Origin of the sequence: Actinocrispum wychmicini, assembly GCF_004345645.1 — a bacterium.
GTDB lineage: Bacteria > Actinomycetota > Actinomycetes > Mycobacteriales > Pseudonocardiaceae > Kibdelosporangium > Kibdelosporangium wychmicini.
Window position 1 is genome coordinate 399,383 of record NZ_SLWS01000003.1, and the last position, 57,671, is coordinate 457,053.

34 protein-coding genes and 2 pseudogenes (2 of these 36 running past the window's edge) are annotated in these 57,671 nt (G+C 70.2%); 19 read left to right on the forward strand and 17 right to left on the reverse strand.

The features are described from left to right. Positions 1-286 carry the 5' portion of a pyridoxamine 5'-phosphate oxidase family protein gene (locus EV192_RS16060; protein WP_132115984.1) on the reverse strand. It extends 215 nt beyond the left edge of the window, so 286 of the gene's 501 nt are visible here — the first part of the coding sequence; its start codon is at positions 284-286; the stop codon falls past the left edge of the window. 63 nt (positions 287-349) lie between these two features. Here EV192_RS16060 and EV192_RS16065 point away from each other — a divergent pair, with 63 nt between their 5' ends. Then, the gene (locus tag EV192_RS16065) at positions 350-1,477 is read left to right on the forward strand and encodes a cation:proton antiporter (RefSeq protein WP_132115986.1); all 1,128 of its coding nucleotides are present in this window, start codon (positions 350-352) and stop codon (positions 1,475-1,477) included. Between the two features lie 27 nt (positions 1,478-1,504). Beyond that, positions 1,505-4,450 carry a tetratricopeptide repeat protein gene (locus EV192_RS16070; RefSeq protein ID WP_132115988.1) on the forward strand — a complete coding sequence of 982 codons (2,946 nt, stop codon included), beginning with the start codon at positions 1,505-1,507 and terminating at the stop codon, positions 4,448-4,450. 5 nt (positions 4,451-4,455) lie between these two features. Here EV192_RS16070 and EV192_RS16075 read toward each other — a convergent pair whose 3' ends face one another. The 5 genes from EV192_RS16075 to EV192_RS16095 all read right to left on the reverse strand — a co-directional run bounded on the left by EV192_RS16075 (position 4,456) and on the right by EV192_RS16095 (position 10,262). Then, positions 4,456-5,340, reverse strand: coding sequence for an effector-associated domain 2-containing protein (locus EV192_RS16075; RefSeq protein ID WP_132115990.1), 885 nt, complete (start codon positions 5,338-5,340; stop codon positions 4,456-4,458). A 150-nt stretch (positions 5,341-5,490) separates the two neighbouring features. Further along, positions 5,491-7,116, reverse strand: a complete 1,626-nt coding sequence (locus EV192_RS16080) for a PucR family transcriptional regulator (RefSeq protein WP_132115992.1) — start codon at positions 7,114-7,116, stop codon at positions 5,491-5,493. Positions 7,117-7,172: 56 nt separating this feature from the next. Next, complete coding sequence (gene menC / locus EV192_RS16085) at positions 7,173-8,273, reverse strand: o-succinylbenzoate synthase (protein WP_132115994.1); 1,101 nt, start codon at positions 8,271-8,273, stop codon at positions 7,173-7,175. Further along, complete coding sequence (locus tag EV192_RS16090) at positions 8,254-9,390, reverse strand: M20/M25/M40 family metallo-hydrolase (protein WP_132115996.1); 1,137 nt, start codon at positions 9,388-9,390, stop codon at positions 8,254-8,256. The genes menC and EV192_RS16090 overlap by 20 nt, the downstream gene beginning before the upstream one ends. Then, positions 9,375-10,262: a serine hydrolase gene (locus EV192_RS16095; protein ID WP_132115998.1), complete on the reverse strand. Its 888-nt coding sequence runs from the start codon at positions 10,260-10,262 to the stop codon at positions 9,375-9,377. Before EV192_RS16095 ends, EV192_RS16090 begins: the two co-directional genes overlap by 16 nt. A gap of 170 nt (positions 10,263-10,432) precedes the next feature. On the opposite strand from EV192_RS16095, the gene EV192_RS16100 reads away from it, so the two are divergent. Genes EV192_RS16100 through EV192_RS16130 form a run of 7 tightly spaced genes read left to right on the forward strand, consistent with a single transcriptional unit; the run spans position 10,433 to position 19,519 of the window. Continuing rightward, complete coding sequence (locus EV192_RS16100; protein WP_132116000.1) at positions 10,433-12,019, forward strand: ABC transporter substrate-binding protein; 1,587 nt, start codon at positions 10,433-10,435, stop codon at positions 12,017-12,019. A 3-nt stretch (positions 12,020-12,022) separates the two neighbouring features. Then, complete coding sequence (locus EV192_RS16105) at positions 12,023-12,979, forward strand: ABC transporter permease (protein ID WP_132116002.1); 957 nt, start codon at positions 12,023-12,025, stop codon at positions 12,977-12,979. Beyond that, positions 12,976-13,788 (forward strand): ABC transporter permease, encoded by an 813-nt coding sequence (locus EV192_RS16110; protein WP_132116004.1) that lies wholly within the window; start codon positions 12,976-12,978, stop codon positions 13,786-13,788. Before EV192_RS16105 ends, EV192_RS16110 begins: the two co-directional genes overlap by 4 nt. Beyond that, positions 13,772-15,550 carry a dipeptide ABC transporter ATP-binding protein gene (locus EV192_RS16115; protein ID WP_132116006.1) on the forward strand — a complete coding sequence of 593 codons (1,779 nt, stop codon included), beginning with the start codon at positions 13,772-13,774 and terminating at the stop codon, positions 15,548-15,550. The genes EV192_RS16110 and EV192_RS16115 overlap by 17 nt, the downstream gene beginning before the upstream one ends. Next, positions 15,537-16,892 carry a serine hydrolase domain-containing protein gene (locus tag EV192_RS16120; protein ID WP_132116008.1) on the forward strand — a complete coding sequence of 452 codons (1,356 nt, stop codon included), beginning with the start codon at positions 15,537-15,539 and terminating at the stop codon, positions 16,890-16,892. The genes EV192_RS16115 and EV192_RS16120 overlap by 14 nt, the downstream gene beginning before the upstream one ends. 3 nt (positions 16,893-16,895) lie before the next feature. Continuing rightward, complete coding sequence (locus tag EV192_RS16125; protein WP_132116010.1) at positions 16,896-18,743, forward strand: S9 family peptidase; 1,848 nt, start codon at positions 16,896-16,898, stop codon at positions 18,741-18,743. Then, complete coding sequence (locus EV192_RS16130; protein WP_243726868.1) at positions 18,710-19,519, forward strand: GNAT family N-acetyltransferase; 810 nt, start codon at positions 18,710-18,712, stop codon at positions 19,517-19,519. The genes EV192_RS16125 and EV192_RS16130 overlap by 34 nt, the downstream gene beginning before the upstream one ends. Here the strand turns inward: EV192_RS16130 and EV192_RS16135 are convergent. Beyond that, on the reverse strand, positions 19,506-20,729 hold the full coding sequence (locus EV192_RS16135; RefSeq protein ID WP_132116012.1) for a cation:proton antiporter domain-containing protein: 1,224 nt from the start codon (positions 20,727-20,729) through the stop codon (positions 19,506-19,508). The genes EV192_RS16130 and EV192_RS16135 overlap by 14 nt on opposite strands. A 200-nt stretch (positions 20,730-20,929) precedes the next feature. Between EV192_RS16135 and EV192_RS16140 the strand changes: the two genes are divergently transcribed. The 10 genes from EV192_RS16140 to EV192_RS16180 all read left to right on the forward strand — a co-directional run bounded on the left by EV192_RS16140 (position 20,930) and on the right by EV192_RS16180 (position 30,590). Then, positions 20,930-21,946, forward strand: coding sequence for a 3-oxoacyl-ACP synthase III family protein (locus EV192_RS16140; protein WP_132116014.1), 1,017 nt, complete (start codon positions 20,930-20,932; stop codon positions 21,944-21,946). Positions 21,947-21,948: 2 nt separating this feature from the next. Continuing rightward, on the forward strand, positions 21,949-22,824 hold the full coding sequence (locus tag EV192_RS16145; RefSeq protein ID WP_132116788.1) for a 3-hydroxybutyryl-CoA dehydrogenase: 876 nt from the start codon (positions 21,949-21,951) through the stop codon (positions 22,822-22,824). Further along, positions 22,821-24,383, forward strand: a complete 1,563-nt coding sequence (locus tag EV192_RS16150; protein ID WP_132116016.1) for an acyl-CoA carboxylase subunit beta — start codon at positions 22,821-22,823, stop codon at positions 24,381-24,383. Before EV192_RS16145 ends, EV192_RS16150 begins: the two co-directional genes overlap by 4 nt. Further along, positions 24,383-24,544: a hypothetical protein gene (locus EV192_RS53815; RefSeq protein ID WP_165960404.1), complete on the forward strand. Its 162-nt coding sequence runs from the start codon at positions 24,383-24,385 to the stop codon at positions 24,542-24,544. The genes EV192_RS16150 and EV192_RS53815 overlap by 1 nt, the downstream gene beginning before the upstream one ends. Before the next feature lie 40 nt (positions 24,545-24,584). Continuing rightward, positions 24,585-25,622, forward strand: coding sequence for an aldo/keto reductase (locus EV192_RS16155; RefSeq protein ID WP_132116018.1), 1,038 nt, complete (start codon positions 24,585-24,587; stop codon positions 25,620-25,622). Positions 25,623-25,641: 19 nt separating this feature from the next. Beyond that, entirely contained in the window at positions 25,642-27,030 is a 1,389-nt protein-coding gene (locus tag EV192_RS16160; protein WP_132116020.1) for an NDP-hexose 2,3-dehydratase family protein, read from the forward strand. Between the two features lie 31 nt (positions 27,031-27,061). Beyond that, positions 27,062-28,276 carry a cytochrome P450 gene (locus EV192_RS16165; RefSeq protein WP_132116022.1) on the forward strand — a complete coding sequence of 405 codons (1,215 nt, stop codon included), beginning with the start codon at positions 27,062-27,064 and terminating at the stop codon, positions 28,274-28,276. A gap of 133 nt (positions 28,277-28,409) precedes the next feature. After that, positions 28,410-28,649, forward strand: a complete 240-nt coding sequence (locus EV192_RS16170) for a helix-turn-helix domain-containing protein (RefSeq protein ID WP_132116024.1) — start codon at positions 28,410-28,412, stop codon at positions 28,647-28,649. A gap of 16 nt (positions 28,650-28,665) precedes the next feature. Continuing rightward, the gene (locus EV192_RS16175; RefSeq protein WP_165960405.1) at positions 28,666-29,118 is read left to right on the forward strand and encodes a Clp protease N-terminal domain-containing protein; all 453 of its coding nucleotides are present in this window, start codon (positions 28,666-28,668) and stop codon (positions 29,116-29,118) included. Further along, complete coding sequence (locus EV192_RS16180; protein ID WP_132116028.1) at positions 29,118-30,590, forward strand: DHA2 family efflux MFS transporter permease subunit; 1,473 nt, start codon at positions 29,118-29,120, stop codon at positions 30,588-30,590. The genes EV192_RS16175 and EV192_RS16180 overlap by 1 nt, the downstream gene beginning before the upstream one ends. A 352-nt stretch (positions 30,591-30,942) precedes the next feature. On the opposite strand, the gene EV192_RS16185 is transcribed toward EV192_RS16180, so the two are convergent. The 10 genes and pseudogenes from EV192_RS16185 to EV192_RS53820 form a co-directional block, all read right to left on the reverse strand. Beyond that, positions 30,943-33,717: a helix-turn-helix transcriptional regulator gene (locus EV192_RS16185; protein WP_165960406.1), complete on the reverse strand. Its 2,775-nt coding sequence runs from the start codon at positions 33,715-33,717 to the stop codon at positions 30,943-30,945. Between the two features lie 463 nt (positions 33,718-34,180). After that, on the reverse strand, positions 34,181-35,245 hold the full coding sequence (locus EV192_RS16190) for an alpha/beta fold hydrolase (RefSeq protein WP_132116032.1): 1,065 nt from the start codon (positions 35,243-35,245) through the stop codon (positions 34,181-34,183). After that, positions 35,242-36,012 (reverse strand): 2-oxo acid dehydrogenase subunit E2, encoded by a 771-nt coding sequence (locus EV192_RS16195; RefSeq protein WP_132116034.1) that lies wholly within the window; start codon positions 36,010-36,012, stop codon positions 35,242-35,244. Before EV192_RS16195 ends, EV192_RS16190 begins: the two co-directional genes overlap by 4 nt. Continuing rightward, complete coding sequence (locus tag EV192_RS16200) at positions 36,009-36,239, reverse strand: acyl carrier protein (protein WP_132116036.1); 231 nt, start codon at positions 36,237-36,239, stop codon at positions 36,009-36,011. The genes EV192_RS16195 and EV192_RS16200 overlap by 4 nt, the downstream gene beginning before the upstream one ends. Further along, complete coding sequence (locus EV192_RS16205; protein WP_132116038.1) at positions 36,239-38,143, reverse strand: HAD-IIIC family phosphatase; 1,905 nt, start codon at positions 38,141-38,143, stop codon at positions 36,239-36,241. The genes EV192_RS16200 and EV192_RS16205 overlap by 1 nt, the downstream gene beginning before the upstream one ends. A gap of 4 nt (positions 38,144-38,147) precedes the next feature. Then, positions 38,148-39,179 (reverse strand): 3-oxoacyl-ACP synthase III family protein, encoded by a 1,032-nt coding sequence (locus tag EV192_RS16210; protein WP_132116040.1) that lies wholly within the window; start codon positions 39,177-39,179, stop codon positions 38,148-38,150. 95 nt (positions 39,180-39,274) lie between these two features. Continuing rightward, positions 39,275-40,699, reverse strand: coding sequence for an FAD-dependent oxidoreductase (locus EV192_RS16215; RefSeq protein ID WP_132116042.1), 1,425 nt, complete (start codon positions 40,697-40,699; stop codon positions 39,275-39,277). 3 nt (positions 40,700-40,702) lie between these two features. Continuing rightward, a pseudogene (locus EV192_RS16220) lies at positions 40,703-44,752 on the reverse strand (type I polyketide synthase); the annotation flags it as partial. A gap of 10 nt (positions 44,753-44,762) precedes the next feature. Next, entirely contained in the window at positions 44,763-56,531 is an 11,769-nt protein-coding gene (locus EV192_RS55765; protein ID WP_243726869.1) for a type I polyketide synthase, read from the reverse strand. Then, positions 56,528-57,671, reverse strand: a pseudogene (locus tag EV192_RS53820) (SDR family NAD(P)-dependent oxidoreductase); its annotated part runs 4,025 nt beyond the window's last position; the annotation flags it as partial. The gene EV192_RS55765 and the pseudogene EV192_RS53820, both read right to left, overlap by 4 nt.

A 57,671-nucleotide genomic window follows, 5' to 3' on the forward strand; every position in this document is an offset into this window, starting at 1 on the left:
TACCGGACAGTTCGTGGGCTTCGCCGAGTGCGTACACGGCGCGTCCGTGGTAGGGCGGGACGGTGGAGTCGAAGATGGCGATGCTCACCTGTGGACGCTCGGCGATGTTGCGTGAGTGCTGGGCGTCCGGGGCCGAGATCCAGTAGTACTCCCACTCGTTCGCCGGGGCGAAGTACACCGGGGACGTCCATGGTTGGCCGCTCTGGTCGGCGGTGCCCAGCGTCAGGTAGCGGTTGCTGTCGATGACGGCCCGTGCGTGGTCGGCGGGGGCCTCGCTCTTGCCCATCCGTCGATCATGCCCGACGTGGCGTGGCTCCGTGACGGCGGCGGAATGTGACACTGGGACGCGATGAGCCTGTTCACGTTGGCGTTGGTCATGGCCGTGGGCCTTGCCGGGCCGTTGCTCGCCGCGCCGAAGCGGCTTCGGGTGCCGGTCGTGGTGGGGGAGATCCTGCTGGGTGTGGTTGTCGGGCGGACCGGGACCGGGTGGGTGAACGCGGATGAGCCGGTGCTGTCGTTCGTAGCCACTGCGGGGTTCGCGCTGGTGATGCTGGTCGCGGGCAGTCATGTGCCGGTGCGCGACAAGGCGTTGCGGGTCGCCGCGGGCAGGGGAGTGCTCCTGGCCGTTGTGGTGGGTGTCCTGGCCGTTCCGGCTGGGCTGGGTGTGGCCGCGTTGACCGGCACCGGCCACGGGTTGCTGTATGCGGTGCTGCTGGCGTCCAGTTCGGCGGCCCTGGTGATGCCGGTGATCAACGCGGCGAAGCTCGACGGCTCGGCTGTGATCGCCACGATGGTGCAGGTCGCCGTCGCGGATACAGTATGCATTGTCGCGTTGCCGTTGGCTGAGGATCCCGCACGGGCTGGTCGGGCGGCGTTGGGCGCGCTCGCGGTGATCGCGGTCGGTGCGGTGTGGTGGCTGTTGTTGTGGTGGTTGCAGGCGCGTGGCTTGGTGGAACGGGCACACGAGGTCAGCAAGACCCGGCATTTCGGGCTGGAGCTACGGATCGCGCTGATCGTGGTGTTCGGGATGGCCGGGTTGGCGCAGCTGCTGGGTGTGTCGGTGATGCTCGCCGGGTTCGTGGCCGGGCTCGCGCTGGCCGCGGTCGGTGAGCCGAGGCGGTTGGCGCGTCAGCTGTTCGCGGTCACCGACGGGTTCCTCGGGCCAGTGTTCTTCGTGTGGTTGGGCGCGTCCTTGGACCTGGCGGAGCTGGGTGATCATCCGTTGATGATCGTGTTGGCCGCGTTGTTGGCGGTGGGGACGGTCGTGGTGCACGCGTCGGTGCGCCTGGTGGGGCAGCCGTTGCCGTTGGCGGTGTTGGCCGGGGCGCAGTTGGGTGTGCCGGTCGCGGCGGTGACGATCGGTACGCGTTCGCAGCTGCTCGCGCCGGGTGAAGGGAGCGCGATTCTGGCGGCCGCGCTGGTCAGCGTCGCGGTGACCGCCTGGTCGGCCGCTGCCGCGGTGCGCAGTGCGAAGTGACCTCGGTGGGCTGGGGATAATTGCCGGATGGGACCCGACGGGGGCACGCGGCCGTTGCCGCGACCTGACGTACCCCAAGGGCCCCTGCGTGACCTCAAGGACGCGGTGTACGAGCTGTACCTGGCGGCGTACCCGATCTCGCTGGACGCGATCCACACCCGCATCCACAGCCTGGACATCGACCCGACGCCGGACCGGACCGCGATCGGGGACGTGATCAGCGGCGATTCGCTGCCGGCCGACGCGCGTGACGTGGTCGCCGTGGTGGCCGCCTTGTTGCAGCCCCGGCTCGGACCGGGTGTCCGGGGGCATCCCGAGGTCGAACGGATCCGCACGCTGTGGGCGCAGGCGGCCGGGCAGCGCCCGCTCGGCCGGCCCGTCCTGGCGGTGTCCCCGGGTGATCTCGAGGTGCACGTGGCCAACCTCAGCCCTGACAACGACACACTGCCCGAGTTGCCGCCGTACGTCGTCCGCCCCGGCGACCGGGCGATCCAGCGGGCCGTCGACCAGGTCCGGGCCGGCCGGTCGGAGATGGTGGTCCTGGTCAGCGACTCGACGTCGGGCAAGACCCGGGCGTGTTACGAGGCGCTGCGGTGGGCGCCGGACGCCGGGACCGAGAGCCTCGCCGACAGTGGCTGGTCGGTGTGGCCGCCGATCAGCCCGGTCGACGTCACGACGTTCCTGCGCGACCTGCCGTCGGTCGGCGCGCGAACCGTGGTGTGGCTCAACGAGGTTCAGCGGTACCTGGTCGAGCCGGCCGCCCCGCTGGCCCGGCAGGTCGCCGACGGCCTGCGGGAACTGTTGGCGTCCCGGGCCCGCGGGCCGGTGCTGGTGCTCGGCACGCTCTGGCCGGACCTGTGGTCCCAGTTGACCCGCCGACCGCAGTCGGGCGAGCCGGACACGTTCGCGTCCGCTCGTCTGCTTCTGGACGGGCGCGGCATTCCGTGGCCGGACACGTTCACCGACGAGGAGCAGCAGGCGGCGCGGGACACCGGCGACCCTCGCCTGGTCGAGGCGGCCGACCACGCCGAAGGCGGCGCGGTGACCCAGTTTCTCGCCGGTGTTCCCGATCTCATGCAGCGCTACCGGCTCGCCGCCCCGCCCGTCCGTGCCGTCATCCACGCGGCCATGGACGCCCGGCGGTTAGGTCACGGTGAGTGGCTGCCCGCCGCGCTGCTGAGCCACGCGGCACCGTCCTATTTAGACAGTCGGGAGCTGCGGAAAGTCGAGCGCACGCCGAACTGGTTCGCTGACACGGTGTACGAACTCACGCGCCTCGGCGACGCCGACACGAGCGTGCTGACAGCCGATGGCCACGACCGGTACCGGTTGGAGGGATATCTCGACCAGCACGGCAGGCGAACCCGTATTTCCCTTGTGCCGCCGCAAGGTTTCTGGGACGCCTGTGTCGAGTGCAGTGCCCGTCCGGACGACCTGGCTGGCCTCGCGAAGAGCGCGCAGCGGCGACATCGGCTGAGGATCGCCGCCGCGCTCTGCACGAAAGCCAGCCACACCGGGCACCCGTATGCGTCGATGATGCTGGCGGAGATCCTGGTGGAGTCCGGCCATGGCGTGGCGGACGAGCAGCGCTACCGTGAGGCGGCGGCCGCCGGGCATCCCTACGCGCTGCTCTTTCTCGCGGAGACGAGAGAACGCGCGGGCGACCACTGGGGTGCCGAACTGGTCGCGGAACAGGCGGCCCAACTCGGGGACCCGCACACCATGGCGATGCTGGCGATGATGCGCAGGAAAGCCGGTGACGTCGAAAGCGCCGACCGGCTGGCCGCCCACGCCAGCGACGCCGGTTACGTGTCCGCGGTCGTGGACCTGGTGGAACAGCGTGAACGGGATGGCGATCACGACGGCGCCGAGCGAATCGCCCTGAACGCGGCCCGCAACGGACGGCTCGCCGCGTTGATGCGCCTGGTGGAGATGCGTGAGCGGGCGGGTGCCCAGGAGGACGCGGAACGCCTGGCGCACTACGCGGCGGACGCCCGCCATCCGATCGCGTTGGCGAACCTGGCGATGATGCGGGAACGTGCCGGCGACCAGGAGGACGCGGAACGCCTGGCGCACATGAGTTTGCGTGGCGGCCCGCCGACCGCGCTCACGAACCTGGCCAGGATGCGGGAACGAGCCGGGGACCGGCCGGCAGCGGAACGCATCGCCGAGCAGGCCGCGCGAGCGGGGCATCCGGACACCCTCGCGATGCTTGCCGAGATGCGCGCCGAGTCCGGTGATCACGCGGAGGCACAGCGTCTGACCGAACGGGCCGCGCGGGCGGGTCATCCGGATACGTTGGCGACGTTGGGGATGATGCGGGAGCAGGTGGGGGACAGTCGTGGGGCAGAGGAGCTGTATCGGCGGGCGCTTGACGCCGGGCACACGGAGGCGTTGACGAATCTGGCGATCATCCGGGAACGCGCCGGCGACCGCGAAGAAGCGGAAGACCTTGCCCTGCAAGCAACTCGGGCGGGTCATCCGGATACGTTGGCGACGTTGGGGATGATGCGGGAGCAGGTGGGGGACAGTCGTGGGGCAGAGGAGCTGTATCGGCGGGCGCTTGACGCCGGGCACACGGAGGCGTTGACGAATCTGGCGATCATCCGGGAACGCGCCGGCGACCGCGAAGAAGCGGAAAGCCTGGCACACCAGAGCTTACGGGACGGATCGCCGGCGGCTTTCTCGAACCTCGCCAGGATGCGTGCGCGGGCAGGCGACCACGAGGACGCGGAACGCCTGGCGGACCAGGCGTTGCGCGCCGGTCATCCGGACACCCTCGCGATGCTGGCGGTGATGCGGGAACAGACCGGCGACCGGGACGCCGCCGAACGCCTCGCCCGGCGGGCCGCCGACGCGGGTCGCTCGTACGCCCTGATCCGGATGGCCATGACACGGCCGGCCGACCCGACATGGGCACACGTCAAACAGTTCGGCCTGGACGCCGACGGCGCGATGTCCGACGCGTGGTGAGATCGCTACTTGTCCCGGGTCAGGACGAGGTCGGCCGCGGCGGCGAACCTGTGCACGACCGGGGAGTCGCCCTCCAGCTGGCGAACGACCTCGATGAGTTCCTGGAGACCGCCCGGGTAGTTCATGCAGGTCTGAATGAGCGAGAACATGTGGTGCCGCTGCCGCGGGAAATAGGGCACCGCGTTGGCGATCTCGGGCCGCAACTGGTCGAAGACGAGTTCCCGGCCGCGTGGGTCGCGCAGGATGTCGATGTCCAGCGCCGCGTCGACCAGAGCGGTCACGTCATGCCGGCCGGGGCCAGGCGGGGCGGTGTCCGCCTGCGCGGCGTCGAGCAGGCGCAGCCAGGCGAGGGTCCTGGAGTCCTTCATCGCCACGGCGATCTGTTGGTATGACGCGGGTGCGGCAGCGGGTTCCTGCTTGATCACATCATGGAAGAACTCGTCCGACGCGATCAGGGCCAGCGTCCCGCCCGACGCGCGCAGTGCCACCTTCGCCTGCTGCGCGTCGAGCTGGCGGAACGCCGTGTTGATCGCCTGACTCGCCACACCCTGTTCGTTCTCCGACACTTCACCCGAGTGCAGCGACACCCGCAGCCGCATTCTGGCTTCTTCAGCGTGTATCGCGTTGTACCGCCGCAAGTGCGTCAACAACCGGTCCGGCCACCGATCCGCCAACCAATGGGCGGGATACTCCGGCGGCACCAGGATCAACGCGCCGTCACCGCGGTCTTCCAGTTGACAGTCCTGCCAGGGAACGCCGGACTCGTCGAACGCCGTCTGCAAGGTGTGGTACAGACCCTCACGCACGACCATCTGGTGCATCGACGTCCGCCTGGGGTCGCTGAACGCCGCGACATCGACGCACACGATCGTGCGGTGCCCAGCCGTCACCAACGAACCCACCGTCCCGGAGGCGTCACAGTCCTGGTCAGCGTACTCTCGCGGGCGGCTGGGGAGCGGTCACCCGGCGGATGACCACCACGATGATCGCCACCCCGAGCATGGCCACGCCGGTCAGGTGGCTGCCCCGGCCGGCGTCCGTTAGCCAGGGGGCATCAGCCGCAGGTGCAGCATGGCGGCGAAGCGGGCGTCCGGGTCGGCCAGGTCCACGCCGCCCACCTCGGCCAACCTACGCAGCCGGTAGCGGAAAGTGTTCTGGTGCACGTACATCGCGGCGGACGCGGCCACGACGTCGCCGAACGCGTCGAGCCACGCCCGCAGGGTCGCCACGAGGTCCGTGCCGTGCTCGGCGTCGTAGCTGGTGAGGCGTTCGATCGGGCCGGTGGGCTGGTCGCCTTGGGCGGCCATCAGATCCCGGAGTTCCAGCAGCAGCACTTCGACTTCGACATCGGACAACTGCGCGACCCGTCGACGACCTGCGCCGGAACGCAGCACGCGCAACGCGCGGTCCGCTGCGGCACGGGACTTACGTAGCCCCGCGATGTCCTCGGCCACACAGCCGACGCCGGCGCGTGCGTTCACCCGGTCACCGACGCGATCGAGGAAGTCGGTCGCGACCCTGGCCGCGTCGAGCGGGTCGGCGACCGGGGCGATCGCGTACACCACGTCGCCGAGCAACGCGATCGCCGAACGTGGGTACACCGCGCCCAAGTGGATGGCGAACGCGTCGGAGATCCGCTGGCGTTCGGCGGTCAGGCGGGCGTGCGAGTCCACGCTCGGGTCGCCCACGTTCGGGTCGGCCGGGGACATCGCGACCACCACGGCCGCCCGGCCGAGCAGCCCCAGCCGTCGGATCGCCTCGGTCGCGCCCGCCCCGCCCTCCAGGGCCTGGCCGACCAGGTCCGCGCGCAGCCGGCGTTGCACGTCCGCGCCCGCCCGCCGGCGCAGCATGTGCAGGGCGACGAGCTTGGCCGAGTCCTGGAAGGCGCGGGCCCGGTCCGGGGCCAGCGGGCCGTGCACGGCGGCCCAGATCGAGCCGAGGACCTCGTCGCCCGCGCGGACCGCGATCGCCACCCGGGGCAGCATGCCTTCTTCCAACTGGCCGGTCGACAGGTCGATGTAGACGGGCTGGTCGCTGCGGTACAGGTCGCGGAACACGCCCATCTCCTCCAGCGGGCGGGTGAGCCGGTCGGGGACCTGCCGGCCGAGGATCGTCTCCACCCGGGACGCGTCGGCCTCCTCCTGCCGGCCGGAAAACGCCAGCACCCGCGAACTGCGGTCCTCGATGGTCACCGGCGCGTCCAGCAGCGCGGCCACCGCGTTCGCCAGCGCGAACAGGTCGCCGAACGGCGGCCCGCCGACGGGTTCCGGCTCGTCCGACCCGACCTCGCCCTCAGCCAACAGCGTCCGCAGCAGCGCGGCGAGCTGGGCCCACGACGCCCCGCGAGTGAGGCTGAGCAGCGCCACCCCCGAGTCGTGGGCCGCGGCGGCGATCAGCGCGTCCTCCGGCACCGGTGACCGCACGACAAGGGCCGCCGCGCCCTGCGTCCCGAGCCGGCGCAACGCGTCCGCGATCGGCTCGGCGCCGTCCAGCCCGACGCCGAGCACCAGCGCGTGCGGGGACAGCACGGGCTGGTCCAGCGGGTCGTGGATGGCGACGCCGTCGATCCGGTCCACCCCGTCGGGATCGCCGTGGACCAGATCGAGCAGCGTCGTGCCGAGGTCCTCCAGGACCCGGCCGAGGCTGGCGCGGGGACGTACGGGCATGGTGTCGACCCCTTGACTTCGTCGAGTTCGACGAGAGTGTGCCCGATGTTCGTCGCTCACGACAACCACTCGGTGGAGGTGGTCACCTCCGCCAGCAGGTGGTGGATCGGCCGGACACCCAGTCCAGGGCCGGTCGGCACGGGCAGCCGGCCGTCCTGCAGCACGAACGGCTCGGTGATGTCGGTGCTGTAGTAGCGGTCCGAGGCCGACGTGTCGCCGGGCAGGGTGCAGCCCGGCAGCGCCGCGAGCGCGACGTTGGCGGCCCGGCCGAGCCCGGTCTCCAGCATCCCGCCGCACCACGCCGGCACCCCGTGCGCCGCGCAGACGTCATGGACGCGCCGGGCCTCCAGGTAGCCGCCGACCCGTCCGGGCTTGATGTTGACGATCTGGCACGCGCCGAGGGTGATGGCGGCCGCGGCGCTGCGGGCGGACGTGATCGACTCGTCCAGGCACACCGGGGTGGCCAGCACCTTGGCCAGTTCGACGTGGCCGAGCAGGTCGTCCTCGGGCAGCGGCTGCTCGATCAGCAGCAGGTCGAACGGGTCGAGCCGGGCGAGGTGCCGCGCGTCGCCCAAGGTGTACGCGGTGTTGGCGTCGACTTGGAGAAGCACATCGCCGAACCGCTCACGGACCGCCCGGACCGGCTCGACGTCCCACCCCGGTTCGATCTTCAGCTTGATCCGCACATAGCCGGCGGCCAGGTACCCGTCCACCGCGTCGAGCAGGGCGTCGATCGAGTCCATGATGCCGACCGACACACCGCACGGCACGTCCTCGTGTTCGGCACCGAGCTCCCGTGCCAACGGCACGCCCCGGGCGCGCAGTTCCGCGTCCAGCACGGCCATCTCCAACGCGCCCTTGGCCATCGGGTGCCCATGGAACCGGCGCAGCGCGGGCGCGACCGTCGTGGCGTCGAGCCGGTCCAACGCGGTCAGCGTGGGCACGAAGAACCGGCGCAGCACGTCCGCGCAGCCCTCCAGGTACTCCGGCGAGTACACCGGATCGGACATGGCCACGCACTCGCCCCAACCCTCTTCCTCGTCGGTGACCGCCCGCAGCAGGAGCACCTCCCGGGCTTCCTGCGTACCGAACGACGTGCGGAACGGCGCCACCAGCGGCATCCGGATCCACCGCAGCTCAACCCCGGTGAGTTTCACCTGACTCCTCCAGAAGCTCTTCGATCAGGACAGCTAGCAGCGCGGTGCGGCCGGGGATCTCGTCGATCAGCACGTGTTCGTGGTCGGCGTGGGCGCCGCCGCCGGCCGCGCCCAGCCCGTCGAGCGTCGGGACACCGACGCCGGCGGTGAAGTTGCCGTCCGAGGCGCCGCCCACCGCGACCCCGGTCACCGGATCGAGGCCGAGGCCCTTGCCCAGCCGCTGGGCGCGGGCGAACAGGTCCATTGAAGCGCTGACCGGCAGCGGCGGCCGGTTCGGTCCGCCCAGAATCTCCAAGTTGGCGTCGGCCAGGAACGGGGTGAGCGCGTGCATCCGCTTGTCCACGCGCGCCTGCTCGGCCTCGTCGGTGACGCGCACGTCCACATGGAAGCTGCCCCGCGCGGCGACCGTGTTGGTGGTCGTGCCGGCCTTCAGCAGGGTGGGTGTCACCGTCGTACCTGCCTGCTCGTCGGCGAACTGGGCGACGACCGGGATCTGGTGCGCCAGTTCGAGCACCGCGTTGACGCCGAGGTGGGGCTCCAACCCGGCGTGCGCGGCCCGACCGATGGCGCGGACCTCGTACAACGACACGCCCTTGCGGGCGATCTTGAGCGCGCCGTCCGCCGCCGCCTCCAGCACCAGGGCCGCCGCACAGCCCGCGGCTTCCGCCTCGATCAGGGCGCGGGACGACGGCGAGCCCACTTCCTCGTCGCCGGTGATCAGCACTGTGACACCGGCGGGGTCGGCGAGCGCGGCCACCGCGTGCAGCGCCATCACCACACCGGTCTTCATGTCCAGGCAGCCGGGGCCGCGCAGGATGCCGCCGAGCGTCGAGAACGGATGAGAGGCCAACGATCCCACCGGCCACACGGTGTCGTGGTGGCCGAGGACGAGGACCCGTGCCGGTCCGGTGCCGAGCCGCCACCGCAGGTGCGGGCCGATCCGGTCGGGTGCCACGCCCAGGACCGTGGTCCCGAGCCGGGCCACCAGATCGGCACACGCGGCCACGGCGGCCGCGTCGGCGGACGGGGACTCCTGCCGCACCAGCCGCTCGATGTCGGCGAGGATCACCGGCAGTGACTTGGTGAACTGGTGTACGTCGGTCACGCGCGCAGCCATTCGATCGCGCGCGCCGCCGCGAAGCCGATGAAGTTGTCCCGCTCAGGAGCCTGCATACGCGTGTCGTACGCCTGCGTGAACACGCCGACCGCGTACCGGCCGCCGTCGGGGTACTCGACGACTCCGGCTTCGTTGCGGACCATCGGCAACGTGCCGGTCTTGCCGGACACACGGATGCCGTCGGTGTGGAAGCCCGACCGCAGCCGATGCGGCCACACCTGCAGTCCGAGCCAGTTGCGGACGTCGGCGCAGGCCTGTTCGGGCGCGGCCTGGTCGCGCCACACCATGGCCAGCAGCCGGGTGATCTCCTCGGCGGACGTCCGGCAGGTCTGGGCCGGGTCGAGAATGCGCAGCCGCAGGTAGTCCTCGCGAGTCAGGTCGCCGAACGTCTCTTCGGAGAACTCCGTGCCGAGGTCGTCGCGCACGGTCTGGAACAGCCCTTCGCAGTCGTGCGGCACGGCGGTGTGCGTGAAGCCCAGGCGCGCCAGCAGTTCGGCCACGGCCGGCAGTCCGACCTTGCCGACCACCAGGTCGGTGGCCACGTTGTCGCTGATGCCGATCATCAGGATGGCCAGGTCGTGCCAGGAGATGGTGACTTCGTGCCGGTAGGTGGCCAGGCCGTACGGCGACATCGTGCCGGTGCCGGGCACGTACGTGACGCGTTCACCGAGGTCGATCTCGCCGGCCGCGGCCTGCCTGGCCAACTCCACTGCCACCGGCACCTTGAACACCGAGGCCGCCACGACCGGCTGCGCGCCGTCGATGCCGATCCGCCGCGACCCGTCGATGTCGGTGGCGTGCAACCAGACCCGCACGCCCACCTCCTCCGCGCGGCGGGTGATCTCCTCGGTCACCTCGTGCGCTGTCTCCATGGGCACTCCGCTCCTTGTGTGGGTGAAACCACAGTGCACAACCGCGGCGGCCCCGAGCGCTTCGTCGCGGCCGACGAACACCCCGGCGGACGGTTGTCGATCTCGACGGAGTCACCGCGCCCCGCCACGACCACGATTTGGGAATTCCTTGCGACGAGGCAGGTGGAACAATGCGGTTGACCAGGATCGTGGCGTTGTTGTCGGTTACAGCGCTCGCGCTCGCCGGATGCGGCGGAACCAGCGCGGGACCACAAGGCAAGCGATCGGCGGGCGACGCCGACATACCGAAACTGACGTGGGCGATGTCCGGCGCGCCGCGGTCGTTGGACATCGCACACGGTTTGGACGCCCTGTCGAACACGGCGATCATGGCCGCGTTCGACTCGCTGCTGAACATGGACCATGACGGCAACCTCGTGCCGAACGTGGCCACCGCCTGGACCAGCCCGGACCCGCTGACCTACGTGTACACGCTGCGCCGCGACGTGAAGTTCTGGGACGGCAGCCCGATGACCGCCGAGGACGTCGCCTACTCGCTGCGCCGCCAGATCGACCCGGCGCAGGCCGCCGAGTCCCTGGTGTACCTCGGCGCGGTCCAGGACGTCACGGCCACTGGGCCCGACCAGGTCACGGTGAAGCTCTCCGCGCCCGACCCGAAGTTCAAGTACGTGCCGGCGCTGGTGTGGATGATCCAGAGCAAGTCCTACGCCCAGGCCGCGGGCAAGGACCTTGGTACGCCCGACAAGCCGGGGATGGGCACCGGGCCGTACCGGGTCACCCGGTTCTCGCCCGCCGACGGCGCGGACTTCGAGCGGTTCGACGGGTACTGGGGCGTGCGGCCGAAGGTGGTGAAGCTGAGCTGTAAGCCGATCGGCGACCCGGAGGCCCTGCGCCTGGCCATGACCGCCGGCGACGTGGACGGCACGTTCGGTGTGCCGCTGCAGGACGCCCGCAAGTGGGAACGCATGTCCGGTGTGTCGATGTCCTACACGCGCAGCATCGGTGTGAGCCTCCTGTCGATGGACGTCACCGCGGCGCCGTTCGACGACATCCACGTCCGGCGCGCGATCGCGTACTCGGTGGACCGGCAGGGGCTGCTGGAACCGCTGTACGGCGGTCGGGCCCGGGTGTCGGCCAGTCCGGTGGCGTCGCTGCAGCTCTCGTCCAAGGTGGGGCCGGAGCAGGCGGACAAGATCATCGCCGGGCTGCCGAACTACCCGTTCGACCTGGCGAAGGCCAAGGAGGAACTGGCGCGGTCGAAGTCCCCGGGCGGGTTCACCGTCGAGGTGCCCTACTCGACGTCGCAGCCCGCGGCGCGGCTGGTGCTCGAGAACCTCGCCCGCAACCTGGGCACGATCGGCGTCACCCTGGTGCCCAAGGCAGTGCCCGAGCAGCAGTGGATCGCGACCATCGTCGCGCACAAGGATCTGAAGCTGCAGTACCTGGCCGTCGGCGGCGGCACGCCCTATCCCGGCGAGATGCTGCCGATCCTGTTCGGCAAGGCCGGAGCCGCGCCGAACGGCTTCAACGCCGCCAACATCACCACGCCCGACCTGGAGGCGAAGCTCGCCGCGCTGTCCGACGACGTCGGTCCGGTGCTGGACGTCATGCGGTTCAACGCCGAGGAACTGCCGTACGTGCCGCTGTTCGAGCAGGACGCGGCGCACGCGTTGCGGTCCCAGTTCGTGTTCAGTCCCGGGCCGACCCCGTGGATGTCCGGTGTCAACTGGGTCACCTGGATCAAGCCGGCGGTGTAGGCGATGTTCGTACTGTCCTTCCTCGGCAGGCGGGTGCTGGCCGCGGCGCTGACGTTGCTGGTCACGTCGTTCCTGGTGTTCGTGTTGCTGGAGGTGGCTCCGGGCAGCCCGGAGCTGGTCCTGCTCGGCACCCGGCAGCCCACCCCGGAGCTCGTGCACGCGATCCGCGCGCAGAACCACCTGGACGACCCGTTCTTCACCCGGTACTGGCACTGGCTGTCCGGTGCGGTGCGACTGGACTTCGGCCGGTCGGTGCGGTCCGGCCGCTCGGTCGGTGACATCCTGGCCGAACGGCTCGACGTGACGGCGTTCCTCGGGCTGTACGCGTTCGTCCTGGTGATGGTGATCGCCGTGCCCGCCGGTCTGTTCGCCGCGATCCGACGGAACACCGCGTGGGACCGTGGTGTCACCTTGGTGGCGTTGCTGGGAGTCAGCGCGCCGCCGTTCGCGGTCGGGTTGCTGCTGCTGACCGTGTTCGGGGTGGCGCTGGGCTGGTTCCCGGTGTTCGGCGCGGGCACCGGGTTCGCCGACCGGATCAGCCATCTCACCCTGCCCGCGGTCGCGCTGGCCGTCGCCGAGGTGGCGATCGTGGTGCGGCAGACCAGGGCGGCGGCCCTGGACGTGACCACAAAGGACTTCGTCACGTTCGCCCGCGCCCGGGGTCTGCCGCGGCGGCTGGTGCTCGGTCGGTACGCGCTGCGCAACTCGGCGCTGCCGGTGGTCACGTCGGCCGGGCTGGTGCTGGCGTTCTCGCTGACCGGCGCGGTGCTGGTGGAGGCGACGTTCTCGCTGCCCGGACTGGGATCCCTGTTGGTGGAGTCGGTGACCACGAAGGACATTCCGGTGGTGCAGGGCCTGGCGCTGCTGGCCGCCGCGTTGATGGTCGGCGTGAACCTGCTCGTCGACCTGTGCTACCTCGGACTGGATCCGCGGATCCGGCACGCCGGAGGTGTCGGATGATCAGTCGCTGGCTTTCGCCACTGGCACTGGGGATCGTGATCGTCGCCGCGATCGCCGGATCCTGGCTCACCCCGTACGACCCGGGCGCGCAGGACCTGGCCGCCAGCGGCATGCCGCCCAGCGGCGCGCACTGGCTGGGCACCGACGACCTCGGCCGGGACGTGCTGTCCCGGCTCATCGCGGGAACGGCGAACGCGGTGCTCGGCCCGGTGCTGGTCGCCATCGGTGTGGCGGTGTTCAGCACGGCCATCGGGCTGTTCGCCGGTTACGTCGGCGGCTGGGTCGACTCGGCGATCATGCGCGTGATCGACCTGGTGTACGCCGTTCCGCCGTTGCTGGTGGCCATTGTGATGGTCGGCGTGCTGGGCGGCGGGTATCCGCTGGCGATAGTCGTGCTGATCGTGCTGGGCGTGCCCGCGGACGCCCGGATGGTCCGCAGTGCCGTGCTGGCACAGCGAAATCTCGCCTACGTGGAGTCCGCGCGAACCGTCGGCCTCAAACCCGCGCGGATCCTGTTCGCGCACTTGCTGCCGAACGTGCTACCGACGGTGGTGGCCAACTTCCTGTTGACCTTCGTCGGCGCCCTGGTCGGGCTCGCGGCCCTGGCGTTCCTCGGGCTCGGGGTCGGCACCGGCGCCCCGGACTGGGGCCGGATGCTGGCGGAGAACAAGGGCCTGCTGGACGTGAACCCGGCGGCGATGGCCGCGCCCGCGGCGGTGATCACCCTGGTCGCGGCGATCGTCACCCTGCTCGGTGACCGCGTGTACGACCGGATGTCGGCGAGGGGGCGCGATGTTGGACGTTCGTGACTTGACCGTCCATATCGGACAGACAAGGCCGCTGGTGCGGGGCGTGTCGTTCCACGTCGGCGCGGGCGAGACCGTGGGTCTCGTCGGTGAGTCGGGCTCAGGTAAGTCCCTGACCGCCCGCGCGCTGGTGTCGCTGCTGCCGAACGGGCTGCGGGCCGGCGGGTCGGCCCTGCTGCACGGGCGGGAGCTGGTGGGGCGCGACCACCCGGCCGGTGTCCGTGGCCATCAGGTGGCGCTGCTGATGCAGGACCCGTTCACCATGCTCAACCCGTTGACCAAGGTCAGCACCCACATCCTGGAGAGCCTGCCCGGCGCGGCCGGCCGGACCGAGGTGGCCCGGCGGCTGGCCGAGGTCGGCATCGACGACCCGGCGGTGGCCGGGCGGTACCCGTTCCAGCTGTCCGGCGGGATGCGGCAACGGGTGGCGCTGGCCGCCGCCCTGGCCAAGGACCCGGGCCTGCTCATCGCGGACGAGCCGACCACGGCGTTGGACATGACCACCCAGCACGAGGTGCTGGCGTTGCTGCGGCGGATCCAGGTCGAACGCGGGATGGGCCTGGTGCTCATCACACACGACCTGCGGGTCGCTCGCGAGACATGCGATCGCCTACTCGTCATGTACGCGGGCACGCTCGTCGAGTCCGTGTCGTCCGCGGCCTTGGACACCCCGGCGCACCCGTACACGGCGGGCCTGCTGCGGTCGGTGCCGTCGATCACTCATCGGCAACCGGTGCTGCTGGGTATCCCGGGCAGCGTCCCGGCCGCCGCGGACGTGACCGACCGGTGCCCGTTCGCCGACCGCTGCGCCTGGGCGGAACCCGCGTGCACGGCGCATGCCCCGGAGTTGGTGGATCTCGGTGGGCGGGCGACCGCCTGCCGGCGGCACCACGAGATCGACCTGACACCCGCGCCGGAAACCCCGCAGACGCCACCGGAGACGTCGGACCAGCGCGACATTCTGCTCGACGTCCACGACCTGACGAAGGTCTACCGCTCGGTCGGGTTCCGGCGGACCGCGCACACCGCGCTGGCCGGCGTGTCGTTGCAGGTGGGCGAAGGCGAGTCGGTGGCCGTGGTGGGGGAGTCGGGGTCCGGGAAGACCACCCTCGCCAGGGCCGTGCTCGGGCTCACCGATCCGACCGGTGGCCGGATCACCCTCGATGGGATCGACCTGACCTCCTACCGGAGACTGCGTGCCGGCGACCGGGCGCAAGCCCGTCGGGTGGTGCAATGCGTCTTCCAGGACCCGTACTCGTCGCTCAATCCCGCGCACACCGTCGGATACGCTCTCCGCGAGGCCCTGCGCCAGCGCGGCGAACCCGTCCAGTCCGAAGTGGACGATCTGCTTTCGCTCGTGGGACTGCCGGGGGACTGTGCCGGCACATACCCTGAGGCGCTGTCCGGCGGGCAACGCCAGCGGGTCGCGATCGCGCGGGCCCTTGCCGTCCGGCCGAGGCTCCTGGTCTGCGACGAACCCGTTGCCGCGCTTGACGTGTCCGTGCAGGCCCAGATCCTTGAGGTGCTGCGCACGGCCAACCGGGACCTCGGGATCGCACTGCTGTTCATCACCCATGACCTTGCCGTCGCCCGCCAGGTCACCGACCGCATGGTCGTCATGCGGCACGGCCTGGTGGTCGAGCACGGCACCACCGCCGGGGTGCTCGACGACCCCGTCCACCCGTACACCGTCCGGCTGGTCGAATCGATCCCCGGGGCCCACCGCCCCCGTGAGAACCAAGGAGAAGCCCATGTCCCGCAGTGAAGAGATCGCCGCCTGGCTGCCCGGCCGGCTCGCCGAACTGATCGCCGAACACCGCGTGCCGGGCGCCCAGGCCGCGGTGCTCGTCGACGGCGAGATCGTGGACGCCGCGGCCGGCGTGCTCAGCACGACCACCGGGGTCGAGGTGACCACGGACGCGGTGTTCCAGATCGGCTCGATCACCAAGGTCTGGACCGCGACCCTGGTCATGCAGTTGGTCGACGAAGGCCTGGTGGATCTCGACGAGCCGGTCGTGACGTACGTGCCGGACTTCAAGGTGGCCGACCCGAAGGCCACCGCCACAGTCACCGTCCGCCAACTGCTCGACCACACGTCCGGCATCGACGGCGACCTGTTCAACGGCACCGGACGCGGCGACGACGCCGTCGAGAAGTACCTGGCGACCATCACCGACGCCGAGCAGGTGCACGAACCCGGTGCGCTGTTCTCCTACTGCAACAGCGGATACGTCGTGCTCGGCCGGCTGGTGGAAGTGTTGCGCGGCAAGCCGTTCGGCGCGGTGCTGCACGAGCGCATCGCCGAGCCGCTCGGTCTGAAGCACGTCGCCGTGAACCCCGACGAGGCGATCATGTTCCGGGCCGCGGTCGGCCACATCGGCGAGGAGACCCCTGAGCCGGCGCCGTTCTGGTCGTTGGAGCCGTCGAACGCGCCCGCCGGCGCGATGCTCTCGATGCGTGCCCGGGACCTGCTGACCTGGGCGAAGGCGCACCTGGACGACGGCGGGCCGATCCTGAGCGCGGGCACCGCGAAAGCGATGCGCGTACCGCAGGTCGACGTGCCGTACACCGCGGGTCTCGCGAGCCAGTGGGGCTTGGGCTGGGAGCTGTTCGGCTTCGACGCCGGGGTCTTCGGCCACGACGGCGGCACCATCGGCCAGGTGGCGATGCTGCGGATCTCCGGTGATGCCAACGTCGTGGTCGTCCTGCTGACCAACGGCCTGAACGGTGGGGCGATGCACGACGACATCGTCGGCCGTGTGCTGCGCGACTACGCGGGCGCCGAACTGCCCGTCGAGGCGACACCGCCCGCACAGCCGGAGCCGTTGGACGCGTCCCGGGTCAGCGGGCTCTACCGGACCCCGATGCTCGACTTCGAGGTCACGGTCGACGACGACGGACGTGGCTGGGTCGAGATCCTGCCGCGCACCGAACTGGACGGGATCGGGGTGCCCGAGGGCAAGACCGAGGTGGTCGCGTTGCGGGACGACGTCCTCATCGGTGCGGAGCGCCAGCACGGCCGACACCTGGCGTACAGCCTGATCGAGCACAACGGCGCCCGCTACCTGTTCAACAGCCGCGCGGCCCGACGCGTCGAGGGTGCGTAGCCGATGGCAATGCGCAGACACGTTCTGGAGGACCTGCGGCTCGTTCGGCTGCCCTCCGACCCGTCGATCTCGCCGGACGGCAGCCGCGTGGCTTACGTCCTGACGGAGGTCGACGGCGACGAGAACAAACGATCGCTGTGGTGGGTCGGCCGCGACGGCACACCCCGCCCGCTGACCCGCGGCAAGGCGGACACCGCGCCCCGGTTCTCCCCGGACGGCCGGACGATCGCGTTCCTGCGGGACAAGCAGGTGTGGCTGCTGCCGGCCGACGGCGGCGAGCCCGAGCAGCTCACCGAACTTCCGCTGGGCGCCGGGCCACCGGTGTGGAGCCCGGACAGCGGCCGGATCGCGTTCGCCGCCGCGGTGAACGCGACCCCGCCGGGTGAACCGGTGGTCAGCGAACGGCCGATGCACAAGGTCGACGGGGTCGGCCGGCTGGGCGGGCTCGGGTCGCAGGTGTTCGTCGTCGATCTCGCCGACCGGTCGGTCACCCAGGTCACCGACGGGACCGCGTTCGCCGGGACGCCGGCGTGGTCGCCGGACGGCACCCGGCTGGCGTTCGCCGACCAGTTGGCGGGCGACGGCGACATGTTCGCCCCGGCGCCGGCCGTCGTCCTGAATCTGTCCACTTCGGACATCGAACTGGTCGGCGACGACAAGGTCCTGGCGGTGTCGTGGCACGGTGACGATCTCGTGCTGGTGGCCATGCCGGGGACGGAAGCGGCCAACCAGACACTGGTCCGCGACGGCCGCAACCTCGCCGCGGAACTGGACCGCAACGTCATGCCGGGCGGCGGAGGCTATCCCGGCGCTTTGCCGCAGGCGTTCGGACAGGAGCTCCTGTTCTGCGCGCGGGACAACGGATGCACTCATCTTTACAGTGTAAAAAACTCCGGCGTGCACAAACTGGTCGGCGGCGGCCGGGTGATCTCCGGGCTGAGCGTCGCGAACGGATCCGCCGCGGTCATCGTGTCCACAGTGGACATTTTCGCCGAGGTCGCCTTCCTGGACCCGGCAACCGGCGACCTGAGCCTCGTCACCTCGTACGCGTCCGTCTTCGACGATGTGGTGCACGTCCGCCCGGAGCCGCGGGCGTTCACGATCTCCGACGGGATCGAAGTGCGCGGCTGGCTGCGGCGCGACCCGAGCGCGCCCACACCAGGACCGTTGCTGGTCGACGTGCACGGCGGTCCGCACAACGCGTGGAGCCCGGTGCGTGACTGGATCCACCTCTACCACCAGGTTCTGGTGGCCCAGGGCTGGACCGTGCTGCTGCTCAACCCGCGCGGCAGCGACGGGTACGGCGAGAAGTTCCTCCAGGCCGCGCTCGGTGCCTGGGGCGAGGCGGACGAACGGGACTTCCTGGAAGCCGTGGACAGTCTGGTGGCCGAGGGGATCGCGGACCCGGACCGGGTGGCACTGACCGGCTACAGCTACGGCGGGTACATGTCGTGCTGGCTGCCGACCCGCACCGACCGGTTCGCCGCGGTCGTCGCCGGTGGTGTGATCAGCGACCTGACCAGCGCGGTCGGCACGTCCGACGCCGGCCCCGCGATCGCCGAACACGAGATCGGCGGACCGGACCGGCTCGCGGCACTGTCCCCGCTGGCGCACGTGGCCGAGGTGACCAGCCCGACCCTCATCCTGCACGGCGAGGCGGACCAGCGGTGCCCGATCGGCCAGGCCGAACAGTGGTTCCACGCGCTGCACGACCGTGGCGTGCCCACGCGGCTAGTGGTCTATCCGGGTGCCAGCCACCTGTTCGTCCTTGACGGCAAGCCAAGTCACCGGCTCGACTACCAGAGCAGGATCGTGGCATGGCTCGACCAGTACGCCGGAAAGCGATCATGACCTTGTCCGACAGCATCTCCACGCACGACGCCAGCAAGGTCGCGGCCGTCGCCGCCGCGACCTCGGGCGTCGACATCCGCGAGCTGCACGACATGACGGAACTGCAGGCGGTCGACGACCTGTTCCGGGACATCTGGCGACCCGACCCGGCCAATCCGCCGATCACGTGCGAGTTCATGCGGGTGCTCTCGCACTCCGGTAACTACGTGGTCGGCGCCTACGCCGGCGGCAAGCTGGTGGGCGCGACGGTCGGCATCCTGGCCGCGCCGATCGGCCGGACCCTGCATTCGCACGTGACCGGCGTGCACGACGGTATGCGCGGCCGGTCGGTCGGGTACGCGTTGAAGCTGCACCAGCGGGCCTGGGCGCTGGCGCGCGGCCTGGACTCGATCACCTGGACGTTCGATCCGCTGGTTCGCCGGAACGCGTACTTCAACCTGGCGAAACTGGCCGCCCGTCCGGTGCGGTACCTGCCGGACTTCTACGGCGAGATGAACGACGGCATCAACGGCGACGGCCCCAGCGACCGGCTGCTCGTCCGGTGGGACCTGGCCGGGCCCGAGGTCGTGGCGGCGTGCGCCGGTCGGCCACCGGAGACCGCCCCGCGGGGCGTGCTGGTCGCGGTGCCGGCCGACATCGAGACGCTGCGCACCTCCGATCCCACGGCCGCCGACCAGTGGCGACAACGGCTGCGGCAGGCTCTGGGGGACCGGATGGACGCCGGCGCGGTGGTCGTCGGGTTCACCCGGGAAGGCGCGTACGTCATCCGGGAATGAAGCTCAGCTCCTTGGCCCGGCTCTCCCGGGACAGCATTTGGAGCATCGGCCCGCACATGGCGGTGGTGACGACCGCCATCACCACCATCAGCGAGTAGAGGCCGCCGTCGAGGACGCCGATCTGCAGGCCCACGCTCAACGCGATCAGTTCGGTCAGGCCGCGGGTGTTCATCAGGGTGGCCAGCTCCGCCGACTGCCGCCCGGACAGCCCTTGGGTCCGGGCGGCCAGGAAGGTGCCGCCGAACTTGCCGGCCACCGCGGTGACCATGATCAGGACGAAGTCGACCACCGCGTCGACGTCCACCCGGGACAGGTCCACGTTCAGGCCGGCGACGATGAAGTACACCGGCAGCAGCAACATGGTGGCCGCCTCGGTCCGGTGCCGGAGTTCCTCCCGGAACACGTCGTCCGACCGGGGCACGGCCAGACCGAACAGGAACGCCCCGAACACGAAGTGCAGCCCGACCATCTGGGTCACCGCCGCCGAGATCAGCAGGCCCACCAGGACGATCGCGATCCGTCCGGCGGACCGCGGGCCGGTCCGGGCGGCGAGCCGGCGCAGTCCGGGGCGCACCACGCCGAACAGCAGCAGCGCGAACGGGATCACCAGCAGGATCAGCCACTGGTGCTGGGTGCCGCCGCCGACGATCGCCTGCACCACGGCCAGCAGCGTCCAGGCGACCAGGTCGCAGACCGCGGCGGCGGACAGCGCGATCGTGCCGATCAGCGTCCGGCTCATTCCCCGGTCGGTCAGAATCCTTGCCAGCACAGGGAAAGCCGTGATCGACACGGCGACCGCCATGAACAGCACGAAGCCGAGCCGGTTGGCCGGCTGATGCCGGTCCGCGAGATACAGCGCGAGCAGCACGCCGAGCCCGAGTGGCACCACAGTCGCGCCGATGGCCGTGGCACCGGCGGCGCCTCGCCCGGATCCGCGCAGCCGGGAGAAGTCGAACTCCAGGCCGACCACGAACATGAACAGCACGAGCCCCACACTGGCGAGCGTCGACAGGTGCGGCCGGACCACCATCGGGAACAGCGTCCCCGAGACGGCGCCGTGGAACAGGGTCGGGCCGAGCAGGATCCCGGCCACGATCTCACCGATCACCGGCGGCTGCCCCAGCGCGCGGGCCAGCCGGCCGACCAGGCGGGCCACGAGCACGATCAGGGCCACGTCCAGAAGCAGGATCGCGACCTGCAGTTCGGTCATGTGGTCCTCCAGAGGGTCGTGTGCCGGTGCGCTTCAGCTAAACCGACCTGTCCCGCGGCACGGCACCCCTAACCGCGAAGAGCCGGCGGCGACCCCTGAGCGGAATCCGGTCCGCTAGGGGCGCGCCCGTGGAAATCAAGGGTCGACCCCAGCCGTGGCCAGTTCATAGCTTTCGGACAGCGCCTACGAAGGAGTCGATCGTGACGAGTCGATCCGTGGGGATCCTGGCCACGGGGTCCTATCTCCCGAAGGAAGAGATCACCAACGACGACATCGCCGGCCGGGTCGGCGTCGCACCGGAGTGGATCGAGCGGAAGACGGAGATCGTGTCGCGGCGGTACGCCGCGCCGGACGAGGCGACCTCGGACCTGGCGTTGCGCGCGGCCGAGGACGCGCTGCGCAACGGCGGTATCACCGCGGACCGCATCGGTTACCTGATCGTCTGCACGTCGACCGGTGACCACCCGCAGCCGCCGACGTCCTACCTCGTGCAGGACGGGCTCGGCGCGTACGGCGCGGCGTGCTTCGACGTCAACGTCGTGTGCAGCGGATTCGTCTACGGCCTCGCGATCGCCCGCGGTCTGCTGGCCGTCGACCCCGAGGCGTACGTGCTGGTGGTCGGCGCGGACCTCTACTCGCGCATCCTCGACTTCACCGACCGCCGGACCGCCGTGCTGTTCGCCGACGGCGCCGGCGCGGCCGTACTGGGTGCCGTCGACGAGGGGTACGGCATCATGGACATCGACCTGATCAGCCGCGGCGACGCGAACCAGCTGATCAAGGTGGACGCCGGCGGCAGCCGGAACCCGGCGTCGCACGAGACCGTGGCGGCGGGCGCGCACTACTTCACCATGAACGGCCGGGGTGTCCGGGAGTTCGTGACCGACTTCCTGCCGCCCGCGCTGCGGTCGCTTGTGGACCGAGCCGGGGTGCGGCCGGACCAGGTCGACCATTTCGTGCCGCACCAGGCCAACGGCGTGATGCTGCGTGAAGTCGTCGAGCTGGCCGGGCTCACCGGCGCGGTGACGCACCGCACGCTGGAGCGGTACGGGAACGTCGGCTGCGCGTCGGTGCCGGTCACGTTGCACGACGCGAACACCCGCGGCCAGTTGGCCGACGGTGACGTGGTGCTGCTCTCGGGTTTCGGCGGCGGCATGGCCGCGGGATCCGCCGTGCTGCGCTGGGCTTCTACTGAGGGGAAAGGCAGGCTGTCATGACCGTGCCGGAGATCGAACGGGTGGCTGTGATCGGCTGCGGGACGATGGGCTCGGGCGTGGCCGAGGTGCTGGCGCGAGCCGGCCTCGAGGTACACGTGCTGGTGTCGTCCGCGCCGTCCGAACGCGCCGGGCGGGGGCGGTTGGGCAAGTCGCTCGACCGGGCCGTGCGCAAGAACAAGCTCACCGAGTCCGACCGCGCCGCGATCGTGGACCGGATCCGGTTCACCACCGAACTGGGCGCGCTGGAGGACCGACAGTTGGTCGTGGAGGCGATCGGCGAGGACGACGCGGCCAAGACGGCCCTGCTGCGGGACTTGTCGAAGGTGCTGCGCGACCCGGACGCGATCGTGGCGACCACCACGTCGGCCATCCCGATCGTCCGGCTGGCCCGGGTCACCGACCGGCCGGGCCAGGTGGTCGGCATGCACTTCTTCAACCCGGCACCGGTGCTGCCGCTGGTGGAGCTGATCGGGTCGGTGCTGACCACCGACGAGACCATGGCCCGCGCCGACCATTTCGTCACCGACGTCCTGGGCAAGCAGGTGATCGAGTCACCCGACCGCGCCGGGTTCGTGGTGAACGCGTTGCTGTTCCCCTACTTGCTGTCGGCCATCCGGATGGTCGGCGACGGGACGGCGACCCCGGAGGTGATCGACCGCGCGATGGTGAAGGGCTGCGCGCACCCGATGGGTCCGCTCGCGTTGGCCGACCTGATCGGACTGGACACCACGGTCGCCATCGCCGACGCCATGTACGAGGAGTTCAAGCAACCGCTGTACGCGCCGCCGCCGCTGCTGTCCCGGATGGTCGAAGGCGGCTTGCTGGGCAAGAAGTCCGGCCGCGGCTTCTACGACTACAGTGAGAACGGCTCACGGTGACAGTCGAACGCACCCTACACGAGCGGACCGCGGAGCTGCGGTCGGTCAAGGCCAGCGCTCGGCAGGGTCCCGACCCGGCGGCCACGGCCCGCCAGCACGCGAAGGGCAAGCTGACCGCGCACGAGCGGATCGAACTGTTGCTGGACAAGGGTTCCTTTGTCGAGATCGAGGCGCTGCGCCGGCACCGGGCCACCGGGTTCGGCCTGGAGCACCGCAGTCCGCACTCCGACGGGGTGGTCTGCGGCTGGGGGACCGTCTACGGCCGTACGGTGTTCGTGTACGCGCACGACTTCCGGATCTTCGGCGGTGCGCTGGGCGAGGCGCACGCGGAGAAGATCCACAAGGTGATGGACATGGCGGCCGCCGCGGGCGCGCCGCTGGTCAGCATGAACGACGGCGCGGGCGCCCGAATCCAGGAAGGTGTGACCGCGCTCGCCGGGTACGGCGGGATCTTCCGTCGCAACAGTCGTTTCTCCGGGGTGATCCCGCAGATCAGCGTGATGCTCGGGCCGTGCGCGGGCGGTGCCGCGTATTCGCCGGCGTTGACCGACTTCGTGTTCATGGTTCGCGACACCGCGCAGATGTTCATCACCGGACCGGACGTCGTGCACGCGGTCACCGGCGAACGGGTGACTCTCAACGGTCTCGGTGGCGCCGATGTGCACGCGGAGCTGTCCGGGGTGTCGTCGTTCACCTACGACGACGAGCAAAGCTGCCTCGAAGACGTCCGCTACCTGCTGTCACTGTTGCCCGCCAACAACAATGAGCTGCCGCCCGCGCGGCCGTCGTCCGATCCGCCGGACCGTCGGACCGACTCGCTGCTCGCGGTGGTGCCCGCCGATCCGAGCCGGGCCTACGACATGCGCGCGGTGATCGAGGAGATCGTCGACGACGGCGAGATGATGGAAGTGCAGGCCACCTGGGCGACCAACGTGCTGTGCGTGTTCGCCAGGCTGGCCGGGCATGTCGTTGGCGTCGTGGCCAACCAGCCCGCGTCGCTCGCCGGCGCGCTCGACATCAGCGCCAGCGAGAAGGCCGCGCGGTTCGTGCAAACCTGCGACAGTTTCAACATCCCGCTGGTGACGTTGGTGGATGTGCCGGGCTTCCTGCCGGGCGTCCACCAGGAACACGGCGGGATCATCCGGTACGGCGCGAAACTCGTCTACGCGTACTGCACGGCTACCGTTCCGCGGGTGCAGGTGATCCTGCGTAAAGCCTATGGCGGGGCGTACATCGTGATGGACTCGCGGTCGATCGGCGCCGACGTGTCGCTGGCGTGGCCGACCAACGAGATCGCGGTGATGGGCGCGGAGGGCGCCGCCGACGTGATCTTCCGCCGGGAGATCGCGGCCGCCGACGATCCGGCCGCGACCCGTGCCCAGCGCATCAAGGAGTACCGCGCCGAGCTGATGCACCCGTACTACGCGGCCGAGCGAGGCCTGGTCGACGACGTGATCGACCCGGGGGAGACCCGGTCGCGGCTCGTCTCGGCGCTGGCCATGCTCCGCACCAAACACGCGGACGTGCCGGTGCGCAAGCACGGCAACCCACCGGTCTGATGGAGCCGTTCGTGGTGGTGGCCAAGGGGGAGCCGGACGAGTTCGAGCTCACCGCCCTGGTCGTGGCGTTGTCCGTGATGGACTCTACTGTGGACACCGAGGTCGCGCGCCCTCGATGTCCACTTCGGCCTGTGCTGCCGGCCGCTTCCTGGCGTAGGTGAAGGCAAGGTCCACTTTAGCCGCCGTTGTTAGCTTGAATGCATGAGTTCAGGAAACGACGGGACTGTGGCTGTCAGGACGGGGGCCGAGGTCGCGTTGCGGACCAATCTCGGCCGGACCGGCCTCGTCATCAGCAGGCTCGCCGTGGGCACGGTGAACATCGGCGGCCGCGTCGAGGAGCCCGAGGCGCACCGGCTGCTGGACTACGCGCTGGACCGCGGCCTCGACTTCATCGACACAGCCAACATGTACGGCTGGCGTGTCCACAAAGGATACACCGAGGAGGTCATCGGCCGGTGGCTGGCCCGATCGCCTCGGCGGCGGGACCGCGTGGTGGTGGCCACCAAGGTGGGCAACCCGATGAGCGACCGGCCGAACGAGTCCGGGTTGTCCGCCCGGCACATCATCGCCGCGTGCGAGGCGTCGCTGCGCCGGCTGGGCACCGACTGGATAGACCTCTACCAGATGCACTGCGTCGACCACACGGTCGGCTGGGACGAGGTGTACCAGGCGATGGAGACGTTGGTACGGCAGGGAAAAGTCAGATACGTCGGCTCGTCCAACTTCGCCGGCTGGCAGCTGGCGTCCGCCCAGGAGGCGGCGCGCCGGCGCGGGTTCCTCGGCCTGGTGTCCGAACAGTGCGTGTACAACCTCGTGACACGGCACGCCGAACTGGAGGTGATCCCGGCCGCGATGGCGAACGGGATCGGCCTGCTGGTCTGGTCGCCCCTGCACGGCGGGCTGCTCAGCGGCGTGCTGCGCAAGCTGCGGGAGGGCACCGCGGTGAAGTCCGCGCAGGGCCGGTCGGCCCTCGCCCTGGACGACCTGCGGTCGCAGATCGAGGAATACGAACAGCTCTGCCTCGAGTTCGGCCAGGATCCCGCGCTGGTCGGCATGAAATGGGTGCTGTCCCGGCCCGGGGTGACCGGGCTGGTGATCGGCCCGCGGACCGAGGAGCACATCGACGGCGCGCTGGAGGCGTTGGCGAAACCGTTGTCCGAGAACGAACTTGCCCGGCTCGACGCCTTGTTCCCGCCGATCGGGCGCGGCGGCCCGGCGCCGGACGCGTGGCTCTCCTGACCCAATCCCTGGGGGATCGATGACGACCGAAACAGTGCTGCGCGCACGTCACGACCTGTCGTTGCCCGGCCGGCTGGCCAAGTCGGCCGCGATCACGGGCGCGGGCGCTGTCATGGCGACCGCCGAGTTCACCGGCTGGCTGGCCGAACGCGCCGCCGCCAACTCCTTCCGGGTGGACCGGGTGCCACTGTCCGAACTGGACGCCTGGTCGGCCGACCCGGCCACCGGGAACCTGGGCCACCGCAGCGGCAAGTTCTTCACCGTCGAGGGACTGCACGTCGTCACCGGCGAAGGCCCGTTCCCGGAGTGGCAACAGCCGATCATCAACCAGCCCGAGGTGGGCATCCTCGGCCTGCTGGTCAAGGAGATCGACGGGGTGCTGCACTTCCTGATGCAGGCCAAGATGGAGCCGGGCAACCCGAACCTGGTCCAGCTGTCGCCGACCGTGCAGGCCACCCGGTCGAACTACACCAAGGCGCACAAGGGCGCCGCCGTGAAGTACCTGGACTACTTCACCGAGCCCCGGCGGGCGACGGTCCTGCTGGACGTGTTGCAGTCCGAGCACGGCGCCTGGTTCTTCCGGAAGTTCAACCGCAACATCATCGTCGAGACGCAGGACGAGGTCGTGCCGGACGACGAGTTCTGCTGGCTCACGCTCGGCCAGATCGGCGAACTGCTGCGGCTGGACAACGTGGTCAACATGGACGCGCGCACGATCCTCGCCTGCGCACCGATGCCGTACGACGAGGCTGGGGCGTTACGCACTGACGCGGACCTGCGGTCGTGGTACGCCGCCGAGCGATCGCGGCACAGCGTGCAGGCCCGCCGCATTCCGTTGTCCTCAGTAGACGGCTGGGCGGCGGCCGACGACGGCTCCATCGTGCACGAACGCGATTGGTACTTCCGCGTGATGGGTGTGCGGGTGCAGGCCACGAACCGTGAGGTCGCCGCCTGGACCCAGCCGTTGTTCGAACCCCGGGCGATGGGCCTGGCCGCGTTCCTGGTGCGACGGTTCGGTCGGGTGCCGCACCTGCTCGCGCACGCGCGCATCGAGGGAGGCTTCCTCGACGCCATTGAGCTTGGCCCGACCGTGCAGTACACGCCGAAGTACTACGAGCACCTCAGCGGCTCGCAGCGCCCGCCGTTCCTGGACCTGGTCGCGACCGCCGACCCGGCTCGGATCCGGTACGACGTCGTGCATTCCGAGGAGGGCGGCCGGTTCCTCAACGCCGAGGGCCGCTACCTGATCGTGGAGGCTGACGAGGCGACCGCTCCGGCGGACCCGCCGCCCGGCTACCACTGGTTCACGCCGGGGCAGCTGAACACCCTGGTCAGCCACGGCCGGTACGTCAACGTGCAGGCGCGCACCCTGCTGGCCGCTCTCAACACGTACGCGGTCGAGCTGTAGCGCGTCCATCCACTTCAACTGAGGGGAACCGATGGCACAGACCCCATCCACCGCCGAGATCACCCCGGTGCGGCTGCCGACCAGCCGGGAGAACCCGTTCGACCCGCCGCCCGAGCTCGCCGAGCTGCGCGCGGACGGTCCGGTGTGCCGGCTCGCCTACCCGGACGGGCACGTCGGCTGGCTGGTGACCGGGTACGAGGCCGCGAGGTTCGTGCTGGCCGACTCCCGGTTCAGCTCGCGCATGGAACTCAAGCGCAGCCCGGTCGAGCGTGCCGGCGCGGGAGCCATCATGGGCCGCCCCGCCCTGCCCGGGAACTTCATCGCGATGGACCCGCCCGACCACACCCGCTACCGCCGGCCGCTGATCGGGCGGTTCACCAAACGCCGGATGGCCGAGCTGCGGCCGGCCATCGAACAGATCGTCGAGCAGCGGCTGGTGGCGCTCGCGGCGGCCGGCGCACCGGCCGACCTGGTGGACGTGTTCGCCCGGCCGATCCCGGCGCTGGTGATCGGCAAGTTCCTCGGCGTGCCCGACGAGGACTGCGACATCCTGCTGGACACCACCGCCACGGTGGTCAGCCTGACCGCGACCGCCGAGGACGTTGGTGCCGCGTTGCGGCAGGTGCACGAGTACTTCGTCGAGTTGCTGCGTCGCAAGCAGGCGGAGCCGTCTGACGACCTGATGAGCGACCTCGCCGCCGCGGGCGGGCTCACCGACCAGGAGATCGTCGGCATGGGCATGCTCCTGCTCGGCGGCGGCCAGGAGACCACGGCCAACATGCTCGGCCTGGGCACCCTGACCCTGCTGCAGCACCCCCGGCACCTGAAGGCGATGCGGGACGACCCGGACGCGGTCGAACGGACCGTCGAGGAACTGCTGCGGTACCTCACGGTGGTCCAGTACAGCCCGACCCGGACGCCGGTGGCGGACGTGGAGGTCGAGGGGCAGCTGATCCGCGCGGGCGAGGTCGTCACGTTGTCGCTGCCGGCCGCCAATCGCGACCCGGCCCGGTTCACCCGACCGGAGGTGTTCGATCCGGACAAGTCGGTCACCGACCACCTGGCGTTCGGTCACGGCCTGCACCACTGCATCGGTGCGCCCCTGGCCCGGCTGGAGATGCAGATCGCCTACCCGGCGCTGCTCAACCGGTTCCCCGACCTGCGCATGGCGGTGCCGGTCGAGGAGATCCAACGGCGTGAGGACGTCAACGTCTATGGCGTGCATTCCCTCCCTGTCTCCTGGTAGCCCGGCCCGTGGCCCGGCCACCGACCACCTGGTCGGCGGCCGGGCCACACGTGTGTGCACCGGCTCGACGGCTTTGGCCGGGCTTTAGCAACTTGAGTTGTCAAACAGCGATTAGTCAACTAGAGTTGCTTGCATGTCCGAGAGCGAACCAACGGAGCTGTCCGACATCGCCGACGGTCTCGCGGCTGCGGTCGCGCTCCGTCAGTTGGCGGACCAGCTCGAAGATCTGCACGTCGAGCGGGCCATGCGCGAGGGATGGTCTTGGCCGCAGGTGGCCGAGGCGCTGGGTGTCACTCGCCAGGCCGTGTACAAGAAGCATTCCGGGCGTCTCGCCGACGTCGGAGTTGAGCTGCGGAGACGGAAAAATGCCTAGTGGACCGGATCAATCGTTGCCACTACTGGTGAAGGCGGCACAGACAGAGGCGCAAGCGCTGGGCGCCAAGGCGATTGAGGCGGAACACCTCCTGCTCGCGATCGCCGCCCAGCCGGACTCCCCGGTCGGCCAGACCTTGCACCGGTTCGGGTTGCTGCACGACCGGCTGATCGACCTGATCGGCGGGGAACGTGCGCGCAGCCTGGCGTTCATCGGGATAGATCCCGCGTCGGTGGGACTGCCGAGCACGCCGAAGAAGACCCGAGGGCGGTTGCCGCTCGCGACGTCCAGCAAGCAGGCGCTGGCACGCGTGGTGGAGAACTCCAACCGCCGCAGGGACAAACTCAACGTCGCGGAACTGTTGCGGGCGATCGTCGGCACCGACGCCGGGACTGTCGCCCGGTTGCTGGCCATGGCCAATGTGGACCGCGCGGACCTGATCAACCACTTGGAAGGGAGGGAACTGTGATGGCGCGCAAAGAGCGGGCCGCGGTCGAACCGCTGCCCAAGGCCTTGAAGATCCTGTTGCTCATCATCGTCCTGGGGACGTTCCTCGTCCAGTTGGACGCGACCATGCTCGGGGTGGCGCTGAACTCCCTGCGGGAGACGTTCCACGCCGACATCCCCACGATCCAGTGGGTCACCACCGGATACCTGCTGAGCATGACCATGGTCATCCCGGTGGTCGGCTGGGCCACCGACCGGTTCGGCGCCAAGACGTTGTGGCTCACCGCGATCGGCATCTTCGGGGTCGCGTCACTGGCGTGTTCGATGGCATGGGACGCATCGTCGCTGATCGCGTTCCGCGTGGTGCAGGGCCTCGGCGGTGGCATGCTGCTGCCGTTGGCGCAGGCGATTCTGGCGCAGGCGGCCGGCCCGGCCCGGCTGGGTCGGGTGATGGGCGCGATCGGCATCCCGTCGGTGCTCGGCGTGGTGCTCGGCCCGGTCCTCGGCGGCACCCTGGTGACCGGCCTGGACTGGCACTGGGTGTTCTACATCAACCTGCCGGTCTGCCTGATCGCACTGGTCGCCTCCATGCGACTGATGCCGGCGGACGAGCCGAACCCGCAGCGCGGTGCGGTCAAACTGGACGTGGTCGGCCTGCTGCTGCTCTCGCCCGGTCTGGCGGCCGCGATCTACGGGCTGTCGTTGGTCGGCAAGTACGGCGGCTTCGCCAACGCCACCGTGCTCACCTGGCTGATCGGCGGGCTGGTGCTCATCGCCGGGTTCGTCGCCTGGTCGCTGCGGCCCAAGTCGACCCCACTGATCGACCTCAGGCTGCTGGCCCGGCGTGGCTTCGCGGGCGGCTCGCTGGTGCTGTTCTTCCTCGGCCTGGTGATGTACGGCATCAGCCTGGTGGCGCCGCTGTACTTCCAGCAGGCCCGAGGCTGGACCGCCCTGCACGCGGGGCTGCTGAACCTGCCCATGGGTGTCGGTACGGCGATCGCCCTGGCGGGCGCCGGCCGCTTCGCCGACAAGGTCGGACCACGGCAGGTGGCCCTGGTCGGCGCCGCGCTCGCCGCGATCGGCGTCGGAGTCTTCACCCAGGTGACCGACACAACGGCACAACTGGTCCTGATCGTGGGCGGGTTCGTGGCCTCCCTCGGTCTGGCGTCCCTGAACGTCGCCGGGATGACCGCGGGATTCCGGGACGTGCCCAGGCCGGCACTGCCTCGGGCCTCCAGCTCACTGCGGATCTTCCAGCAGTTCGGCGGCTCGTTCGGCGCGGCCGTGCTGGCAGTGGTCCTGCAAGGCCAGATGACCAGCGCGGCACCTACCGCCGCCGGTGTGTCCAGCGCCTACGCGAACACCTTCTGGTGGGCCGTGGCGTTCCTGGTGGTGGCGGCGCTGCCCGCACTCCTGCTGCCAGGCACTCCCGCTCCCACTGCGGGTGAGGAACTGCAGAAGGCCGCGGTGACGGAGGAAGCTTCTGCCAGTTGATCGGGCCGAAGGGTTGCCTCGGGACTTTGTTCCGGGGCAACCCTTTTTGTGTGGGGCTGAACAGAATGCCCTCGCCGGGCGGCAGATCAACCAGGAGACAGGGGAACTGACCGCGTCCTGTCTCCCGCCCGACCTGTCAAAGACAATCACAGGCGTCAAGAGGCCGGTTCCCGCTCGGGGTTGCTCGCCGCTTTTAGCCTCTTGACACCTGTGGTTGGGCTGCGCCCAGGTCGGCCGGGAGACAGAACGAAGCACAGCTGTGTTGCGCGGGCACGCGCCTGTCTGGCCATTGTGGATAGATAGATGGGCTTCGCGTCTCAGGCGCGTGTCCGCGCCTGAGACGGGGGCTTTGTCAGGGGGCGAGGAGGTAGGGCTTCAGTTTGTGTTGGAGGTCTGCTCGGCGGGTTATGTTCAGTTTTCGGTAGACGCGGGTGAGGTGTTGCTCGACTGTGCTGGTGGTGATGAACAGCTCTGTTGCTATCTGGCGGTTGGTTTGGCCGTTCACCACCAGGGCTGCTACTCGGAGTTCCGCGTCGCTGAGGTTGGTGAGGCGGTCGGTGTCGGTGTCCACTGTGGCTGGTTCTCGGCCGGTGGGGTGGCTGGGGGTGGATTTTCGGGCTTTGGGGAGCATGATTCCGTTGTCTTCGGCCAGGCGGTTGGCTCGGCGGGCCAGGGCTCGGGCTTGGTTGTCGTTGCCGGCGTTCGCCAGGACTCGGCTGTACTCACTCAGCGCGATCGCCAGCTCGTACCTGTCCTCGGCTTCGTTGAGGGCTGCGACGGCGTCGCCGAGGAGGCGCTGGGCTTCTTTGGGGGAGCTCGCGGAGGCCAGTACGCGCAGGGACATGCCCACTGTTCTGGCGTCGGTGTCCTGGATCTGGTCCAGTTGTTCGCGCAGCAGTTCGACGGCTTCGTCCTGCTTGCCCACGGCGACGTACGCCTGGGCCATCTCGATCCGCCACGGCATGATCGTGGGCATGTCCAGGTTCCAGGCGCGCATCTTGTCGCGGCAGTCCTGGAAGTCGCTCAGTGCCGCGTGCGGGCGGCCGGTGGCCAGGTGGAACCGGCCGCGGCCGTGCAGGTAACGCAGGCCGTCGAGGGTCTGGAACATCGCGTCCGGGACGGGGATCCGCAGGTACGCCGCGGCTTCCTCGTACCGTCCCATCGCGGTGTTCGCTTGCAGGACGGCGCCGAGTGGGGAGCCGATGGTGACACCCCAGCTCTTCGGGGAGATCAGGGTGAGCGCGGACCGCGCGTACTGTTCGGCCGACGCCACCCGGCCTTGGCGGAACGCGATCGTCGAACGGATCGCCTCCAACAGGGCCTGCCAGGTCGGCGCGGACTTCGCGGTCGCCTCCCGCAGCAGCGCCTCGCACCAGAACACGGCTTTGTCCAGCCTGTTCGTGTACACCAGCGAGATCAGCGACATGGTGACCGGCAGCAGGGTGCTGTCGTCCAGCCTTGAGCTTTGCAGGATCATCTCCGCCCAGTTCAGGGCGTCCTCGTTCGGATGCTGGCTCAGCACCGTGCCCAGCAGCGCGGTCGCCCGCAGGATCAGGCTCTGCACGGACGTCCGGGAGTCACCGGCCGGCGCCTTGATGTCCCACGGCTGCTCGCCGTCCTCGCCGGGGTTGCTCGCCGCGGCGTCGTTGGCCCGCACGATGTCCGGGTAGAAATACGTCAGCCACTGGCGGGCCGCGTCGACCGCGACCGGTTCCGGCGCGTCCCGCTGCTCCAGCGCCTCCAACACGTCGGCGATGTCGCCGATCCGGCCGTACCAGAGCAGCCGGGCGACCAGGTCGACCGTTGTCCGCCGGTCCAGCCGCCCGGCCAGTGCGGCCTCGGTCAGCTCCGGCAGGTGCCGGGCCGCGGTGGACGGGCTGATCCGCCACTCCGCGCCGAACAACGCGTTCTTCACCGACATCCGCTCGTTCTCGTCGGTGCTCGCCTCGTGGGCCATGGTCAGGCAGCTGATCGCGAGGCTGGTCTCGCCCTCCTCCAACCCCTGCCACGCCGCCTCACGCAACACCGCCAAGCCCCACGGCTCCTCCACCCGACCCGCGGCGATCAGGTGACGGGCCAGGACAGTCGCCGGGATATCGGTGTTGTGCAGGGCCAAAGCCGCCTTGCTGTGCAGCGCTGTCCGTTCGTCCGGGAGCAGATTCCGCAACAGGGTCGTGCGCGTCGCCTCGTGCCGAAACATGCCGTTGGCCAGCAGGCCCGCCGCGGTGAGTTCGTCGTACGCGTGCGCGATCACCTCCGGGCTCAGCTTCAGCACCTGGGCGAGCACGGTGGGGGAGGCGTACTTGTCGAGCACCGCGAGCGCTTTGGCGGTGTCCTGGGCGGGCCGCGCGCACCGGTAGAGGCAGTTCAGCACGGCCCGGCTGAAGTTCTCGCCGGGCACCAGTTCCTGCACACCCGCGCCGTTGTCCTCGATCAGCGCCCGGATCAGCAACGGGTTGCCGCCGCTGAGCACATGGCACGCGTGCGCGAACTGCTCCGCCTTGCGCGTGGCCAACTCGGCGGTCACCATCGCCGTGGTGCCGTGCAGCGACAACGGCTTGAGCTGCAGGTAGTGACAGTGCGCCTGGTGCAGCAGGTCCGCGTGGAACTCCGGATGCGCCTGCGGCGGCCCGACGTGCTCGTTCATGATCAGCACCATCGGCGCGGTCCGCAACCGTCGCGCGAGGTGCAGCAGGCAGTCCAGCGACTCCGGGTCGCAGTACTGCAGGTCGTCCACGCCGATCACCGCCGGCCCGGTGTCCGCGACCTCCAACAGCACCTTGCTCAGCCCGTTGAGCACCTGCGGCGTCACATGCCCCGGCTGCCGGGAGTCCTCGACGTCGGTCCGGCCGTCCAACAGCCCACCCAGCTGCCGGTCGTCCTCCACCGACAGCCCGGCACTGGTGAGCAGCTGCCCGATCACGCCGAACGGCAGGCCTTGCTCGGCGATCGACGCCGTCGCGGTCAGGAAGACCGAGCCGGCCTCCACGGACTCCTCGGCGAACGTGTGCAGCAACGCGGTCTTTCCGGACGCAGTCCCTCCTCCGATGAGCACCACTCCGCCGGAACCCTGTCGGCACGACGCGTACAGCTGTCGCAGCAACGCGAGTTCCCGATCACGTTCCATCAGTCTCATCAAGTCCCCCGGCGTATCACTTGACACGACGTACTGCCCCAGAAGAAGACTGCCCCCAGTCCACCAAACGTGACAGCGATGTCACCGACTTTTGCGGTAACCACCAACGACGATCACCGGCGATCACGGTCCCCCAGCCCGAAACCGCTCTCGACCCACCGGAGTCTGCCATGAGACTTTCGCGCTGTCCAACATATGCAGGCGCTTACCGCCAGTCGGATGAGACGTGCGACATAGCGCTGCACGTAGGGGATTTCTCGTACGTGGCGGGTTCGCGGAGGGCATACCGAGGCGATATCGAACAATCGGCCGGGGAGTTTTGTCATGGTTAACGCCGTAGTAGGTAAGTCCGGTCACCGCGAAATGGGATCTCCTGTGGTCCATGGGACCGGATCATCCGATGACGATCGCCTGTTCCGGTGGGCAAATGCGGTAACGCAATGCCCCACCGGAACTATTTTCTCAGTTTTCGGCGGAGTTCCTTGCCGCGCAACAGCATGCTGATCAACGCCCGCTGCGGGCCGGCCGCGCCGGTCGCCTCAAGCAGCGACGCGATGCTCCACAGCTGCGTCTCCTCGGTGTGGTTCGGCGCGCCGTGCACGTCGTCGTACTCCCGGACCTTGAGGTCCCGCACGTGCTTGCGCAGCAACTGGAGGTCGGCCGCGGGGATGATCTCGTCGCGCAGGCACGACATGTACGCCAGCGGGATGTCCAGCGCGGCCAGCTGGTCCTCGGTCAACGCCCAGTCAGCGAGCCGCTCGGACCCGCTCAGGTGCGCCAGCGTGTCCAGGGTGACCCGCGGGACGCCGCGCAGCCAGTCACCGTCCGTGAAGAACTCCTTGACCGGCGCGTTCGTGGTCACGATCCCCTTCACCCGAGGGTCCTCGACGGCACAACGCATCGCCATGTGGCCGCTGAAGCTCATCGCGATCGCGTACGTGCGGGTGACGTCCGCCTGGCCGGCCAGCGCGTCGAGCAGCCCGGACAGCATCCGCCAGCTGTCGGGTGTGTACGTCAACGGGTTCGCGCCGACACCGGGCAGCTCGGCCACGATCCCGGCCATGCCGAGCCGGCCCAGCTTGGCCAGCGTCGGCGCCCACTGCTCCTTGACCGTGACGATCCCGCCCATCAGCACCAGCAGCGGCTTGGGGTCGCGGGACGACAGGCCCGCCGCCCAGCACCGGACCCGGCCGCCGGGCAGGTCCGCCTCGAACGGTTCGATGCCGCTGCGGCTGCGCTGCCGCCAACGGTCGATCGCGGCCACGCCGCGGTCCTGCGCCTCCTGCCGGGCCGGGCCGTCCACGAACGGGAACCTGGCCATCGCGAAATACTTGGCGGCTTCGAGGTCGAGCCCCTGTCGCACCAGGCGTTCCCCGGCCTTGCTCCACTCACCGGCCCACGAGCCCGGACCGCCGCCGTCATCCGTGGCGATCCGGTCCAGCACGGTCCGGTAGTCACCGATCCGCTGGCCGCGCGCGTGCACCTGCACGTGCCGCTTGAGTTCGCCTAGGTCGTTCATTGGACCGCCGCCAACACCCTGGCCGGCGCGAACGCCTCCATCCGGTCCTTGACCTCGGTGAGCACGTCCGCCGCCTCGGCGCCGTCGATGACCCGGTGGTCGAACGTGAGGCACAGTCGCATCACCGGCGCGATCACGACCTGGCCCGCGCGGGCCACCGGCCGGTCGGTGATCCGGCCCAGCCCGAACGTGACCGTGGTGCCGCCGACCGAGTAGAACCCGTCCACCGGGCGGTGGCCCAGCGAAGTCACCGCGAACGTGCCCATCGTCTCGGGCCGCCGGCTCAACGGCCGCACCCCGAGCCGGTACAGCAGCGGCGCCAACGGCCACGGCAGCCGGTGCAGCAGCCGCACGGCGGCGAACTCCGGCTGGGTCGCCGGGTCGCCGTCGCGGAACTGCTCGATGTGCTCCTGGATCTCCTCCAGCGTCGCGTCCTGCACGTCCGGCAGCACGGTGGCGAGCACGATCCGGTGACCGTTGAGCGTCTTGTCCAGCGTGAGCTTGCCGTTGACCGATCCGTACCGGGCGACACGCGGCCCCCGCACGGCCGCGTTGGCCTCCGGATGCTCGGCGAGCGTGTTCGCGGCCGCGTGCAGCAGGTACGTGACGATGGAGAGCCGGCGCCCGTCCGCGCGGTACTCGTCGCGGTGCGCCAGCACGCCGGTCATGTCGATCTCGGTGTCCAGGAACACCGGTGCGAACCCCCGGATCTCGTCGAGGAAACGCAGTGTGTGCGTGCGTTCCCGGGCGATCCGTGTGATCCTCATGATGACTGCACCGACAACGCGTAGATCTCGTCCAGCGAGCCCGCTTCCATCGCGTCGGGCAGCAGGATCCGGATGCCCTTGCGCCGTTCCAGCACAGTCAGCACGGCCAGCATGTGCAGCGAGTCCCAGGACGGCAGCCGGTCGAACGGGACCTGCGCGTCCTCGACGGACACGGGTAAGCCCAGTTCGTCATGCAACAACGTGATGAAGTCGTCGATCGTGTCCACTAATTTCGTCCTCCCAGTCGTTCCGTGAGCTGGATGTGCCCGGGTGGCGGCGCGATGTCGGCGAGGTCGTGCCGGAAGGTGGTGACGTCGCCCTCGGTGCCGATCAGTTCGAAGCCGTGCCGCGCGTAGAAGTCCCGCAGCTTGGCGTTCTTGGCGGTCGGCCGGTAGGTGCCCAGCACCGCCTTGGCGCCGGTGTCCCGGGCGTGCCGCAGCACCGACCCCAGGCACGCCTCCTCGATGCCACGGGAGAAGACCCGGCAGCTCAGCAGCAGGTTGTCCACCCGCAGCTGGTCGCCGTCCCGGTGCGCGAACACCGCGCCGACCAGGCCGTTGTCGCCGAACCGGTCCCGGGCGTGGATGGCCAGGGTGAGCGCGGCCGGGTCCTTGAGCAGCGCGGCCACCTCGGACGGCTGGAGCCGCTCGGTGGTCAGGTTGAACTGGTTGGTGCGCAAGGTGATCTGCGAGACGCGGGCCACTTCGGAGCTTTCCACGACGGCGAGCCGCACGGCCAGGCCCAGCTCCCGCAGGTACCCCTCGACCGAGTCGAAGCTGTCCAGGAAGTCCTTGCGCACCAACTCTTCCCGGTACTTGACCACCCGCGTTCGGTCCTCTGTGGTCAGTTCACGGACGGTGAACCACCCGTCCCGCAGCAGCCGGTCGAGGTGCAGCGCGGGGTCGTCGTCCACCTGGATCACCTGCACGCCGGGCAGCGAGCGGTGCACGACCGCGCGTTCGAAGCTGCTGTCGTCGACGAAGACGAAGCTGTCCGTGCCCAGGTTCAACGTCCGGGCCAGCTCGGCGATGCTCTCGTGCTTGGGCCGCCAGCTGGCCGCGATCTGCACGAAGTCCTCCTCGCGCAACGTCATCCGCGGGTGGCTGGTCAGCACCTCGCGGACCGGCTCGACGTCGTTCTTGCTCGCCACCGCCAGCAGCACACCCTGGCTGCCGATCTGCTTGATCACCTGCTGGAACGAGCGGAACGCCTCGCCCCGGTAGCTGTCCGCGACCTGGATCCCGTCGGCGCCGTCCTCGCTGAGCACACCGCCCCAGATCGTGTCGTCCAGGTCGAGCACCAGCACCTTCTTGGTCCGGCCGCGCAGGTGCCGGGCGAGGTGGCCGAGTTCGCGCGCGTAGCTGGCGAGCAGGTCCGCCGACAGGTACGCCTTGGCGTAGATGCTCATCCGGACGTCCTCGCACGGGACGCCTTCGGCGATCAGCGGGTCGATGTCGAGCACGACCACGGACGGGCGGCCGTCGCCGATGCGCAGCAGCCGGGCGTTCGCCTCCCGCCACAGCGCGCTGAGCTCCGCCCGGCTGCTCAGGTCCACCAGCTGGTGGACGTACCTGCGCGGCAACGGGATGGTGTTGAACACCAGGGTGCCCTCGCCGCGTTCGGTGAACCGGTGCGCGAGCGTCTCGAAGACGGCGAGCTTCTCCGCCAGCACCCGGGCGACGTCCGCGGGCCGCCAGGGCAGCGGCACCTCGTCGAACACGATGGCCGGGTCCAGGACGCACACGACCATGTCGGGTTCGGTCGCGTACAGCTCGCTGTCGGAGTCGGTGAGGTCGAAGACGTAGCAGTCGAAATCGGACAGGTACGTACGGGCCAGCAGGCCGTGCCGGGCCAGCTCCGCGGCCAGCGCGGGAACGAGCGCGGACAGCGTGCCGTGGCCTGTGACCGCGACCTTGACCGACGGGACGGACGGGTGCTCCCGGGTCACCTCGTCCGGGTCCAGGCGGCTGAGCAGGTGCCTGGCGCGTTCCAGGTCCGCGCCGGACATCAGGTTCAGCAGTTCGGCCACGCACGGGTACTCGGCGGCCAACAGGCCGGACCGGTACAGCCGGAGCAGCACCTCGATGGGGGTATCGGGGGTGTCTGTGGTCTGGGGGTCAGGTTCGGTCATCTCGTCAGACCTTCTCCAGTGCGTAACCGGCCTTGATCCACTTGCTCGACTCGACCGCGAGGCCGACCGCGCGGTCGCCGGCGACCATCCGCGGCAGCGCGCGTTCGAGCTGGAAGAACGGCAGTGCGTTGCCAGTGTTGCCGATCTCGGCCACGCAGCTGACCTCCTGTGCGCCCGGCACGCCGAGGGCCTCGACGATCGTCTCGGTCATTCGGCCGGACAGCTGCGGCGGCAGCAGGTAGTCGATGTCCGCCTCGGACCAGTCGAGGTCGTCGAGCACCTGGTCGAGCACGTCCGCGGCCAGTCGCGGCACGGACTCCTCGATCGCCTTGTAGTCCTCCACGATGGGGGTGCGATCGGAGTTCCGGTCGCCGCGGCCGAACCATTCGACGATCTGGCCGGGTGGCCGGTTCAGCCCGACCAGCCGCAGCACGACGTGTCGCAGCACGGCCGCGCCCGGCAGCGGTTCGGTGCTCAGCACGGCCGCGCCGGCGCCGTCGCCGAAGATCACGACGTTGACCTGCTCGGCCGGGTCGAGCGCGCTGAAGTCGGCGGTCAGGTCGAAGTGCTTCACGCTGTTGTCGCCGCCCAGCACCAACGCGGTCCGCCCGTTGCCGGCTGAGAGCAACTTGCGGGCCACGTCGAGCGCCTGGACGGCGCCGCAGCAGCCGGACTGCATCTGGTACGTCGGCACGTCGTCGATGCCGAGCCGGTCGGCGACCATGTTGACGGTCGCCGGCATGAGCATGTCGGGTGACGAGGTCCCCAGGATCACCAGGTCGACGTCGGCCGCGCTGAGTCCGGCCGATGCCAGTGCCTTGCCACCCGCTGTCTCACAAAGGTCGGTCAGCGACGAGCGCGCCTCACCGGTCTCCAGGTCGATGGAGAAGTGTCGGGTCCGGGTGCCGATGAACGAGTCGATCCAGTCCGCCCACACCGCGGGTGTGCCAAGCCTTCTGGTCAACGTGGCGTTGTCCACAGCCGGGCCCGGCAGCGCCGTGCCGACGGACAGCACGTGTACGTCAGTGCTGTTCATCCATGTCCTCACGTTAGTGACGGTCGGGCGACCGCGGCACGGGCCGACCCGGTGTGTCCATGGTCGGGGCCGTGGCTAAAGCCGACCTAGCCTCGTTACAGGGAACCGGCTGGGCTGAACCATTTCTCCAGCGCAGGGCGCAGGCCAGTGACGTCGGTGCCGTCGGTGGCCCAGGCCACCCGGCCGTCCGGCCGGACCAAGACGGCGGTGGCGCCGAGCAGGGTTTCGGGAGCGGCGGTGACCACGTCGACGCGGTCCGCCCACCGGGCCCATTCGGGATCCGCGGCCAGCCCGGTGCGGTCGAGCAGCACGCCCTTGCCGGGGTTCAACGGCGGCTGGGGGAGTCGGGTGCCGACCAGCGGGTGTGCGCCGGGGTCGGCCGGGTAGGTCACGTCCAGCCCGCCCGCGAGCTTGACGAGGTGGTTGTTGACCTCGTCGAACGTGAGCAGCTCGCCGAACAGCTCGCGCAGCGGCGCGACCGCCGACATGGGGTGCATCAGCGCGATCTGCGCCTCGGTGGACCGGCACGACCGGGTACCGACGGCGTACCGCTCGGCCTCGTACGTGTCGAGCAGCGCCGGGTCGGCGTCGTGGCGCAGGACCGCGGCGAGTTTCCAGCCGAGGTTCACCGCGTCCTCGATCCCGGTGCTCAACGCCTGGCCGCCCAGGGGGAAGTGCACGTGCGCCGAGTCGCCGGCCAGGAAGATGTCACCGCGGCGGTACGTCTCAGCCTGGCGGGTGACGTGGAACCAGCGGGTCAGCCACAGCGCGTCACCGATCTCGCACGGCTCGCCGCTGATCCGCTCGATGTGCGCGGCCAGTTCCGCGCGCGTGACCGGGGCCTTGGCGTCCGGCGGCTCGACCCCGAACTCCGCCGTGGTCACCCGGACGGTCGCCGGTCCGGACGGGGACACGGTGACCAGGCCGCCGTCGTAGATGTGCGGCCCGAGCAGGCGCCTGAGGCCGTCGTTCGGGATCAGCTCGGCGATCAGGCCGTAGAACGGCGAGTCGGCGCCGGGGAAGTCGATCCCGGCCAGTTTCCGGACCGCGCTGTCGGCGCCGTCGCAGCCGACCAGGTAACGGCAGTGCAGCGTCTCCGGGCCGTTGGCGGTCCGGATGTCGACGCGCACGCCGTTGTCCGCCTGCTCGACCGCCACGACCTCGGCGCCGCGCCTGATCTTCACGCCGAGGCTCTCGGCGTGCTCGGCCAGGCGGTGTTCCAGGGCGGCGTGCGGCAGCGCCCAGTTGTACGCGCGCGGCTCGGTGAGCTTGGTCGGGTCAAGCCGGAAGTGCGCGAAGAACGCCTGCGGGAACTCGAACCCGCTGCCGCGCAACCCGTCCATCAAGCCCCGCTGGGTGAGCAGCTCCACCACGGTCGGGTTCACGGCCATCCCCAGCGACTGCGTCCTGGGTTCGGGAAGCCGTTCCAGCACAACGGTTTCCACGCCGGCGGCGGCGAGCTCGCCGGCGAGCGTCAGGCCGACCGGCCCGGCGCCGGCGATGGCGAGGGGGTGCGTCATGGATTACTCCTTCTCGTCGGTGTCCAGATGCCGAGCCAGGGCGTCCGGGGTCGGGTGGTCGAAGATGGCGACGGGGGCCAGTTCGACCCCTGCCTGGCGGAGCCGGGTGCTCAGCTCCAGCGCGGCGAACGACGTGATGCCGTGGTCGAGCAGGTTCACGTCGTCGGCGAGATCTGCGGAAGGCACGCCGAGGACGGCGGCGGCGTGCGTGCGGACGAGGTCGCGCAGGTACGGCAGCCGTTCCTCGGGCGGGAGCTGGTGCAGGCGTTCGGCGGCCTCAGCTGGGGCCGGCTGCCCGTCGGTGGGTTCGGCCACCACGAGGGACGTCTCCGGACCGTTGAACCAGGCCAGCGCGGACATCGCCAGCTTCGCCTCGGGCCGGTCCGTGTCCTCCCAGGAGATCGACAGCCCGTTTCGCCGTCTGGCCAGTGCGGCACGGAACGCCTGTCCGTCCTTAAAGGACAACAAGGCGTACGCGGACAGGTCCGTTGTCAGCTTGTCCACGGCCATGACGCGGTCGTTGTCGGGGGTGGCTTGCACGACCGCGTTGACCTGGGGGATGGCGTCGTAGTCGACGACTCGGGTCCGGACACCGAGGTCGCAGAGTTCCGCGACGAGGGTAAGCGCGGACGGTTCGTCGGGGCCGACCGCGAGAACCAGCTCGCTGGCGCCGTGCACCGCGAGCCATCGGGTGGCTTCCGCGCCGAGTGGGGTGGTCGCGCCGGTCACCAGGACGGGGCCGGTGGACCACGGGTGGGTGTCCGGCGTGCCGGAGGCCTTCGACAGCCGCCGTGCGAACACACCTTCGTCACGGAGCGCCAACTGGTCGGGTTCGCCGGCCAGGGCGGCGGCTACTCGGGGCGCGGTCTCGGGGTCGAAGTCCATCGGCAGGTCGAGCAGCCCGACCGGCATGTGCTTGGCCATCATGCGGCCGAAGTCCCAGATCGCGGCCTGGCTTGGGTCGCCCGGCGGATCGCTTGGTGTGGTTGACACGGCCCCGCGCGTGATGATCCAGAGTGGACAGTCCAGAATGGTCGGTTGGATGTCCGCGTGGATGGCGACGACTCCCTTGAGGCCCTTGGTGGTGGTCACGTCTGTGTCGATCCGTGCGCCGAGCGCTTCGGCGATCTTGGTCACCGTCTCGTCAGTCGGGTCGGACGTGACCACGAGCCAGTCCCCGGGGGATCTGGATGGTGTATGCACCGGCGTCCAGACGACTCGGTGCAGCCAGCCGCCACTGCGCTGCCACGCAGGCAGCAGCTCCTCGAAGGCGTGACGCTGGTTCTCGTCGAGCCGGAGTGTATGCACCAACCATCGATTGTCTACTGTATGCGATATTCGGCGGTCTGGCACGTCGATCCAGAACCGTTGCCGCTGGAAGGCGTAGGTCGGCAACTCGACGGACTGGCCACGGTCGAACCACCGTATCCAGTCGACCGGATGACCGGACGCGTGCAACCTGGCAATCCCCGTGGTCGCGGTCATCCGCTCGGGGCGACGGGCATGCAACAGCGGGATTACCGTCGCATCCTGTATGCACTCCTGCGTCAGGGCGCTGAGCACCGCGTCCGGCCCCAGTTCGAGGAACCGGACAACCTGCTGGTCACGCAAGGTCCTGATGGCGTCGGCGAACCGCACGGGTTGCCGGATCTGCTCGGCCCAGTAGTCCGGCTCGCGGAGCCGTTCCCCGGCCAGTCGCCCGGTCAGCGTCGACACGATCGGGATCGACGGCGGCGAGAAACTCAACGTCCGCGCGGTGTTCCTGAACTCGTCGAGGATCGGGGCCATGTGCGGGGAGTGGAACGCGTGACTCACCGGGAGCCGCCTCGTCCGGTGGCCGCGCGCCTTCCACCCAGCGGCGATCTCGGACACCACGTCCTCGTCCCCGGAGATCACAGTCATCTGCGGACTGTTCACCGCCGCGACCGCAACCCTGTCCTGGTAGCCGGCCAACGACGCCCGCACCTCGTCCTCCGAGGCACGGACGGAGAACATCGCGCCCGGCGCGGCGACACTCCCCATCAACCTGCCGCGCGCCGCCACGAGCACACAGGCGTCATCGAGCTTCAACACCCCGGCCACATGCGCGGCGGTGACCTCCCCAATCGAGTGCCCGGCCACGAAATCCGGCCGCACCCCCCACTCCTCGACGAGCCGGAACAACGCCGTCTCCACCGCGAACAAAGCCGCCTGCGTGTAGTCGGTGCGGTCCAGCAACGCGGCCTCTTCGCTGCCCTTCGCCGTGAAGACCAGGTCCTGGAGAGGACGCTCCAGCAACGGCTCGAACCGGCGACAGACATCGTCGAACGCCTCGGCGTAGGCGGGGAACGCGGCATACAGATCCTGTCCCATGCCCGGCCGCTGACTGCCCTGGCCGGAGAACAGGAAAGCGAGCTTCCCGCCGGTTTTTCTCTCGGTGACCACTGTGGCGTCGGGTTCGTCGCGGGCGAGTGCGTCCAGGCCGTGTAGGAAGGCATCGGGGTTGTCGGCGATGACCGCCGCGCGATGCTCGAAATGCGTGCGCTCAACCGCCAACGAACGGGCAACCTCGTCCGGGCTCACATCCGGCCTGTCCCGCCACCAGGTACCCAAAGCCGACGCCTGGGCACGAAGCGCGGACGCGTCCTTGGCGGACACAAGGAGCGGAAGCACCCGGTTGCTCGCTTCTTGCTCAACCGCGGCATGCTCCGGGGCCTGCTCCAGGATCATGTGGGCGTTGGTGCCGCTGATGCCGAACGCCGAGACCGCCGCCCGCCGGGGTCGCCCGGTCTCCGGCCACGGGACGGGCTCGGCCAGCAGGGAGACAGCCCCCGCGCTCCAGTCGATGTGCGGAGACGGCTCGTCGATGTGCAGGGTCGCGGGCAGGTGGCTGTGCCGGATGGCCTGGACCATCTTGATCACCCCGGCGACCCCGGCGGCAGCCTGGGTGTGGCCGAGGTTGGACTTCACCGAACCCAGCCAGGCGGGCTCGCCGGTGCGGTTGTGGCCGTACGTGGCGATCAGCGCTTGGGCTTCGATCGGGTCGCCGAGCACTGTGCCCGTGCCGTGCGCTTCGATCGCGTCCACCTCGTCGGCGGTGAGCCGGGCCGCGGCCAGTGCCTGCTTGATCAGGCGCTGCTGGGACGGGCCGTTGGGCGCGGTCAACCCGTTCGACGCGCCGTCCTGGTTGACCGCGGAGCCCCGGATCACCGCGAGCACGGGGTGCCCGGCTTTCTGGGCGTCGCTCAGCCGTTCCAACAGGACGATGCCCGCGCCCTCGGCCCAACCGGTGCCGTTGGCCGCCGCGGCGAACGACTTGCAGCGGCCGTCCGGCGCGAGCCCGCGTTGCCGGGCGAACTCGACGAACACGCCCGACGTGGCCATGAACGTCACCCCGCCGGCCAAGGCCAGCGTGCACTCGCCGGTCCGCAGCGACTGGCTGGCCAGATGCAGGGCGACGAGCGAGGACGAGCACGCGGTGTCCACAGTGATCGCCGGTCCCTCCAGGCCGAGGGTGTACGCCACCCGGCCGGACGCGACGCTGCTTGCGCTGCCGTTGCCCAGGTAGCCCTCGAACCCGTCCGGCGGGCTCGGGTAGAGCCGGGCGGCGTAGTCGTCGTACATGACGCCGGCGAACACCCCGGTCGCGCTGCCCCGCAGTGTCGCGGGCACGATCCCAGCTCGTTCCACCGCTTCCCAGCAGGTCTCCAACAGCAGCCGCTGCTGCGGATCCAACGCCTGTGCCTCCCGGGGGCTGATCCCGAAGAACGCCGGGTCGAACTGGTCGCCGTCGTACAGGAAGCCGCCTTCCCGGGTGTAGCAGGTGCCGGGTTTGTCCGGGTCAGCGTCGTACAGCGTCGCGGTGTCCCAGTTGCGGTTCTCCGGGAACGGCGACACGGCGTCCACACCGTCGGCCACGAGCCGCCAAAGGTCGTCCGGGGTTCGCACGTTGCCCGGGTACCGGCAGCTCATCGACACGATCGCGATCGGCTCGCCGGCCGCCGCCTCGACCTCGGCGAGCTTCTGGCGGGTGTCGTGCAGGTCCGCCGTCACCCACTTCAGGTACTCGACGAGCTTCTCCTGGTCAGCCATCCTGGCCCCTCCGTAGCTCCCGGTCGATGAACGCCAGCACCTCATCGGCCGACGCCGACTCCATTTGTTCCGCCACACCGGATCCGTACTGCGCGAGCTTCCGCAGCCTGCGCCCGACCAGCTCGCCTGCTTCCTCCTGCGGCAGCGCGGCGAGCGCGGCCTCCAGCCGGTCGAGCTCCGCCAGCACGAGGTCGGCGGGGGAGACGACGGGCGGGGCGAGCGCGGTCAGCAGGTACTCGGCGAGCGCGTTCGCGGTCGGATGGTCGAACACGAGAGTGGCTGGCAGCCGCAGCCCGGTTACCGCACCGAGGCGGTTGCGCAGCTCGACCGCGGTGAGCGAGTCGAAGCCGAGCTCCTGGAACGCTTTGTCCGGATCGAAGCCGTCTGGCGAACTGTGCCCCAGCACCACCGCGATGTGCCCGCGCACCACGTCCAGCGCGAGCGCTCGCTGGTCGTCCTCGCTCAGGCCGGCGAACCGTTCGGTGAGCGACGGGCCCGAGGTGTCCACCCGCTTGCCCGGTGTCCGCACCAGACGGCTGAACAGCGGCGGGACACTGCCGTCGACACTCAGCTTGCGCAGCTGCCTGAGGTCAAGATCCGCTGGCACGAGCGCCGGCCGGCCGGACGCGAGCGCCATGTCAAACAGAGCAAGCGCTCGCTCAGTCGCCATGGGGGCGAGACCCGCGCGGGTGACCCCGGCGGTGAGCGTGGACGTCTCGGCCCAGAGTCCCCACGCGAGCGAGGTGGCGGGTTTGCCGGTCGCGTGCCGGTGGTGGGCCAGGGCGTCGACGAACGTGTTGGCGGCGGCGTAGTTGCCTTGGCCCGGGGTGCCGAACACGCCCGCGGCGGACGAGAACAGCACGAACGCGTCCAGGTTGACGTCCCGGGTGAGATCGTGCAGCAGCCAGGCGGCGTCGGCTTTCGGCGCCATCACCGTGTCGATCCGCTCCGGGGTGAGGCCGTAGATCGTCGCGTCGTCCAGCGCTCCGGCCGCGTGCACGACGACGTTCAGCGGGTGCTCGACGGGAATGTCCGTGAGCAACTGCGCTACGGCGTTCCGGTCGGTGACGTCACAGGGTCGGACGATCACCTCGGCGCCGAGCGCGGTGAGCCGGTCGGTCAGGTCGTCGGCTCGCCCGCCGCGGCTGACCAGAAGAAGCCGGCGGGCGCCGTAGTTCGTGACGAGGTGCTCGGCGACCAGGCCGCCGAGCGTGCCGGTGCCGCCGGTGACCAGGACTGTCCCTTGTGGATCGAACGCCGCCGGCTCGCCGTCCGCCTTGAGGTTCACCAGCCGGGGCACGAACACCTTGCCGTCCCGGACCGCGACCTGCGGCTCACCGACGGCGAGTCCGGCGGTCAGGCCATCGCCGACGAGGTCGACCAGCAGGAATCGGTCCGGGTGCTCGGACTGCGCGCTGCGCACCAGACCCCAGACCGCGGCTCCGGCGAGATCCGGCACGTCCTCCCCGGCCACCGCCACCGCGCCGCTCGTCACCACGGCCAGCCGCATCGACGCGAACCGGTCGTCGGTCACCCACTCTTGCAACACACCCAACAAGTCCCGCGCGGCTGGTGGGCACGGCAGCACAACCACATCGGGCAGGCTGAGGGCTTCTCCCAGAGCGGCGAGGTCGGCGTAGTCCTCGCCCAACACAGCCAGATCGACGCTCTGGCCGCCGTCTGGCGTCGGTTGCCATACGAGTTCGAGTCCCGCGTCCCGGCGGGGCCCGGTGGCGGCGGCGAGCTGGTCCACGCTGACCGGCCGCAGCCGCAACGACTCGACCGTCGCGACCGGTCGTCCCGACGGTTCCGCCAGTTCCAGCGTGATCCCGTCGTCGACGGTCGGCGAGAGATGGGCTCGGAGCGTTCGGCTCGTGGTCGGGTGCAGCGAGAGCCCTGACCACGAGAACGGCAGCATGACGTCGTCGGACGGCTCGGACTGCTGTGCCGACAATGCCTGCAGGGCGGCGTCCAGCAGTGCCGGATGGATACCGAAGCCACTGATGTCGACGTCTTCCGGCAGGTTCACCTCGGCGTAGACGTCGTCACCCAGCCGCCAGGCGGCCTGCAGCCCTTGGAACACCGGGCCGTACGCGAGGCCGATCGCGGTCAACCGGTCGTAAAGCGTTGCCACGTCAGCCTGTTCGGCCCCGGGTGGCGGCCACTCCGCCGACCAGGACGGCCGGGCTGGTGCCATACCGGACAGATGGCCGGTCGTATGCAGTATCCAGTCTTCAGTATCGTCTTGACGGGAGTGTACGGTGAACGGCCGGTCACCGTCCTCGCCCAGGGGACCGACGACGACCTGGAGCTGAACCCCGCCCTGCTCCGGCAGGACCAAAGGCGCCAGCAAGGTGAGGTTGTCGACTCGGTCGCAGCCCAGGTAGTGGGCCGCGTGCAACGCCAGCTCGACGAACGCCGTGCCCGGCAACAGAACGACGTCGTGCACGCTGTGGTCGGCCAGCCACGGATGGGTTCGTGTAGACAATCGGCCGGTCAGCACCATCCGGTCGTCGCCGGCGATCGAGACCATCACCCCGGCCAGCGGGTGGCCGGTGCCCGCCAGCCCGGCCGCCCTGACGTCGCCGGTGTCCGCGACCGGCGCCAGCCAGTAGTGCTGGTGCTGGAAGGGATACGTCGGCAGGTCGGCCCTGCCGGACCGCGCGGGCAGCACCGCGGGCCAGTCGATCCCGGCGCCGTGCACGTGAGCGCGGGCGATCGCGGCCGCGAACTCCCGTGGCCCGTCCTGGTCACGGCGCAGGGTGCCGAACGCGACCGCGCCGGTGACCTCGGCCGTCTCGATGGTCTGCTGGACGCTCACGGTCAGCACCGGATGCGGGCTTGTCTCGACGAACAACCGGTGCCCGGCGTCCAGCAGCGCTTGCGTGGTGGCCGCGAACTGTACGGTGTGCCGCAGGTTGCGGTACCAGTACTCGGCATCCAGGCCGACGGTGTCGAGCAGGCCGCCGGTGACGGTGGAGAAGAACGGCACTGTCGACGAGCGCGGAGTGATCGGCCCGAGGACGTCCAGCAGTTCTTCGTGCAGTGACTCGACATGCGGGGTATGCGACGCGTAGTCGACCGGGATGAGCCGCGCACGGATGCCCTCGCCCTGGCAGGCGTCCACGAAGTCCCGCACCTCACGGTCGTCACCCGCGACGACCGTGCTGTCCGGCCCGTTGATCGACGCGATGTGCAGGTCCCCGCTCAACCGCCGCGTAACTTCGTCGGCTGGCAAGGGAATGGACGACATCGTGCCGGAGCCCGCGAGCGCGGTCAGGGCTTTGCTGCGCAGGGTCACGACTCGGGCGGCGTCGTCCAGCGACAGCGCGCCGGCGACGTAAGCGGCTGCGATCTCGCCCTGCGAGTGGCCGAGGACGGCGTTCGGTACGACGCCGACCGACTTCCACAACTCGGCCAGGGACGTCATCACGGCGAACAGCGCGGGCTGAACGACGTCGAGCCGGTCCGGATCAGGTGCGCCGGGTTCGCCGCGCAGCACGTCGAGCAGTGACCAACCGGTGTACCGGGCGATGGCGTCCGCGCAGGCCCGCAGGTGCTCGCCGAACACCGGCGACGAGTCGAGCAGGTCGACGGCCATGCCCGCCCACTGCGAACCCTGGCCGGGGAAGACGAAGACGGACTTGCCGGGCGTTCCTGGTGCCACACCGTGGATCACCGCCGGGTGCGGCTCGCCGTCGGCGAGCGCGGCGAGGCCGGCGCGCAGTTCGGCGCGGTCCTCGCCGACGATGACCGCCCGCTGTTCGAACACCGACCGTGCCGTGGCCAGCTCGACGGCGATGTCGCCCGGCTCGACCGCGCTGTTCTGGACGTGGGCGAGCAACCGGGTCGCGTGTGCACGCAGGGCATCCGCGGACTTCGCGGAGACCGGCCACAGAAGTGGCGCCGTGGTGTCTCCTGGTTCGTCCGCAGTGTTCTCGTCGGACTGTTCGAGGATCACATGTGCGTTGGTGCCGCTGATGCCGAACGAGGAGATGCCCGCTCGGCGCGCCCGGCCGGTGTCCGGGAACGGCGTGGACTCGGTCAGCACCGACACCGCGCCGGCGGACCAGTCGACGTGCGGTGTGGGCTGGTCGGTGTGCAGGGTCTTCGGCAGCCGGCCGTGCCGGAGCGCCGCGACCATCTTGATCACCCCGGCCACCCCGGCCGCCTGCTGGGTGTGGCCGATGTTGGACTTGATCGAGCCGAGCCACAGTGGCCGGTCCTCGGGCCGGTCCTGGCCGTATGTGGCGATCAGGGCCTGGGCTTCGATCGGGTCGCCGAGGGTGGTGCCGGTGCCGTGCGCTTCGACCGCGTCCACATCGGACGGATTGAGCCCGGCATTCGCCAACGCCTGACGGATCACCCGTTGCTGGGCCGGGCCGTTGGGCGCGGTGAGGCCGTTGCTGGCGCCGTCCTGGTTGATCGCGGAACCGCGGACGATCGCGAGCACTTTGTGCCCGCGCGCCTTCGCGTCCGACAGCCGTTCGACCACGAGCAGCCCGACACCTTCGGAGAAACCGGTGCCGTCGGCCGCCGCCGCGAACGGTTTGCACCGGCCGTCGGGCGCCAACCCCCGCTGCCGGCTGAAGCCGACGAACACGTTGGGGGAAGCCAGAACCGTCACCCCGCCGGCGAGCGCAAGATCGCATTCACCGTTGCGGAGCGCCTGGCTGGCCAGGTGCAACGAGACCAGTGACGACGAACACGCGGTGTCGAGCGTGATCGCCGGCCCCTCGAAGCCGAAAGTGTAGGCAATCCGTCCAGATGCGACACTGCTCGTCGCGCCGGTCAGCAGGTACCCCTCGACCGCGCCGGACAGCTTGGACCCGCCGCCGGGGTACGCGTGCGACGCCATGCCGACGAACACACCCGTGCGGCTGCCGCGCAGGCTCGGCGCCGGGATCCCGGCCCGTTCCAGCGCCTCCCACGCGGTCTCCAGCAGCACCCGCTGCTGCGGGTCGGTCGCGACCGCCTCCCGCGGGCTCATCCCGAAGAACTCCGCGTCGAACAACGCTGCCTCGGCCAGGAACCCACCTTTGTCCACATAGGACGTGCCGGCGTGGTCCGGGTCGGGGTCGAACAGGCCGTCGAGGTCCCAGCCGCGGTCGGTCGGGAACTCACCGATCGCGTCGCCGCCGCCGTCCGTGAGCTCCCACAGCTGTTCGGGAGTGCGTACCCCGCCGGGGAACCGGCAGGCCATGCCGACGATCACGATCGGGTCGTCGCCCGCTGTGCCTTCGGCTGTGACCTTCGCGGCCGCGGCTCTTGTCCCGCCAAGGAGTTCGCGCAGGTTTTCAGCCAGCGCCGTGGCAGTGGGGTGGTCGAATACGACCGTGGCGGGCAGCCGCAGTCCGGTCACAGCGTTCAGCCGGTTGCGCAGTTCCACCGCGGTCAACGAATCGAAGCCGAGTTCGCGGAACGCGCGCGTCGCGTCGATCGCCTCCGGCGTCGGCAGCCCCAGCACAGTGGCGATGTTCGTCCGAACAAGGTCCACCAGCAGAGTCTTCTGATCAGCCTCGGTCAGCGCGGCCAGTTCACGCTGAAGTGACGACGGCCGGTTCGTCCGGGTGCCCGCACGGCGGCGGCCACGGCGGACGAACTCCCTCAACATCGGCGGAACAGTGTCGGCGTCCGCCGCCGCTCGCAACGCCGAGACGTTGAGACCGACCGGCACCAGGTCCGGACGCCCGTCAGTGAGCGCGCTGTCGAACAGCGCCAGTCCGTCCGTTGTCGACAGTGGTTCGAGGACACTCCGGCTGACCCGGTTCTCCTTGGCCTCGAACAGTTTCCTCGTGATACCGCTGGCCTCCTCCCAGAGGCCCCACGCGAGCGACACAACCGGCGCGCCGTCGGTCCGCAGCCGCGTGGCGAAGGCGTCCAGGAACGCGTTGGCGGCGGCGTAGTTCGCCTGGCCGGGGTTGCCGAGCGTGCCCGCGACCGAGGAGAAGAGGACAAACGCGGCCAGGTCCATGTCCTGGGTGAGGTCGTGGAGGTGCCGCACGGCGTCGGCCTTGGGCCGCAGCACAGGGTCGAGCCGCTCCGGCGTGAGGCTGGTGATGGCGGCGTCGTCGGTGATGCCGGCGGTGTGGACGATCGCGGTGAGCGGATGTTCGGCGGGCACAGCCGCGAGAACCCTGGCGAGCGCATCCCGGTTGCCGATGTCGGCCGCTTCGATGGTGACGTCGGCGCCCAGCCCGGTCAACTCGGCCAGCAGTTCGTCGGCTCCGTCGGCGCCGCGCCTGCTGACCAGGACCAGGCGCCTCACTCCGTGGTCGGTGACCAGCCGGCGCGCCACCAGCCCGCCGAGCGTGCCCGTGCCGCCGGTGACCAACACCGTGCCGTCCGCCGCGAGGGCGCGGGGCACCGTGAGGACCACCTTGCCGGTGTGGCGAGCCCGACTTACCAGACGGAACGCCTGTTTGGCAAGCTTCACGTCGTAAGCGGTCACCGGCAACGGCCGCAGCACGCCCGCGTCGAACAGTTTCGTCAGCGCGGTCAGCATCTCCCCGATATGATCGGGACCGGACTCGAACATCTCGAACGCGCGGTAGTCAACCCCGGGATGCCTTGCGGCGACGTCGTTCGCGTCCCGGACGTCGGTCTTGCCCATCTCCAGGAACTTGCCGCCCCGGGGGAGCAGCCGCAGCGATGCGTCAACGAACTCGCCGGCGAGCGAGTCGAGCACGACGTCAAATCCCTCGCCGTCCGTGACGGTAAGGAACCAAGACTCGAATTCGAGCGTTCGCGTGTTAGCGGTGTGCGCGTCGTCGAATCCTGCCTCGCGGAGCGTGCTCCACTTCGCCGGGCTGGCAGTGCCGAAGACCTCGGCGCCGTAATGCCGGGCCAGCTGAGTCGCCGCCATGCCGACCCCGCCGGTCGCGGCGTGCACGAGCAGCCGCTGCCCCGGCCGAAGTGCGGCCAGGTCATGCAGTGCGTAGTATGCGGTGAGGAAGACGATCGGCGCGGCGGCCGCCTCGGCGAACGACCACCCATCGGGCACCCTGGTCAACAACCGCCGGTCACTGACCGACACCGGCCCCATCGCGCCCCCCGGGAAGATGCCCATCACGGCGTCCCCCGGCCCGAGGTCCGTGACCCCGGCCCCGACGTCGAGCACCACCCCCGCGGCCTCGCCCCCGATGACGCCGCCACCGGGGTACAGCCCGAGCGTGATGAGAACGTCCCGGAAGTTGACCCCCGCCGCACGCACCGCCACCCGCACCTCGCCGGCCGCCAGCTCGCGGTCGTGCTCTGGGCACGGCATGAGGGCGAGGTTCTCGACCGTGCCCGGCTCCGTGACGTCCAGCCGCCACGCCGGACCGGCTGGCAACGCCAGCCCGGGTGAGGGCGAGATGGGCCCGGGTGTCGATGGGGTCGAGGCGAGGAGCGGCGCGGTTGGCCTGGGCGCTGGCGGGGCCAGGGCGGGCGGGGGCGGGGCTTGGCCGGATACCGGCGGGGTCGGCATGGCTGTGGGCGGGGTCGGGCCGAGCGTTGGTGGGGCCCACGACCGCGAGCTGGCGGCCGGCGAGGTCAGCGTGGGTGGGGGCGGGATTTGGCCGGGTGTTGGTGGGTTCAGCGTGCATGGCTGCGGGGTGGGTGGGGCCAGCGTGGGTGACTGCGCGAGTGGTGGGGTCAGCCTGGGTCCGGTGTCGGCTGGGGTCAGGCGGGGGGCGTAGGCGTTGCCGTCGCGTAGTGCGAGTTGGGGTTCGCCGCAGGCGAGGGCTGCGGGTAGGTGGGCTGCGGAGGTTTCCAGGCCGTCCAGGTCGGCGATGGCGAACCGGTCCGGGTGCTCCAGTTGGGCCACGCGCAGGAAGCCCCAGGCGCAGGCGGCGCCCGGATCGCGGACGTGTTCCCAGTCGTGGGCGGCGATCGCCCCCGATGTGACCAGGACCAGCCGGGCCGCCGCGAACCGGTCGTCGGCCAGCCAGTCCTGGACGAGTCCGTGGGTCCAGCGGGTGACATCGTGCGCCCGTGCCGCGTCGTCCATGGCGTCTGCGGGTGGCAGGTGGGCCAGGACGATGTCCGGCACTGCGGCGCCCAAGTCGATTTCCTGCCGGAGCGTCTCCAGGTCCGTGAGTGACACATAGGACGGAACAAGCGCCGTTGAGGTGTCCACTGGGCGCCAAGCGACCCGGTACAACCGCCGCGCGGGTGCCTGCGGGGCGGTGACCGGGCGGACGGTCAGGGCGTCCACAGTGCACACTGGTGCCCCGGAGTCGTCCGTGAGCGAGACGGACACGGTGTTCTCGCCGCGAGTGGTCAGGTGGACGCGGACCGCCGACGCGTTGATCGCGTGCACGGACACGCCCTGCCAGGCGAAGGGCAGCTGAGGCTCGGAGCTTGTCCCGGCGAGCGCGGCGGTGTGGAGCGCGGCGTCGAGCAGGGCTGGGTGCACGCCGAAACCGTCGGCGGACACGCCCTCCGGGAGTTCGACCTCGGCGTACACGTCGTCGCCGAGTTGCCAGGCGGCGCGCAGACCGCGGAAGGCCGGACCGTAGTTGAGACCGACCTCGGCCAAGCGGGCGTACGCGTCCGCTACATCGACCGGCGTGGCCCCTGATGGTGGCCAGCTCGACGGGCCGGCGGGTGCCGAAACCTCCGTGGCAGCAAGCAAACCGGTGGCGTGCATGATCCACTCGTCGTCGTCCGACGAACGGGAGTGCACCTCGATCTGGCGTTCACCGTCGTCCTCCGCGGCGCCCACGACCACCTGGAGCTGCACGCCGCCCTGTGGGGGCAACGGAAGTGGTGCGTGCAGAGTGAGTTCTTCGATCCGGTCGCAGCCGGTGTGGTGGGCGGCGTGCAGGGCGAGTTCCACGAACGCGGTGCCCGGCAGGAGTACGGTGCCCGCGACGACGTGATCGGCCAGCCACGGGTGGGTACGCAACGAAAGGCGGCCCGCGAAAAGGTGGCCGGCGCCGCTGGCGAGTGAGGTACGGGCGGCGAGCAGGGGGTGGTCGGCGGAGGACAGACCGGCCGAGCTGAGATCACCGGCGGATCCCGTCCCGTCCGGCCAGAACCGGTCCGCGTCGAACGCGTACGTAGGTAGGGAGACCGGCCCATGGGCCTGCCTGGGCAAGAGGTCTGCCCAGCGCGGTGCGGCGCCGTGCACGTGCGCACGGACCAGCGAGGTGAGCAGGCGGGAAGGGCCGCCATCGTCGCGGCGGAGCGTGCCGGACACCGTCGCGTCCCCGCCCGTGTCCTCGATGATCTCCTCGATCGGCACGGTCAGCACGGGATGCGGGCTGGCCTCCAGGAACAGGGTGTGACCATCCGCCAGCAGGGCGCGGACGGTCTCCTCGAAGCGGACAGTGCTGCGCAGATTCCGGTACCAGTACGCCGCATCGAGACCCGTGGTGTCGATCGGGCCCGCGGTCACGGTGGAATAGAAGGGAACCTCGGCGGCACGAGGGGTGATTCCTTGCAGCATGCCTTCGAGTTGTGTGCGGATTGTCTCCATGTATGGTGTATGCGATGCGTAGTCCACAGGGATGAGCCGGGCCTGGACGCCGTCGTCCTGGCAGGACGTGACCAGCCGGCGCAGGTCGTCCGGGTCACCGGCGACGACCGTCGAACGCGGCCCGTTGACGCCGGCGATGTGCAGCCGTTCCCAGTCCTGAAGCAGAGTGTCCACTGTGGCGGCGGGCAACGGCACGGACGCCATGCCGCCGGTGCCGGCCAGCTGGATGATCGCCTGGCTGCGCAACGCCACGATCTTGGCCGCGTCGTCGAGCGACAAGGCGCCGGCGATGTGCGCGGCGGCGTTCTCGCCCTGGGAATGGCCGATCACCGCGTCGGGTTGTATACCGCTTGCCTGCCAAACGCGGGCGAGCGACACCATCATCGCGAACAACGCGGGTTGTACGACGTCAACGCGGTCCATCGACGGTGCGCCCGGCGTGCCGCGCAGGACATCGATGAGCGACCAGCCGGTGTATGGGAAGAGCGCGTCAGCGCAGGCGTGCAGGTGCATACGGAATACTGCGGAGCTGTCCAGCAGGCCACGGGCCATCTCGACCCACTGCGAGCCCTGGCCGGGGAACACGAACACGACCTTGGCCGTGTCACCGTGGCCGCGGACGACGTTCGCCGCGTCCACGCCGTCCGCCAACGCCCGGAGCCCGGCCAGCATGTCCTCTTTGGTGTTCGCGATCACCGCTGCCCGCCGAACGTGATGATCACGCTGGGTGACCAGCGCGTGGCCGACGCCGGCAAGGTCACCCGCCAGGCCGATCAGCCGCTCTGCCTGCGCCCGCAGCGCCGATTCGCTGCGCGCGGACAGCAGCCACGGGAGCGTGCCCGTCGACAGCAGCGGAGTGCCCGCGTCCTCCTCTGAAAGCGGGTCGTGAGCGGGCGCGGACTCCAGGATGATGTGCGCGTTGGTGCCGCTGACCCCGAAGGACGACACGCCCGCGCGGCGCGGCTGGCCGGTGTCCGGCCACGGCGTCGCCTTGGTGAGCAGGGAAACCCCACTGGACGACCAGTCGATGTGCGGGGTCGGCGAGTCGATGTGCAGGCTCTGCGGCAGGATGCCCTGCCGCATCCCGAGGACCATCTTGATCACGCCGGCCACCCCCGCGGCGGCCTGCGTGTGCCCGATGTTGGACTTGATCGAGCCGAGCCACAGTGGACGGTCCGAAGGCCGGTTCTGGCCGTACGTCGCGATCAGCGCCTGCGCCTCGATCGGGTCGCCGAGGGTGGTGCCGGTGCCGTGCGCCTCGACAGCATCCACATCGGACGGTGTGAGCCGGGCGGCGGCGAGGGCCTGCTCGATGACACGTTGCTGGGACGGGCCGTTCGGCGCGGTCAACCCGTTCGACGCGCCGTCCTGGTTCACCGCCGTACCACGGATCACCGCGAGCACGTGTTCGCCGTTGGCCTGTGCGTCCGACAGCCGACGCAGGACGACCAGGCCGATACCCTCGCCCCAACCCGTGCCGTCGGCGGCCGCCGCGAAAGCCTTGCACCGGCCGTCGGGCGCGAGCCCCCGCTGCCGGCTGAACTCCGTGAAACCACCGGGTGTCGCCATGACTGTGACACCGCCGGCCACCGCCCGGTCGCACTCCCCGTTACGCAACGCCTGCGCGGCCAAATGGATCGCCACCAACGAAGCCGAGCACGCGGTGTCCACAGTGACCGCCGGCCCCTCCAGGCCGAACGTGTACGCGACCCGACCGGACATCGCGCTGGCCGACGTCCCGGTCGCCAGGTAGCCCTCCACCCGGTCGATGTCCGCCAGCAGGCTCCGGGTGTAGTCCTGGCCGTTCGTGCCGACGAACACACCGGTCTGGCTGCCGCGCAACGACCCCGGCCGGATCCCGGCCCGCTCGAATGCCTCCCATGTGCTCTCCAGCAACAGGCGCTGCTGCGGGTCCATCGCCAGTGCCTCACGCGGGCTGATGCCGAAGAACCCGGCGTCGAACCGGTCGACATTCTGCAGGAAGCCACCTTCCCGGGTATACGTTCGACCGGGCGCCTCAGGGTCGGGGTCGTACAGGGCGTCCACGTCCCAGCCGCGGTCGGCCGGGAAGCCGGTCACCGCGTCCCGGCCGTCGGCCAGCAGCTGCCACAGCTGCTCCGGGGTGTCCGCGCCACCGGGGAACCGGCAGCTCATCGACACGATCGCGATCGGCTCGTGCGCCCGGTCCTCGGTCTCCTTGAGCAGGCGACGCGTCCGGCGCAGGTCGGTCGTGGCCCGCTTGAGGTAGTCGCGCAGCTTCGCCTCGTCGGTGACGGGCGTGTTCTCGGCTGGGTTCATGACGTGTCACCGATCCTGGGGATACCGAGCTCGTTGTCGAGTACGTCGAACAGTTCGTCGTCGGTGACCGTGTCCAGACCGTCACCGGGGTCCGGCTGTGTGTCGTGCACCTTCCACAGCAGGGCTTGCAGCCGCTGCGCGACCCGCGCGCGGCCGTTGTCGTCGATCGCCAGGACCGCGGCGTCCAGGGCATCGATCCCGGCGAGCACCGCCGCCGTCTCGTCGGGTGGACCGGCGACCAGTTGGGCCACCATGTAGGTCGCCAGCGCGGCCGGGGTCGGATGGTCGAACACCAACGTCGACGGCAGAGTCAGTCCGGTCACCGAACTGAGCCGGTTACGCAGGCGCACCGCGGCGAGCGAGTCGAAACCAAGGTCCTGGAACGCGCTGTGCGCGGGAACCGGCTGGGTATGCCCGAGGACACCGGCGATCTGCGTACGCACCAGGTCCAACAACGCGACCTCACGGTCGGCCTCGCTGAGTCCCGCCAGCCGTTGTGCCAGCGACGATCCCGCGTCGCCGGATCGCCGGGCGGGCATCCGGACCAGGCCGCGCAGCACTGACGGACACTCGGGTTCAGTGCGCAACACGGCCAGGTCCAGACCGATCGGCGCCACGGCGGCTCGGTCCGTGGCCAGAGCCGCGTCCAGCAGCGCCAGGCCCTCTTCGGACGTGAAGGCCCGGACACCGCCGGCCAAGTCGAGATCTGCGGTCATCTTGCTGTCCGACGCCCACGGCCCCCAGGCCAGGGAGATCGCCGGCAGGCCGGCGGCCCGGCGCTGCTCGGCGAGCCCGTCGAGGAAGGCGTTGGCCGCCGCGTAGTTCGCCTGGCCCGCGTTGCCGAGTGTGCCGGCCGCCGAGGAGAACAGGACGAACGCCGAAAGGTCCCGGGTGAGCCGGTGCAGGTGCCAGGCGGCGTCGACTTTCGGACGCAGCACCGGGTCGAGCCGGTCCGGGGTCAGCGATTCGATCGTGCCGTCGTCGAGCACACCGGCGGCGTGGAAGACCGCTGTCAACGGGTGTTCGGCGGGGATGCCGTCCAGCAGTTCGGCCAGGGCCACAGGGTCGCTGGTGTCGCAGGCGGCGACTGTGACGTCCACACCGAGGTCACGGAGTTCGGCCACGCCAGGGGAGTCGGCG

What these genes read in the sequence shown, in the direction of transcription:
- EV192_RS16190 (WP_132116032.1), bottom strand. Translation starts at nt 35,245, where the DNA reads ATGAACGACCTAGGCGAACTCAAGCGGCACGTGCAGGTGCACGCGCGC.
- EV192_RS16130 (WP_243726868.1), top strand. Translation starts at nt 18,710, where the DNA reads ATGGCTCGACCAGTACGCCGGAAAGCGATCATGACCTTGTCCGACAGC.
- EV192_RS16180 (WP_132116028.1), top strand. Translation starts at nt 29,118, where the DNA reads ATGGCGCGCAAAGAGCGGGCCGCGGTCGAACCGCTGCCCAAGGCCTTG.
- EV192_RS16170 (WP_132116024.1), top strand. Translation starts at nt 28,410, where the DNA reads ATGTCCGAGAGCGAACCAACGGAGCTGTCCGACATCGCCGACGGTCTC.
- EV192_RS16080 (WP_132115992.1), bottom strand. Translation starts at nt 7,116, where the DNA reads ATGCCCGTACGTCCCCGCGCCAGCCTCGGCCGGGTCCTGGAGGACCTC.
- EV192_RS16155 (WP_132116018.1), top strand. Translation starts at nt 24,585, where the DNA reads ATGAGTTCAGGAAACGACGGGACTGTGGCTGTCAGGACGGGGGCCGAG.
- EV192_RS55765 (WP_243726869.1), bottom strand. Translation starts at nt 56,531, where the DNA reads ATGAACCCAGCCGAGAACACGCCCGTCACCGACGAGGCGAAGCTGCGC.
- EV192_RS16120 (WP_132116008.1), top strand. Translation starts at nt 15,537, where the DNA reads ATGTCCCGCAGTGAAGAGATCGCCGCCTGGCTGCCCGGCCGGCTCGCC.
- EV192_RS16105 (WP_132116002.1), top strand. Translation starts at nt 12,023, where the DNA reads ATGTTCGTACTGTCCTTCCTCGGCAGGCGGGTGCTGGCCGCGGCGCTG.
- EV192_RS53815 (WP_165960404.1), top strand. Translation starts at nt 24,383, where the DNA reads ATGGAGCCGTTCGTGGTGGTGGCCAAGGGGGAGCCGGACGAGTTCGAG.
- EV192_RS16100 (WP_132116000.1), top strand. Translation starts at nt 10,433, where the DNA reads ATGCGGTTGACCAGGATCGTGGCGTTGTTGTCGGTTACAGCGCTCGCG.
- EV192_RS16160 (WP_132116020.1), top strand. Translation starts at nt 25,642, where the DNA reads ATGACGACCGAAACAGTGCTGCGCGCACGTCACGACCTGTCGTTGCCC.
- EV192_RS16070 (WP_132115988.1), top strand. Translation starts at nt 1,505, where the DNA reads ATGGGACCCGACGGGGGCACGCGGCCGTTGCCGCGACCTGACGTACCC.
- EV192_RS16135 (WP_132116012.1), bottom strand. Translation starts at nt 20,729, where the DNA reads ATGACCGAACTGCAGGTCGCGATCCTGCTTCTGGACGTGGCCCTGATC.
- EV192_RS16195 (WP_132116034.1), bottom strand. Translation starts at nt 36,012, where the DNA reads ATGAGGATCACACGGATCGCCCGGGAACGCACGCACACACTGCGTTTC.
- EV192_RS16095 (WP_132115998.1), bottom strand. Translation starts at nt 10,262, where the DNA reads ATGGAGACAGCGCACGAGGTGACCGAGGAGATCACCCGCCGCGCGGAG.
- EV192_RS16185 (WP_165960406.1), bottom strand. Translation starts at nt 33,717, where the DNA reads ATGGAACGTGATCGGGAACTCGCGTTGCTGCGACAGCTGTACGCGTCG.
- EV192_RS16210 (WP_132116040.1), bottom strand. Translation starts at nt 39,179, where the DNA reads ATGAACAGCACTGACGTACACGTGCTGTCCGTCGGCACGGCGCTGCCG.
- EV192_RS16115 (WP_132116006.1), top strand. Translation starts at nt 13,772, where the DNA reads ATGTTGGACGTTCGTGACTTGACCGTCCATATCGGACAGACAAGGCCG.
- EV192_RS16110 (WP_132116004.1), top strand. Translation starts at nt 12,976, where the DNA reads ATGATCAGTCGCTGGCTTTCGCCACTGGCACTGGGGATCGTGATCGTC.
- EV192_RS16065 (WP_132115986.1), top strand. Translation starts at nt 350, where the DNA reads ATGAGCCTGTTCACGTTGGCGTTGGTCATGGCCGTGGGCCTTGCCGGG.
- EV192_RS16205 (WP_132116038.1), bottom strand. Translation starts at nt 38,143, where the DNA reads ATGACCGAACCTGACCCCCAGACCACAGACACCCCCGATACCCCCATC.
- EV192_RS16165 (WP_132116022.1), top strand. Translation starts at nt 27,062, where the DNA reads ATGGCACAGACCCCATCCACCGCCGAGATCACCCCGGTGCGGCTGCCG.
- EV192_RS16090 (WP_132115996.1), bottom strand. Translation starts at nt 9,390, where the DNA reads ATGGCTGCGCGCGTGACCGACGTACACCAGTTCACCAAGTCACTGCCG.
- EV192_RS16125 (WP_132116010.1), top strand. Translation starts at nt 16,896, where the DNA reads ATGGCAATGCGCAGACACGTTCTGGAGGACCTGCGGCTCGTTCGGCTG.
- EV192_RS16215 (WP_132116042.1), bottom strand. Translation starts at nt 40,699, where the DNA reads ATGACGCACCCCCTCGCCATCGCCGGCGCCGGGCCGGTCGGCCTGACG.